The sequence below is a fragment of the Micromonospora sp. NPDC092111 genome (genome assembly GCF_044755745.1).
Taxonomy (GTDB): domain Bacteria; phylum Actinomycetota; class Actinomycetes; order Mycobacteriales; family Micromonosporaceae; genus Micromonospora.
This window is the reverse complement of record NZ_JBIVRQ010000011.1, coordinates 119,036-176,706: the sequence shown is the minus strand read 5'-3', so window position 1 is coordinate 176,706 and position 57,671 is coordinate 119,036. Positions and strand designations below refer to the sequence as shown.

Sequence of the window (57,671 nt, the reverse complement as noted above, 5' to 3'; positions counted from 1 at the left end):
GTGATCGACACCCCGGCCAACCGGGCCGCCCAGCCCGACGCCGACCACCACCGCTGGGTCACCCCCGCCGAGATCGCCCCGGTGATCCGGTTCCTCGCCTCCGACGAGTCCGCCCCGACCAGCGGGGCGTCGGTGCCGGTCTACGGGCGGGCCTGAGCCGCCACCGGTTCCCGGGGCGTCCGCCCGTCGTCGGGGGCGACCGGGCCGGTGTCGTCCGGTGGGTCGGTGGCCGGCGGACCCGCCTCCTCCGGCGGCAGCCAGTCCGCCAGGTGGGCCCGGATCCGCCGGGACACCTCGTCCGGCGCGCCTCCCGCGTCGACCACGACGAACGTCGGGTACTCGGGCAGCGTCCGGTACGCGGTGTCCGCGGCGGTCAGCCAGCCCATCGTCTCGTGGTCCTCGCCGCGTCGCTCGATCCGCCGGTACGCCTCCCTCGGGTCGACGGTGAGCAGGAAGGTGACCTGGGGCGGCGGGAAGACCCGGTAACCGGCCCGGGCCAGCCGCTCCCAGCGTTGCCCGCCGTGCGCCCGGATGCTGGCGTACTGGCAGGCGGAGTAGCGGTCCATCACCGCGGTACGGCCGGTCACCAGGCAGCTCAGCAGGGCGGCGGCGATGGCCAGCCAGCGCAGCACGGACTCCACGGCGAGCGTCCCGTTCCGGCCCACCAGGAGCTGCGCGTCGGGGCGGCCCAGCCGGTGGGCGACCCGCCCGAGCCAGCGCCGGCCGCCGGCGTTGCGGTGGTAGGTGGCCGGCAGTCCGGCCGCGGTGAGCGCGTCGGCGAGCCGGTGCGCCTGGGTGGTCTTGCCCGAGCCGTCGATGCCGATCAGGGCGATCCGGCGCAGTCGGGTCCCGCCGCCGGTCGCCCGCAGTGATCTGACCACCCTCCACAGGCTATCCGACCCGCGCCCACCGGCGGCCCGTTTGATCACGTTGCTGCCCCGATGACCGGGCCGGGTGGTCGTCGAGGTGTGGGCGGGCGGACCACCGGGTACGCAACGTCATTTCCAACCGCCTGCCCACGACGGGAGAGACCAGATGGCCGAGCGCGGGGACGCCAGCCTCCTGCACACCCTCAAGCGGGTCGCCGCCGTGCTCAAGCAGAACGAGATCCCCTTCGCGCTCGGCGGCAGCTTCGCCGTCTACGCGCACGGCGGGCACTCCAGCGAGCACGACGTGGACTTCCTGCTGCCCGAGGCGGACGTCGAACGGGCCCTGGAAGCGCTCACCGCCGAGGGCTTCACCGCCGAGCATCCGCCGGAGGACTGGCTGGTCAAGGTCTACGACGAGGGACGGATGGTGGACCTGATCCACCGGCCGGTGGAGACCCCGGTGACCCAGGAGACCCTGACCGACACCATGATCCGCCCGGTGGACGCCATCCACATGCCGGTGCTGTCGGCCACCCGGCTGATGGTGCACAAGCTGCTCAGCTTCTCGCAGCACTACTGCGACTTCGCCCGCGGCCTGCCGCTGGCCCGCTCGCTGCGCGAACAGATCGACTGGGAACGGGTACGGAAGGAGACGCAGCACTCGCCGTACGCCGAGGCGTTCCTGATGCTGCTGGACCGGCTCGACGTGGTCCCGTACGGGGGCACGCCGGTGCCGTACGCCCGCACCCCCGAGGGGAAGGAGACACCGTGACCGAACACCGCGCCGGCCCGCCCGACGAGTACGTCGAGGCGGAGATCCACCGGCTGTTGGCCGAGGACCCGGCCGTCGCCGAGCAGGGCATCACCGTGGTCCGCCGGGACCGCGGCCTGGTGCTCTACGGCGAGGTGGAGAGCCCGCACCGGCGGGAGGAGATCCTGCGCCGGGTCGCCGAGCGGTTCCCGGACGAACCGATCACCAGCGACATCGGCGTGATCCGGACCCAGGCGCCCACCCAGGTCGAGGAGCTGCCGTGAGGGGGAGCCGATGATCCGGATCGCCGCCGTCGGCGACGTCCACCTGGACCAGGACGTGGTGGGCCGGTTCCGGCCGGCCCTGGAGGAGTTGCCGGACTGCGCCGACGTGCTGCTGCTCGCCGGCGACCTGACCCGGCACGGCACCGAGTCCGAGGCCCGCTGCGTCGCGCAGGAGTTCGGCGACCTCGGGGTGCCGGTGATCACCGTGCTCGGCAACCACGACCACCAGTGCGACCAGGTGCCGCAGGTGGTCAAGGTGCTCTCCGACGCCGGGATCACCGTGCTGGAGGGGACCGGCACGGTGCTGGAGTGCGCCGGCGGCCGGCTCGGCGTGGCCGGGGTGAAGGGCTTCGGCGGCGGGTTCGCCGGGCGGTGCGCCAGTGACTTCGGCGAGCCGGAGATGAAGGCGTTCGTCCGGACCACCAACGAGAGCGCGGAGGCGCTGGAGAAGGCGCTGCGCGGGCTCGACTGCGATCTGCTGGTCGCGCTGACCCACTACTCCCCCGTGCCGGACACCCTGGCCGGGGAGCCGCTGGAGATCTACCCGTTCCTCGGGTCGTACCAGCTCGGCCAGGCGATCGACTCGGCACCGACCGCGCTCGCCCTGCACGGGCACGCGCACGCCGGCACCGAACGGGGCACCACCCCGGGCGGGGTGCGGGTGCGCAACGTCGCCCACCCGGTCATCAAGCAGGCGTACAGCGTCTTCCACCTGGGAGATCATTCCGACTGAGAAGCAGGTTTTCGGGATCGGCGGGCCGGGTAATCAGCAACCATGGAGCTGATTCTCTGGATTCTCGCAGTCGTACTCGTGGTCGCCGGCATCCTCGCGCTGTTCCGCCGGCAGATCCTGTGGGGCATCGTCCTCATCGTGGTCGGCCTCCTGGTCGGCCCGGGTGGTGTCAGCATCTTCAGTTGACGCCGGTTCACCTCACCGGACCCGCCGGGGTCGTCGACCCCGGGACCTCCGTCCTCCCAGACCGGAGCGTCCCGGCGTCGACGACCCCGGCGTCGTGCTGCCGCGAGTGGGAGCGCGCCCACGCAGGGTGAGTGGGTTTCGGGATTGTTACCGGGCCGTGTCCAGCAGGGGGTGGACCGATCGTATTGCAAGCGCTTACATGTGGGGACGACTCATCGGACCGGCGCCGGGTTCCCCCACCCGTGGGCGCGCCGGCAAGGAAGGAGAACGGCATGGCGTTTGCCAGATCACGCCAGGCTCTCGCGATCGCCGGCGTGCTGGGGCTGGCGCTCGGCGCCACCGCCTGCGGCACCGGCAACGACAAGAAGAGCAGCAACGCGGGCTCCGCGGAATGCGCGGCATATGAGAAGTACGGCGACAACGACGGCAAGAAGGTCACGATCTACTCGTCGATCCGGGACATCGAGGCCGACCGCCTCGCGCAGTCCTGGAAGCCGTTCGAGGACTGCACCGGCATCAAGATCGACCACGAGGGCTCCGGCGAGTTCGAGGCCCAGCTCGGCGTCCGTGTCGACGGTGGCAACGCCCCCGACCTCGCCTTCATCCCGCAGCCGGGTCTGCTCAAGCGGTTCGTCGACTCCGGCAAGCTGAAGCCGGCCGGCGCCGCGACCAAGACCGAGGCCGAGGCCAACTACTCCCCCGACTGGCTGAAGTACAGCACCGTCAACGGCCAGTTCTACGGCGCCCCGCTGGGCTCGAACGTCAAGTCGTTCGTCTGGTACTCGCCGAAGACCTTCAAGGAGAAGGGCTGGCAGGTCCCCACCACCTGGGACGACCTGATCAAGCTCAGCGACACGATCGCGGCCAGCGGCACCAAGCCGTGGTGCGCCGGCATCGAGTCCGGTGACGCCACCGGCTGGCCGGCCACCGACTGGATCGAGGACGTGCTGCTGCGTACGGGCGGCCCCGATGTCTACGACCAGTGGACCACCCACGGCATCCCGTTCAACGACCCGCAGGTCGCCGACGCGCTCAACCGTGCCGGCACCATCCTCAAGAACGAGAAGTACGTCAACGGCGGCTTCGGCGGCGTGAAGAGCATCGCCACCACCTCCTTCCAGGAGGCCGGCACGCCGATCACCGCCGGCAAGTGCGCCCTGCACCGGCAGGCGTCCTTCTACGCCAACCAGTGGCCGCAGGGCACCAAGGTGGCCGAGGACGGCGACATCTTCGCGTTCTACTTCCCGGCCATCGACCCGGCCAAGGGCAAGCCGGTGCTGGGCGGCGGCGAGTTCGTCGCGGCCTTCGCCGACCGTCCCGAGGTCCAGGCGGTGCAGACCTACCTGGCCTCCGGCGAGTACGCCAACAGCCGCGCCAAGATCGGCGACTGGGTGTCGGCCAACAAGAAGCTCGACCTGGCCAACGTGCCGAACCCGGTCGACAAGCTCTCCGTCCAGATCCTCCAGGACGAGAAGACGGTCTTCCGTTTCGACGGCTCCGACCTGATGCCGGCCGCCGTCGGGGCGGGCACCTTCTGGAAGGGCATGGTCGACTGGATCAACGGCAAGGACACCGCGACGGTGCTGAACGGCATCGAGAGCAGCTGGAAGTGATCTGAGACGGTGGCCCGGTCCGCGACAGCGGACCGGGCCACCGTCGGATACCGAACCCTTGAGGGAGGGTCGATGGAGTTCGACTTCGCGGAGGAACAGCCAAAGTTCCTCATGCTGATGTACGGGCTGATCGCTTTCGTCGCGGTGGTGGGCGGTCTGCTCCTGCTCCTCGACGTGGTGCCGGCCTGGTTCGCCCGCCGTCGGGAGGCGCAACTCATCGCCGCCTCGACGGGCGGTGCCCCGCTGCCCCGCCGACGCAAGCCGAGGGAGGGGCTCTTCGCGCTCTTCTTCCTGCTGCCGACGCTGCTGCTGCTCACCATCGGGCTGGTGGTGCCGGCGATCCGCACCACGCTGCTCTCCTTCATGGACGCCGGTGGCGACAACTGGGTGGGGCTGCGCAACTACGGCTGGATGTTCTCCGAGGACTCGATCGTCCGGGTCTTGATCAACACGCTGATCTGGGTGCTGCTGGTGCCGCTGGTGGCCACCTCGTTCGGCCTGCTCTACGCGGTCATGGTGGACAAGGCCCGGTTCGAGGCCGTCGCCAAGTCGCTGATCTTCCTGCCGATGGCGATCTCGTTCGTCGGCGCCAGCATCATCTGGAAGTTCGTCTACGCGTACCGGAGCGAGGACCAGGAACAGATCGGTCTGCTCAACCAGATCATGGTCAGCCTCGGCGGCGAGCCCAAGCAGTGGCTGCTCGAATCGCCGCTGAACACCTTCCTGCTCATCGTCATCATGGTCTGGATCCAGGCCGGCTTCGCCATGGTGGTGCTCTCCGCCGCGATCAAGGCGATCCCGGCGGACATCGTGGAGGCGGCCCGCCTCGACGGGGTCAGCCCGTGGCAGATGTTCTGGCAGATCACCATGCCGAGCATCCGGCCGGCGCTGATCGTGGTGGTGGTGACCCTGTCGATCGCCACGCTCAAGGTCTTCGACATCGTCCGGACCGCCACCAACGGCAACTACGACACCAGCGTGATCGCCAACGAGATGTACAACCAGGCGTTCCGGTACGGCCAGAACGGGCAGGGCTCGGCGCTGGCGGTCTTCCTCTTCGTCCTGGTCATCCCGATCGTGATCTACCAGATCCGTAACCTGCGTCAGCAGCGGGAGGGCTGAGATGACCACCGCCACGCCCACCGTCGGAGCCGGCGCCCAGGCCACCGGGCCGACCACCGTCGCCGGCCGGGTCCGCAAGCGGCTCAACAGCCGCACCGCCACCCTGGTCTCGATCGTCATCGCGCTGCTCTGGACGATCCCGACCTTCGGCCTCTTCGTCTCCTCGTTCCGGCCGGCGGCCGAGATCAAGTCCACCGGCTGGTGGACGGCCTTCACCGACCCGCAGTTCACCCTGGAGAACTACCAGGACGTGCTCTTCGGGTCCTCCTCGTCGTCGGGCCAACTGGCCAGCTACTTCATCAACTCGCTGGCCATCACCATCCCGTCGGTGCTGTTCCCGCTGGCCTTCGCGGCGCTGGCCGCGTACGCGCTGGCCTGGATCAACTTCCGTGGACGGGACTGGCTCTACATCGCGATCTTCGCGATGCAGATCGTGCCGTTGCAGATGGCCCTGGTGCCGCTGCTGAAGTTCTTCTCCACCGGCGTCACCGTCGGCGGCGTCACGCTGATGCCGGCCTGGGACCTGGTCGACGAGCAGAAGTTCGCCCAGGTGTGGTTCGCGCACACCTGCTTCGCCCTGCCCTTCGCGGTGTTCCTGCTGCACAACTTCATCGCGCAGCTCCCCCGGGACCTGATGGAGGCGGCCCGGGTCGACGGGGCCACCCACCCGAAGATCTTCCGCACCATCGTCCTGCCGCTGATCACCCCGGCGCTGGCGGCGTTCGGCATCTTCCAGTTCCTCTGGGTCTGGAACGACCTGCTGGTCGCGCTGATCTTCGCCGGTGGCGGCAGCGAGACCGCCCCGCTCACCGTCCGGCTGGCCGAGATGGCCGGCACCCGGGGCAACGAGTGGCAGCGGCTCACCTCCGGCGCGTTCGTCTCGATCGTCGTACCGCTGGTCGTGTTCCTGTCGCTCCAGCGTTACTTCGTACGGGGTCTGCTCGCCGGCAGCGTCAAGGGCTGACGTCCTCCCGCCGCCGCCCGGTCCACCGGGCGGCGGCGGAGGTCGGGCGCGGAGCGGGGGAACGACACCGTGACGAGGATCGATGACGTGGCCCGGCTCGCCGGGGTCTCCACCGCCACCGTCTCCCGGGCGCTGCGCGGCCTACCGACGGTCTCGGCCGCGACCCGCCGCCGGGTGCTCGCCGCCGCCGAACAGCTCCAGTACGCGGTGTCGCCGAGCGCCTCCCGGCTGGCCGGCGGCCGGACCGGCACGGTGGCCGTGGTGGTCCCCCGGATCACCCGCTGGTTCTTCGGCACCGTGGTGGAGGCGGTCGAGGACTTCCTCCACCAGGCCGGCTACGACCTGCTGCTCTACAACCTCGGCGGGCGCGAGCAGATCCGGCAACGGGTGCTGCGCACCGCCAACCTGCACAAGCGGGTGGACGCGATCATGCTGGTGGCCACCCCGCTGCGATCGGCCGACCTGACCGCCCTGGCCGCGCTGGACCTGCCCGGCATCACCATCAGCTCCGGCAGCACCGTGCCCGGCTGGCCCTGCGTCCGGATCGACGACGTGGCGGCGGCCCGGACGGCCACCCGGCACCTGCTCGATCTCGGCCACCGCCGGATCGCGCACATCTCCGGCGACCCGGACGACGAGCTGGCCTACACCACCCACCTGGACCGCCGCCGGGGCTACCGGGAGGCGCTGCGCGCGGCGGGGATCCGCCCCGACCCGAGCCTGGACATGGAGTCCCAGTTCACCATCGACGGCGGCAACCGGGCCACCACCGAGCTGCTGGCCCGGGGGGAGCCGCCGACCGCGATCTTCGCTGCCTGTGACGAGATCGCGATGGGCGCGATGACCGCGTTGCGCGACGCCGGGCTGCGGGTGCCGCAGGACGTCAGCGTGATCGGCGTGGACGACCACGACCTGTCCGGCGTACTCGGGCTGAGCACCATCGCCCAGCCCGCCGCCGAGCAGGGCCGGCTCGCCGCCCGGCTGCTGCTCGACCCGCTGGGCGCCCACGCCGCCGACCCGTACGGCGACCGGGTGCCCGTTTCGCGCGGGGCCGGCGATGGACCGCCGAGCCCGCCGGTGATCCTGCCCACTCGGCTGGTGGTGCGTGAGTCGACCGCGCCACCGCGGGCACACTGAACGGACTCGACCGCCCGGCGCGGCACGCCGGCGACCTCTCGACACGGCTCGACACGCCCGACACGGCTCGACACAGGGAGAAGGCTCTGAACACCGACGCGAGGCAGCAGGAACAGTCCGCGGGCGTGGCCCCCGGCTGGTGGACCGAAGCCGTCATCTACCAGATCTACCCGCGTTCCTTCGCCGACTCCGACGGCGACGGCATCGGTGACCTGCCCGGCATCACCGCCCGGCTCGGTCACCTCGCCGAGCTGGGTGTCGACGCGGTCTGGCTGTCGCCGTTCTACCCGTCGCCACAGGCCGACGCCGGCTACGACGTGGCCGACTACCGGGACGTCGACCCGCTCTTCGGCAGCCTGGCGGACGCGGACACGCTGATCGCCCAGGCCCGGGCCAGGGGCCTGCGGGTCATCGTCGACCTGGTGCCCAACCACAGCTCGTCGGCGCACCGATGGTTCCGGGCCGCCGTCACCGCTGCCCCCGGCAGCCCGGAGCGGGCCCGGTACGTCTTCCGCGATGGCCTCGGCCCGGACGGCGCCCAGCCCCCGAACGACTGGCAGAGCGTCTTCGGCGGTCCGGCCTGGACCCGGACCACCGACCCGGACGGCCGGCCCGGCCAGTGGTACCTGCACCTGTTCGACACCGGCCAGCCGGACCTCAACTGGGACAACCCCGAGGTACGCGCCGAGTTCCTGGACGTGCTCCGGTTCTGGCTGGACCGGGGCGTCGACGGCTTCCGGGTGGACGTGGCGCACGGCCTGGTCAAGCAGGCCGACCTGGCCGACTGGGAGGAGCCGCAGGAGATCCTCTCCGGCAACGAGGTGGACAAGCCCCGGCCGCCGATGTGGGACCAGGACGGCGTGCACGAGGTCTACCGGGACTGGCGTCGGGTGCTGGATTCCTACGACGGGGAGCGGATCCTGGTCGCCGAGGCGTGGGTGGAGCCGGCCGAGCGGCTGGCCCGCTACGTCCGCCCGGACGAGATGCACCAGGCGTTCAACTTCGAGTACCTGCTCGCCTCCTGGACCGCGCCCGCCCAGTACGCGGTGATCACCCGCTCGTTGGCGGCCACCGACGCGGTCGGCGCCCCCACCACCTGGGTGCTCTCCAACCACGACGTCGTCCGGCACGCCTCCCGGCTGGGGCTGCCGCTGGGCGGGGGCCGACCCAACGGCATCGGCATCGGCGACCCACAGCCGGACGCCGCGCTGGGCCTGCGCCGGGCCCGGGCGGCCACCCTGCTGATGCTGGCCCTGCCCGGCTCGGCCTACCTCTACCAGGGTGAGGAGTTGGGGCTGCCGGAGCACACCACGCTGCCCGACGAGGCCCGGCAGGACCCGACCTGGGCGCGCAGCGGCCACACCCAACGCGGCCGGGACGGCTGCCGGGTGCCGATCCCGTGGGAGGCCGACGCCCCGTCGTACGGCTTCGGCCCGACCGACGCCAGTTGGCTGCCGCAGCCACCGGTCTGGGCCGAGTACGCCCTGGACCGGCAGCAGGGGGTGCCCGGCTCGACGTACGAGACGTACCGGACCGCGTTGCGGCTGCGCCGCGAGCACGGGCTGGGCCGGGGCACGCTGGCCTGGCTCTCCTCCGGCGACGAGGTGCTGACCTTCCGCAACGCCGGGCTGACCGTACTGACCAACTTCGGCGACACCCCGGTGCCGCCGCCGGCCGGGGAGGTGCTGCACAGCAGCGCGCCGCTGGACCCCGACGGCCGGGTGCCCACCGACGTGACGGTCTGGGTCCGCCACTGACCCACCCATGCCCGATCGACCCCGACGCCCGCCGGTGCCGTCCTCCGACGCCCGGCGGGCGTCCCCGTCCACCCAGCGTCCCGTCCACCCGGGGCCGGCAGGCTGCTGGGGCACCACCGCCCGCGCGGCAGCGGCTACCAGGCTGCCCCCGGTCAGCGCGAGTCAGCGCCGTCCGATACAGGACAGCGCGAGGTGGCGTCGGGCCACGATGGGGCAGCGGGCCAGGATGGGGCGGCCGGCCGGGATGGGCTGTCAGAGGTGGTCGGCGCGGCGGTGCAGCAGGTCGTGCACGGCCGCGATGTCGCGGGGCGAGGTGCGCGAGGCGAGCCAGTACATCAACCCGGTCGGGATGAAGAAGAGCTGGAAGGCGGCGAGCCCGACGGCGAAGTTCAGCGGCGGCGGGAAGGCCGCCCGCAGGGCGTGGAAGGCCACCCCCACCAGCCCGTTGCCGGCCGCCCGACCGATCCCGTTGACCAGGTTGCCCAGGCTGTACACGGTGCCCCGGTGTTCCGGCGGGTTCACGTCGGCGATCAGGGCGAACCAGTTCGGCGAGTTCGCCGAGGTCAGCGCCAGCGCGACCAGGGCGGTGAGCAGGCTCAGCCCGACCGTCGGCTCGGTCACCACGCTGGCCAGCACCGCGCCGACCACCGCACCGGTGCCGCCGCCGTCGGGCACGTCGATGCGGATCGGGACGAAGAACAGCACCAGGTAGAACGGCAGCGCCGCGAGGATGCCCACCGCCGCGACCAGGGCCCGGCCCCTCGGGTTACGGCGTTGCAGCGCGTCGCCGGCCAGCCCGCCGAAGATCGAGAACACCCCGCCGAGCTGGAACAGGGTGGCGAAGACGCTGCCCACCACGACCGCCGTCGCCGCCGAGTAGCCCTGGGCCTGCGCCCGCTCGGCGAAGAGCACCGGCAGCCACACCAGCGAGCCGAACGCCGCCTGTGCGGTGATGCCCTGGAGGATCAGCCACCGGTTGGTCCGCCGGGCCAGGATCCGGGGCAGGTCGGCCCGGGTGATCCGGTAGTCGTAGTCGGCGCCCGCGTCGATCGCCCCGGCCAACTCCGGCTCGCTCTGCCCACGCCGGATGTCGTACGTGAAGAGGTAGGCCGTGGTGGCCGCCAGGCCGACCACGGTGAGCAGCAGGAACGGACGTCGCCAGTCGGTGGCGCCGAGGAGCCCCCCGAGGAGGGTGCCGGCCAGGGTGCCGACCCCCTGGGACAGCCCCCAGAAGCTCATCACCAGCCCCCGCCGCCGGGGCGAGATCAGGTCGGTCACCACGGAGAACCCGACCGACCCGACCGCGCCCAGCCCGACCGCGGCGACCAACTGCGCGGCGAGGAACGTCGGGAAGCCCTGGGCGAGCGCGCTGCCCCCGGTGCCGGCCGCCCAGACCAGGGTGCCCACCATCAGCAACGGCTTGCGGTTCGTCCGGTCGCCGACGTAGGCCCAGGCCACCGCGGCGACCGCGCTGACCAGGAAACTGCCGGCGGTGACCAGGCCGAGCGACCGCTGCGGTACGCCCAGCGCCCCGGAGATCGGCCCGTAGAGCGGCGGCACCAGGCCGATCGCCACGTTGTCCAGCGAGGCGAGCACCACGAACACCACCACGCTGTAGAAGCGGTGCGCCGCGTTTCCGCGCCGGGAGATCCTGGTGCCGGTCATGCCCGGCAGCCAACCAGGTGCGGATCACGGACCGGTGACGGCCCCCCGTCGGTCAGGTCACCGCCCGTCCGCACCGACCCGGTCGAGGGTGTGCTCCCGGGCCAGGGCGTACCGCTGCCGGACGGCGGGGACGGGCTCCGCCGCGTACTCCTCGGTGTCGCCGACGGTCCAGGTGGGTGGCGTCGCCCCGCCCAGGGCGACCCAGGCGGCCTGGCGGGCCGCGCCGTCGGCGACGTACTCCCCGGGCGGGGGTACCACCACCGGCCGGCCGAAGACCTGCGGCGCGATCCGGCGGACCGCCGCCGAGCGGGCCCCACCGCCGACCAGGATCACCCGCTCGACCGTGGCCCCCTGCGCGGTCAGCGCGTCGAGGCCGTCGGCCAACGCGCAGAGCATCCCCTCCACCGCCGCCCGGGCCAGGTGGGCCGGGGTGGCGGTACGCAGGGTGAGACCGTGCACGGCACCGGTGGCGGTCGGCCGGTCCGGGGTCCGCTCTCCCTCCAGGTAGGGGACCATGACCAGGCCGTCCGCGCCGGGCGGGGCGCTCAGCGCCAGCTCGGACAACTCGTCCAGGCCGACCCCGAGCATCGCCGCCGCCGCGTCGAGCACCCGGGCCGCGTTGAGCGTGCAGACCAGCGGCAGGAACCGGCCGGTCGCGTCGGCGAACCCGGCGACCGCTCCCCCCGGGTCGGCGGCCGGCTTGTCGGTGACCGCGAACACCGTGCCGGAGGTGCCGATCGAGACGACCACGTCGCCCGGTCCCGCCCCGACCCCCAGCGCGGCGGCGGCGTTGTCCCCGGTGCCGGGGCCGAGCAGGATGCCCCCGGCACCGGTGCCGAGCAGGGCGTTCCCACCCGGGTCCAGCACCCCGGCCGGGTCGGCCGGGCCGAGCACCGTGGGCACCCCGACGACCCGGCCGAACGCCCGTTCCAGCAGGTCGGGGCGGTACTGCCCGGTCGCCGGGGACCAGTAGCCGGTGCCGCTGGCGTCGCCCCGGTCGGTGCGCAGCGCGTCCAGGCCGGGTGCGCCGGCCAGCCGCCAGGTCAGCCAGTCGTGCGGCAGGCAGACCGCGGCGACCCGGGCGGCATGCTCCGGTTCGTGCCGGGCCAGCCAGCGCAGCTTGGTGGCGGTGAAGCTGGCCACCGGGACCAGACCGACCGCGTCGGCCCAGAACCGGCGGCCGACCTCCCCGCCACCGGCCTCGGCGATCAGGTCGTGGGCGGCGTCGGCAGAGCGGGTGTCGTTCCACAGCAGCGCCGGCCGGACCACCTCACCCGACTCGTCCAGGCAGACCATGCCGTGCTGCTGGCCGCCGACCGAGACGGCCGCCACGTCGGCCAGCCCGCCGGCCGCCTCGACGGCGGCCAGCAGGGCGTCCCACCAGGCTCGTGGGTCGACCTCGGTGCCGTCCGGGTGCGGCGCGCGGCCCGCGCGGACCAGCGCGCCGGTCTGCGCGTCCCGGACGACCACCTTGCAGGACTGGGTGGACGAGTCCACCCCGGCGACGAGCGGCATGGCGGCCCGCCTCAGCGCGCGCCGAGCAGGTGCTCGACGGCGAGCTGGTTGAGCCGGACGAAGCCGAAGCCCCGCGCGGCCGTGCCGTCCACGTCGAACTCCTCGTACGCGGACCGGTCGGCGAGCAGGTCGGCGTAGCTCTCCCCCGGGTTCAGCGTCGGGGTGGCCAGGTCGGCGACCTTGCTGGCGGCCAGCGCGTCGGCCACCTCCGGGTCGGCCCGGAAGGCCGCCGCCCGCTCCTTGAGCAGCAGGTAGGTGCGCATGTTGGCCTCGGCCGACGCCCACACCCCGGCGATGTCCTCGGTGCGCGAGGGCTTGTAGTCGAAGTGCCGGGGGCCGTCGTACGCCGGGCCGCCGTCGGGGCCGCCGTTCTCCAGCAGGTCGACCAGGGCGAACGCGTTCATCAGGTCACCGTGGCCGAAGACCAGGTCCTGGTCGTACTTGATGCCCCGCTGGCCGTTGAGGTCGAGGTGGAAGAGCTTGCCCTGCCAGAGCGCCTGGGCGATGCCGTGGGCGTAGTTGAGGCCGGCCATCTGCTCGTGCCCGACCTCCGGGTTCAGGCCGACCATCTCGGGCCGGGCCAGGCCGGAGATGAACGCCAGGGCGTGCCCGACGGTGGGGAGCAGGATGTCGCCGCGCGGCTCGTTCGGCTTGGGCTCGATGGCGAACCGCAGGTCGTAGCCCTGGTCCAGCACGTACTGGCAGAGCAGGTCGACGGCCTCGCGGTAGCGGTCCAGCGCGGCGCGGATGTCCTTGGCCACGTCGTACTCGGAACCCTCCCGGCCACCCCACATGACGAAGGTGCGGGCACCCAGCTCGGCGGCGAGGTCGACGTTGCGCAGCACCTTGCGCAGCGCGTAGCGGCGGACGTCACGGTCGTTGCTGGTGAAGCCGCCGTCCTTGAAGACCGGGTGGGTGAAGAGGTTGGTGGTGACCATCGGCACGACCAGGCCGGTCTCGTCGAGCGCCTTGCGGAACCGGGCGAGCTGGGCCTCCCGGGCGGCGTTGTCCGCGCCGAACGGGATCAGGTCGTCGTCGTGGAAGGTGATGCCGTACGCGCCCAGCTCGGCGAGGCGGTGCACGGCCTCCACCGCGTCCAGCTCCGGACGGGTGGCGTCGCCGAACGGATCGCGGGCCTGCCAGCCCACCGTCCAGAGCCCGAAGGAGAACTTGTCGGCAGGGGTGGGACGGGGTGCCATGGCAGACCTCCGGTGATGGTGGTGTGTCGTGCGCAATTTGTTCAGTGGTTGAATTAAATGACCGGGCTGTGGCACTGTCAAGAGGTGACCGACACCCGTACCGCTGGCGCGGTCCGGCAGGGCAGCCTGCGCGAACTCAACCTCGCCGTGGTGCTGCGCCGGATCGCCGCCGCCGACCGGCCCCCCTCGCGGGCCGAGATCGCCGCCGACACCGGCCTGACCAGGGCCACCGTGTCGGCGGTCGTCGACGATCTGATCGCCGGACGGCTGGTCTGCGAGGCCGACCCCGCGCCCCGCAGCGGCGCCGGCCGCCCCGCGCGCGGGTTGCTGCTCGGCGGCGCCGGCCCGGCCGGGCTCGGGTTGGAGATCAACGTCGACTACCTGGCCGCCTGCGTGGTCGACCTGGCCGGCGCGGTCCGGCACCACGAGGTACGCCGGGTCGACCTGCGCCCGCTCTCCCCCGCCGACGCGCTCACCGGGCTGGTCGGGCTGGCCGGGCGGGCCCGCGCCGCCGCCGTCCGGGACGGACTCACCCTGGCCGGGGCGACCCTGGCCGTGCCGGGCCTGGTCGACGCCCACGGGCTGGTCCGGCTCGCGCCCAACCTGGGCTGGCGGGAGGTCGACGTGCCGGCCCTGCTCGCCGGCCACCCCGCGCTCACCGACCCGGTCGACGGGGTGCCGCCGCTGGTGGTGGAGAACGAGGCGAACCTCGCCGCGCTGGGCGAGCTGCACGCCCGCCCGGACGGCCCGGAGAGCTTCCTGCACGTCTCCGGCGAGATCGGCATCGGCGCCGGGATCGTGCTCGACGGGGCACTGTTCCGGGGCGCCCGGGGCTGGAGCGGCGAGCTGGGCCACGTACCGGTGGATCCGGCCGGGCCCACCTGCCGGTGCGGCGCCCGGGGCTGCCTGGAGACGTACGCCGGTCAGGAGGCCGTGCTGGCGGCGGCCGGGCTGGCCGGCGCGGACCTGCCCGCGGACACCGCCGCCCGGCGGCTGGCCGACCTGGCCACCGCCGGCGACCCGGCGGCGCTGGCCGCGCTGCGGGCCGCCGGCACCGCCCTCGGGGTGGCCGTCTCCGGGGTGGTGAACCTGCTCGACCTGGACACCGTCGTGCTCGGTGGCGGGTACGCGACCCTCGCCCCGTGGCTGCGCCCGCCGGTGCTGGCCGAACTCGCCGACCGGGTACTGACCGCCGGGTGGTCCCCGGTGACGGTCCGCCCGGCGGCGCTCGGCGCCGAGTCGGCGGCCGTCGGCGGGGCCGGTTCGGTGGTACGCCGGATCATCGCCCGACCGTCCGGTTGGCTGTCCCGGGCGGGGTGACCCGTCAGGCCGAGCGGGCCACCGGCTCGGCGGAGGACCCGACCCAGGCGGTCGGGGACGCCGACGGCCACCCGGCCACCGGCTCGGCCGGCCGCTCCCCCGCGCGGGCCACCCGGTCGAACTCCCCGATGCCGCGCAGCAGCGCCTGCCGTCCCTCGTCGGTCATCCCGGCCAGCACGTCGGCGAGCCGCTGCCGGCGGTCCCGGCGCAGCTCGGCGAGGAGCCGGCGGGCCTCCGGGGTCAGGTGCAGGGCGATCTCCCGCCGGTCGAGCCGGCCGGGCTCCCGTTCGAGCATGCCGGCGGCGACCAGCCGGTCGCAGAGCCGGCTCGCCGAGGAGAGCAGCATGTCCAGCAGCGTGGCGAGCCGGCGCAGGTTGATCCCGTCGTACCGCTCCACCACCATGACCGCCCGCAACTGGGCGCCGGAGAGCCGACTGGTGGTCCGCTCCCGCGCCGCCTCCCACACGGAGAGCAGGGCAGCCGCCGCGGTGTCCAACTCGGCGGCCATACTCACGTCTGGTCCGCGAGGACCGCTTTCTTCGGCCATGGTGGGCACGAGACTACCCGCGTACCTGCGGGTCTGCCCCTGTCAGGAGGGTGTGACGATGAACGGACCGGAGGACCTGGCCCGGCGGGTGCTGACCGAGGCACCGGCCGACCTCCTGCTGGACCGGCTCGCCGCCGAGCTCGCCAGCGGCTACGGCGTCACGGAGGCGGAGCTGTACCAGGTCGACTACCGGCTCTCGGTGCTGCTGCCACTGGGCGACGGCGAGCCGCTGACCGGGCCGGGCCACCCGGCCTGGCGCAGCTTCGACCACCAGGAGCCGGTGATCGCCGACGGCACCGGCTGGTTCCCGGTCGGGATGCGCGGCGAGCGGCGTGGTGTGCTGCGACTGTCCCCGGTGCCGACGGACCGGGCCGTCGTCGAGGAGCTGACCCGGGTCGGCACCGCCCTCGGGCACGAGTTGGCCGCCGTCAGCGCCGGCACGGACGTGTACCGGGCCTCCCGCCGGGCCCGCCGGCTCACCCTCGCCGCCGAGATGCAGTGGGACCTGCTGCCCGGCCGCAGCCGGATCCGCCCCTCGTTCAGCCTCGCCGGCCAGCTCGAACCGGCGTACGCGGTGCGCGGGGACAGCTTCGACTGGTCCGACGACGGCCACCGGCTCTGGCTGTCGACGATCAACGGGAGCGGCGAGGGGGTGGCCGCCTCGTTGCTCACCTCGCTGGCCACCCACGCGCTGCGCAACGCCCGCCGGGGTGGGCTCGCCCTGGCCGACCAGGCCGCCCTCGCCGACCAGGCGATCTACGCCCTGCACCGGGGCGAGCAGCACCTCTCCGCCCTGATCATGGAGCTGGACCTGGCCGCCGGCGTGCTGACCGTGGTGGACGCCGGGTCGCCCCGGCTGGTGCTGCTGCGCGACGGCGAGGTCAGCGAGCGGGTGCTGGAGAAGCAGTTCCCGCTGGGCATGTTCGACGGCACGGACTACCAGCAGCAGAGCTTCGAGCTGCGCCGTGGCGACCGGCTCTTCGTGGTCAGCGACGGCGTGGTCGACGCCACCGGCCAGAACGTCCGGTACGGGGAGACCGCGCTGGACCGGTTCCTGCGTCGTACCACCCCGATGGAGCCGCTGGACGCCGTCCGCTCGCTCCTCGGCGACCTGCGCGCCTTCGTCGCCGGTGACCTGGTCGACGACGCGGTGGTGGTCTGCCTGGACTGGACCGGCCCGCAGCCGTGAGCCCCGGGCGCGGGGTCAGTAGGCTCCGCGCCCCCGCAGCACCGCGCCGAACGTCTTCCACAGGATGGTCAGGTCGGCGGCGAGCGACCAGTTCTCCACGTAGTAGAGGTCCAGCCGGATGCCGTCCTCCCAGCTCAGGTCGGACCGGCCGCTGACCTGCCAGAGCCCGGTCATGCCCGGCTTGACCAGCAGCCGACGGGCCACGTCGCCGTCGTAGCGGGCCACCTCGGAGGGCAGCGGCGGCCGGGGGCCGACCAGGCTCATCTGGCCGAGCAGCACGTTGACCAGTTGGGGCAGTTCGTCCAGGGACCACTTGCGCAGCAGCCGCCCGACCCGGGTCACCCGCGGGTCGTCGCGCATCTTGAACATCAGGCCGTCGGTCTCGTTGCGGGCGGCCAGCTCGGCGAGGAGGGCGTCGGCGTTCACCACCATCGTGCGGAACTTCAGCACCCCGAACTCCCGGCCGCCCTGCCCGACCCGGGTCTGCCGGAACAGCACCGGCCCCCGGCTGTCCAGCCGGATCGCCAGCGAGATCACCGCCACCAGCGGCAGCAGCAGCGCCAGCGCCACCGCGGCGGCGGACCGGTCGACGAACTCCTTGACCAGCTTGCGGGCGCCCCGGAACTCGGGTGCCTCGACGTGGATCAGGGGCAGCCCGGCGACCGGCCGGGTGTGGATGCGCGGGCCGGCCACGTCGGTCAGGGCGGGGGCGACGACCAGGTCGACGCCGGTGCCCTCAAGCTGCCAGCCCAGCCGGCGCAGCCGGGTGGCGGTCAGCTCGCCGGACGCGGTGACCGCGACGGTGTCCGCGCCGATCGCGGTGGCCGCCTCGGGGATGCCGCGCAGGGAACCCACCACCGGCACGTCGCTGAGCCGCTGCGGCACCGGCGCGAGCAGCGCGTCGGGAATGCACGCGCCGACCACGTGGTAGCCGGCGTACGGCTCGCGGCGCAGCGTGTGCACGAGTTCCAGCACGTGTGCGGTGTCGCCGACGACGAGCACCCGGCGGGACCAGCCGGCGCCCCGGCAGCGGGCCCGGTGCAACGCCTTGCGGGCGGCGAACCGGGTGACCTCCAGCCCCACCGTGCCGACGGCGAAGGAGATGCCGAGGAAGCCCCGGGACACCCCGACCTCGAAGATGTAGCCGGCGATGGCGATGGCACCGGCCAGCCGCAGGCTCGCCCCGCTGACCCGCCGGTACTCGTCGGCCCCGTAGCCGAGCACCCGGTCGTCGTAGCAGCGCATGGCCCGCAGCGAGACCAGCCAGACGACCACCAGGGCCGGCGCCACCAGCACGTACGGGATCTCGGAGCCGCGCGGCACCGCGTCGCCGAACCGGGCGGCGTAACCGGCGAGGACGGCGAACGACAGCACGGTGCTGTCCAGTACCACCAGGATCCGCACGTAGCCGCGCTGGTCGGCGCGGGCTCGGGTGCCCGTCGGGCGGCGACCCGGCCCCGCGGACGGGGTACGGACGGGCGTGGACAGCGTCGCCGAGGTCACCCAGTCTCCCCACATCGCACTGGTCGGCCCCGATCGGGTGGCCACCCCCTCTGGGGCCACCACCGGAGCACTCCCGACATCCTGCCTTACAATGATTCTCACCGATTGCTTCGGACGTATTACTGTCAGTTCCCACCCGGCCGTTCGGGGCCGGGAAGCGAGCCACCGCACCGGATTGCCCGACGCGGCGGACCCCGCGCACTGCGCGAGGGCTCAGCGCGGGGCGTTCGGCCGCAGCGCGATCGCCTTCAGGAAGATGTCACCGATCTTGGAAGGGTCCTCGGTGACGAACGCGCCGCCACCGGTGATGTTGGTGATCGACTGGAGCTCGGCCTTGGAGACCTCGCCGCCGATGCCGATGATGACCACCTGCACCGGACGCTCCGGGTCGTTGAGCTGCTTGAGCCGGCTGATCAGAGTGCTCTGGGAGATGCCGTTCTTGTCGTCGTTCTTGCCGTCGGTGAAGAGCACCACCGAGTTGACCCGGCCGGGCTCCCACCCGTCCTGGACCGTCTTGTACGCCTCCAGGATGGTGTCGTACAGGCCGGTGTTGCCGTTGGACGGGCGGATCGCGGCGAGCCCCTGCTCCAGCTTGCCCCGGTTGCCGGAGAGCGGGTTGATCGGCACCACCTGTTTCCAGTCCTGCGAGCCCACCAACTCGGTGGAGAAGGTCCACAGGCCGATCGACCAGGAGTCGTCGAACAGCCCCAGGCCGCGACTGGCCGCCGCCACGGTCACCTGCGCCCGGCTGGCGTTGTTGGCCGACGGGACCTCGGCCTTCATCGAACCGGAGACGTCGATGACGCAGAGCATCCGCCCCGACTGGGTGGCGATCGACCAACCGGAGACCGCGCGGTCGATGGCCACCGGGTCCAGGCCGCCCGCGGCGGTTCCGCCGGCCGGCGGGACGGTCGCACCGCCACCGGCCGGGCTCGGCGCCCCCTGCGGGGCCTTGAAGCCGTCACCCCAGTTGCCGTCCGGGGCGCGCAACGCCTGGGCGGCCAGCCGGTTCTTGAAGCTCTGCGTGGTGAGCAGCTCGAACAGCACCTTCGCGGCCGACGCCTTGGCCTGGTCGATCCCGGGGAGCACCGCGTACGGGTAGTCCAGCGGCATCGGCGACGGCTCCAGGTAGAGCGCGGCCAGCGGGATCGGCGGCTTGGTGTTGTTGTAGCCGATGACGTCTTCCTCGGAGAGCGCGGCGGCGCCGAGCCCGCTGGCGATGGCCGTCGGGTCGTTGGAGCGCGGGAACCGGGCGAGCAGGTCCTGCCGCAGCGCGGACCGGCCGGTGGCCAGCGCGCGCAACGCGGCGGTGGTCGCCTGCTGGGCGTCGCCCCCGGCGGCGCTCGCGGCGGTGGTGAGGGAGAGCAGGCCGGAGAGCCCGGCGGCGTCCTGGGTCGGCTCGACGATGCCGGCCCGCAGCGGCTTGTCGCTGCTGACCGCGCGCAGCATGTCGGTCCAGGCCAGCTTCTTGTCCGGCCAGCCGAGCCGGGTGGCGACCGGCTCGGGCATGGCCACCACGACCGGGCTGCGGGCGATCGAGGCCCCGTTGCCCGTCGCGAACGCGGCGGCCCCGCCGCTCTTGAGCCGCAGCAGCCAGGTCGAGGAGTCCGGAACCCAGACGTCGGGCGTGATCGCGGTGCCGCTCGCCTGACCCACGCCGGCCAGGCTGGCCCCGTGCTTGCTGGCCACCGCCGCGGCCACCTCCACCGGCTCGGAGCCGGTGACGTTCACCTTGATGCAGGTGCCACCGACCGCCGCGCCGTCGCTGACCCACTGCGCCGCCGCCGCGTCGATGGCCGGCGCGACCTCGGGGGCGGCGGCCACCGCGAGTTGGATCTCCCCGGAGCAGGAGGGGCCGGCCAACTGCTGGTAACCGAACCAGGAACCCGCGACCACGACGACGAGCGCGGTCGCCGCCGCTGCGGCTCCTGCTCCACGGATACTCGAACGCATGCGATGGCGGCCAGACACGCTGACCATCTTGCGTATCTCGTGCGGTTACTGCCACAACCGTTCGGACGAAAGTTACGCAGGAGAAACAGTAAACCGCATTTTCGGCACACTGAGTAGTCAGACAGTCTCGTTTCGTTGCTCCGGTCCAGGTCGGACAGCCGGCCGTCAGGGCAGGACGCAGGTCGGACTGGGTGTCGGTACCGGCTCGCCCACGGGGGACGGCACGCCCGACTCGGGGTCGACCCAAAACACCCGGATCATGTCGGCCCGCTCGTCCGCGACGTAGAGGTGCCGCCCGGTCAGCGCGAAGTGCCGGGGCCACTCCCCGCCGGTCTCCACCTCGGCGACCAGCCGGGGCAGCTCCCCGTCGAGGGCGAAGACCGCGACCGTGCCCGCCCCCCGGTTGCCGACGTAGAGGAACCGGCCGTCCGGGCCCACGGTGATCTCCGAGGGTTGGACGTGGCCGGCCCGGTCGCTGGCAGCCACCCGTCCCCGCTGGTGCAGCGCCCCGTCGGCGGTCGACTCGTACGCGGTCACCGTCGCGTCCAGCTCACCGGCGAGCCAGCACCGCCGGCCGTCCGGATGGCGGGCGAGATGCCGGGGGCCGGTGCCGGGCGCCGTACGCACCCGGGGGGCCCGCGGCGTCAGCCGGCCCGAGGCGGCGTCCAGGTCGTACCGGTAGACCGAGTCGGTGCCCAGGTCGACGGCGAGCAGCGGACCGGGACCCGGGTCCGGCGACACCATGTGGCAGTGCGCCTGCCCCTGGCGTTCCGGGTCCGGGCCGCGCCCCTCGTGGACGACCAGGTCACTGCGCTCCCCCGGGACACCCCGTCCGTCCAGCGGCAGGACGGCCACGCTGCCGCCGCCGTAGTTGGCGACGAAGAGGTGCCCGCCGTCGGGGGCGACCGCCAGGTGACACGGGTCGGCGCCACCGGTCGACCGCACGCCCAACGGGGTCAGCGCCCCCTCGACGCCCACCCCGAAGGCGCTGACCTGACCGTCCGGTAGCTCGTTGACCGCGTAGAGCACCGGCAGGGTGGGGTGCCGGACGAGGAAGGACGGCGCCGGGGTCACCGCGACCGTGCCGAGCGGGGTCAGCGCCCCCGACCCGGGGTCGCGCCGGGCGGCGACGATGCCCTCCCCGCGCCCGCCGGTCCGCGCCGTGTAACCACCGATGTGGACGATCGTGCCCGTCACCGAACCACCCTCCGCCGAATCCTGTGTCGCTCTCCAGGCTTCCCGGTATCGCCGTCGGTCACCCCTGATTTCCCGGATTTCCTGCCTGCCGCCGGCCCCGGACCTGCTGCGGGGCCGGACCTGCTGCGCCGCCGGCCCGGAACGGACCGGCGTGGGCGGACCCGGGTCCGGTCAGCCGACCGGCACCGGCTCGCCGCGCTGCCGGGCCACGTGCTCGACCAGCGAGATCAGCACCAGCTTGCCGGACTGCCGGTCCCGGGCGTCACAGAGCACGACCGGCACCTCGGGGTCGATGTCCAACGCCTGCCGGACGGCGTCGATGCCGAACCGGCGGGTGTCCTCGAAGCAGTTCACCCCGACCACGAACGGGATCCCGCGCTGCTCGAAGTAGTCGATCGACGGGAAGCAGTCGGCCAGCCGGCGGGTGTCCGCCAGCACCACCGCGCCGAGCGCGCCGAAGGCCAGCTCGTCCCAGAGGAACCAGAACCGGTCCTGGCCGGGGGTACCGAAGAGGTAGACCTGGAGGTCTTCGGTGATGGTGATCCGGCCGAAGTCCATCGCCACCGTGGTGGTCGACTTGCCCTCCACCCCGGAGAGGTCGTCGGTGCCGATGCCGGCATCGGTCAGCACCTCCTCGGTCTGCAACGGCCGGACCTCACTGAGCGCGCTCACCAGGGTCGTCTTGCCGGCGCCGAAGCCACCGGCAATGAGGATCTTGAGAGCCAGTGGCATCCGGATCCGGGACGAATCGCGATCAGAGCGCACGTAGTCCACTGACCACCGCCTTGAGGATGTCGTTGTCGGGAAGACCGGCGGTGGCCGGCGGTTCGTGCACGGTGACCAGCCCACGGGCCAGCAGGTCACCGAGGAGGACGCGGACCACGCCGAGGGCGAGGTCCAGGTCGGCGGCGAGATCCGCCACCGCGACCGGGTGCCGGGCGTACTCGACCAGCCGCCGGTGCTCCGGTTGGAGGCCCGGCTGGCCGGACGGCTCGGCGACCGTCGTGGCCAGGACGAACGCCACCAGGTCGAAGCCGTCGACGGCGGGCCGCACCCGACCGCCGGTGAGGGTGTACGGGCGGACGACCGGCCCGGCGGCGGCGTCCATCCACTCGTGCTGGGGACCTGGCGGCTCAGCCCGCATCGGCGCCCCCCGCCGTCGCTCTGGCCGGTGCGGTCAGGTTCTCGCCGACCCGGACGACCAGCATCGCCATCTCGTACGCCACCAGGCCGATGTCCGCGTCTGCCGCGCAGACCACCGCCAGGCAGGCGCCCTGCCCGGCGGCCGTCACGAACAGGTACGCGTGTTCCATCTCCACCACGGTCTGCCGGACCCCACCGGCGGCCAGGTGCCGGCTGGCCCCCTTGGCCAGGCTGGAGAAGCCGGAGGCCAGGGCGCAGAGGTGTTCGGCGGCGGACCGGTCCAACTCGGCGGACGCGCCGAGCAGCAGGCCGTCGGCGGAGAGGATGACCGCCTCCCGGGCCGCCGGTACCCGCTCCACCAGTTCGTCGAGCAACCAGCCGAGATCGGCGTTCTGCCTTGTCGTGTGCACCACTAGGCGTCCCTCTCAGTCGCGGTCGGTTCGGGCGCCGCCGCCGGACCTGCCGGCGGCGGGGTGGACTCGGCGGCGGCACCGGACCCCGTACCGCGGGCACCGTCCGGGCGGGCCGGCGGGTCGGGGCGGCCCGGCGGCACCGGGTGGACGGCGGCGCCGTCCCGGCGGCCCCGGGCGGTGCCCGTCTGGAGGGCGGACATCTGCCGCCGGATCTCCTCGGGGGTGCGCGGCGCGGGGGCGTCGCCGGCGACCGGGGTACGCGGACGGGCCACCGGCCCCCGGCGGCGGACCCGGCGGGGCAGGCCGTCGCCGTCGGGGGCGGCCTCCACCGACGAGGTACGGGCCGGGGCGAACGGCAGCACGGTCTGGTCCGGCCGCTCCCGGGTGCCCCGGCCGGACCGGGGCCGGGGCAGGGTGGTCAGCCGGGTCACCGACGCGGCCGGGCGGTCCCGGGTCGGCGGGGCGATCGGCGGCTCGTCGGTGACCAGGTCGGCCGGGACGAGCACCACGGCGGTGACCCCGCCGGGCACCTCCGACCGCAGGGTGACCCGTACGCCGTGCCGGACGGCCAGCCGGGCCACCACGAACAGGCCGAGCCGGGCGCTGTCGGTCGGGTCGAACTCCGGCGGGGTGGCCAGCTTGCGGTTGGCGTCCTCGACCGCCTGCGGGGACATGCCGAGACCGTGGTCGGTGACCTCGACGACGTAGCCCCGGGGCACCGCGCCACCGGTCACCTCGACCCGGCTCTCCGGCGGGGAGTACGTGGTGGCGTTCTCGATCAGCTCGGCGAGCAGGTGGATGACGTCGGCGACGGCCCGGCCGAGCAGCCCGGCCGGGTCGACCCGGCCGATGTCCACCCGGTCGTACGCCTCGACCTCGGAGACCGCGCCACGGACCACGTCCAGCAGGGCGACCGGCTGCCGCCAGCCCCGCCCGGGTGCGGCCCCGGCCAGGATGACCAGGTCCTCGGCGTGCCGGCGCAGCCGGGTGGCCAGGTGGTCGACGCGGAACAGTTCGGCCAGCTCGTCCGGGTCCTCGGCCCGGCGTTCCATCCCGTCGAGCAGGGCGAGCTGCCGGTGCACCAGGCCCTGGCTGCGCCGGGCCAGGTTGAGGAAGACCTCGTTCAGCCCCCGGCGCAGGGTCACCTCGTCGATCGCGGACCGGACCGCCACCCGGCTGACCTCGGTGAACGCCCGTCCGACGTCACCGATCTCGTCGGCGCCGTACGCCAGCGGCGGCGCCTCCCGGGCCACGTCGACGTGCTCGCCCCGGCGCAGCCGGGCCACCACGTCGGGCAGCCGGTGCTCGGCCAGTTCCAGCGCCGCGCCGCGTACCCCGGTGAGCCGCCGGGCCAGGGTCCGGCCGACCCGGACGGCGACCAGCAGCGACACCACGATCGCGGCGAGCCCCAGCACCCCGGCGGCGCCGAGCCGGACCAGGATCCTGACGGCGACCGGCACCGAACGCTCGGCGAGCCCGTCGGCCTGGCTCAGCTCGAAGTCGCGTAGCCCCTGCTGGACGGCCTCCTGGCTGGTCTGCCAGTTCCGGGCGTCCACCGGTGGGCGGCCGGACGACCCGGCGACCAGCAACTGCTCCTGCATGGTGCGCAACCGGACGAACGCCTCCCCCTCGACCAGCCGCTGGTAGGCGGCCCGGTCGACGGCCGGCAGGTCGGCCACGGCCGACTCGGCGAGGAACCGCTCGTTGGCGATGGTCTGCACCAGCCGTAGCTGCTCGCCCTCGGCGAACCGGCCGGCGACGAACGCCCCGGCCAGCACCGCGTCGGACTGGCCGAGCAGTTCGCGGGCGCGGCCGAGCGCGGTGAGGGCGAGCGCCTCCCGGTTCAGCTCCGGGTCGGGCAGGGCGGCCGTCGCGGCGAACGCCTGGAAGGCCGAGGAGATCATCCCGCTGTAGAGCCCGATCGCGCCGGCCCGGTCGACCTGCCGGCGGTCGATGAAGCCACGGCCGGCCGGCAACGCCTCCAGGGCGGCCCCGAACGCGTCGAGCCGGGCGTCGAGCAGCCCGTCGGAGGCGTCGCGCAGCCGTTGCCCACCGATCGACCGGCGCAGCTCGGCGACCGCCTCGTCGGTGCGCCGTCGCTGCTCGGTCAGGGCGGGCAGGGTGCCGGTGCCGGCGAGCTGGATCACCGAGGCCCGGCGTTCACGTTGCAGCTCGGCCACCACCTGCTCACCGGGACGCCCGAAGTCGGACAGCAGGGTGCGCGCGGCGAGCAGGTCGAGAGCGGGGCCGAAGGTCAGCGTGGTGGCGAAGATCCAGAGCGCCAGCAGGGCGGCCACCGGGGTGACGACCAGGGCGGTCAGCTTGGCCCGGATCGGCCAGTCGCGGGTGTCCATGAGTCCTCGCCCGGATGCGGTGTCAGCGGCGGCGCCGGCACCGGCCGGGCAGCGCCCGGCATCGGTGCCGGGCACCGGAACGGGCGCCTTGGGCAGGATACGTAATCATGACGCGCAGCACTACCGTGCGTCTCCCGGTGTGACCGCTCCGTTGTGGAATCCGCAGGCAGCGGACGCCCTGCCGGAGCGCCGGCCGAGCGTCCACCATGGAGCGAGGACCAGCCGTTCCGGGTGGTGCGGTGCCCTCGGCGACCCCACCGTCGTACGCCTGCTCGACCGGCACGGGTGCCGGACCAGTTTTTCCGGGCGAGCCGTCTCGGCGGGGTCCCGGCCGCCGGGGGACGGTGCCGAACCGGACGCCGACGGGGTCTGCCGATCCCTGGCCCGGCAGAACCGGCCCGGATGCGCGCCGAGGCCGAATTGCCGCCGAACGTCCTGTACATCCGAACTCGCCGTCGCCGGCGCAGCGGTGGCGCGGATTCGGCCGGTCGGCCCGCTCGCTCACCGCTCTTCGGAAAGTCGCCGCGATCGGGATTGGTGATCAGGGCAGGGAGGGAATACCGGAGGGTGAAGGAGGAGCCATGTCGTCCACGCAGATAGTCCTACTGGTTCTCGTCGTACTGGTGGTCGCGGTGCTGGTCGCCGTGGCCGTGGTGGCCAACCGCCGGCGCGCGCTCAAGTCCCGGTTCGGCCCGGAGTACGACCGGGTCGTCGCGGAGCAGGACAGCCGCAGCGCCGCCGAACGGGAGCTGCGCGAGCGGGAACGCCGGCACGCCGAGCTGGAACTCACCCCGCTCACCCCCGAGGCCCGAGCCCGGTACGCCGCCGCCTGGGAGGAGCTCCAGGTCCGCTTCGTCGACTCGCCGGCCGAGACCGTCGGCGACGCCGACGAACTGGTCGGCCGGCTGATCGCCGAGCGCGGGTACCCCACCGGGGAGTTCGCCGACCAGGTCGCCCAACTCTCCGTCGACCACGCCCGCACCCTCACCCACTACCGGGACGCCCACGACATCCGACTGCGCCACGAGCGGGGCGAGGCCGGCACCGAGGACCTCCGCCAGGCCGTCGTCCACTACCGGGCCCTCTTCGCCGACCTGCTCGGCGAGGAGCCGGTCGGGCACCGGCCGCCGGAACAACGCCGCCCGGACCGCCCGCACGACGCCACCACCCGCTGAGGAGACACCGTTATGCGCCAGGAAGAGCAGCAGGTCAACAACGACCACCCGGAGGTCGTCCGGTCCACCCCGGTGGCGGTACCGCCGGCGGAGGCCGACCGCACCGGCCGGCACGGCCGGGAGCAGTCCGCCGGCACGCCCGAGGACGCCCTGGACGACCGGGGCACCTTCGACGGCCCGTCGGTCACCGGTGACGACGACCCCACCCGCCCGTACCCAGACCGGGACCTGCGGGACGGCGGTGACCTGCGGGACGGCGGTGACCTGCGGGACGGCGGTGACCTGCGGGACGACCGGGACGTCGCGGCCGATCCGGACGGCGACGAGCGGCCGGAGTTCCACGACCCGGCTCCCCTGCCGACCACCTTCGGGGCGGCCAGCGTGGGCGACGCGGTGGCCGCGTCGGCCCTGGCCGGCGGCCGGCCCCAGGACGAGCGGGACGCCCGGGGCGAGGACACCGTCGCGCCGGGCGACGGCGCGCCGGGGCGGACCGAGCCGTTCGACGACGAGCGGGCCGACCCGACCGCGGCGGACCGGATCCACGACCGGGACCGGTGGCCGGCCGGGGCCGACCCGGACACCACCGCCACCCGGGTGGACGACGACGCGCCGGCCGCCGGTGCCGCCGGGTACGGCAGCGCCACCCCGGCGATGGTCGACCCGGACGCCGAGGCGACCGGCGGCGGGGCGGCGGCGGCCGGCGCGGTGGCGGCGGAGTCGACCCGGCCGGCCACCGGGAACGTGCCCAGCGACGCGGCCTCGCTGTTCGAGGCGGACGCCGCGCAGGGCTTCCGGGACCGCTGGCGCGACGTCCAGCTCCGGTTCGTGGACGACCCGCGGGCCGCCGTCGGCGAGGCACAGTCGCTGGTCGACGAGGCGATGCGGGCGCTGTCCGAGGCGCTGTCCGCGCAGAAGGAGAAGCTGGGCGGCTGGCAGGAGGCCGGTGCGGACGACACCGAGCAGCTCCGGGTGGCGGTCCGGCAGTACCGGGACTTCCTGGACCGGGTGCTGGGCCGCTGAACCACCCGCGACGCCCCGGCCGGAACGCCCCGGCCGGGGCGTCGCCGTCCGTCCGGCCCGCCGTCCGGACGCGCCCACCACCGAGGAGGCCCGGGAGGTCTGACCCGACCTCGGCATGGGCCCGCCCGGACGGGGTAGGCGAGACCCGGGAAGGCGCCTGGGACAGGAGGGCAGCACCATGACCGATCGTGACCCGAACCGCGCACGACCACTGGAGGAGAGCCCGGAGGTGGCCGCCGCGGTGGACGACGACTCGACCGTGCCGCAGTTCGCCACCGGCGGTGGCCCGGACCGGGACAGCCCGTCCTTCACCGAGCCGGGCGGCCGGGCCCAGGACGCCGACGCGTCGTCCGACGATCTGCTCGGCGACCCGTACGCCGCCGGGACCGGCGCGACCGGGACCGGCACCGGGGCCGGTGGGGACAACATCCGCACCGGCGCGGAGCAGCCCTGGGAGCCGGAGGACCTGGTCATGGCGCGCGGGCAGGACCTGACCCCGGAGAACCTGGAGCGGGCCCGGCGCGACCTGGCCGAGCTGGGCCGGGCCGCGGTGGAGCGGACGGTGCCCTGACCCACGGGTGGGCCCCCGGCCCGACCTCTCGGTCGGACCGGGGGCCCGGGTGCGCCTGCCGCGTCAGTGCCTCACTCCAGCCGCAGCAGGCAGGCCGTCAGAGCGCCGGGTAGGCGTTCCGCATGAGCTCCTGGAACTGCGCGGAGAACCAGGCGCCGGAGATCGGCGCGTTCGGCAGGGCCCCGCTCATGCTGTTGCCGTTGCGGCCGTTGCCGGTGTAGGTCGGGTCGCACATCCGGTCGAAGCCCTTGCCCTCGTTGTTCGGGATGAGGGAGCTGGAGCCGTCCGACTCGCCCGGAGGCTTCACCCAGACGTAGGCGTCGATGCCCGCCTCGGGAGCGGCCTTCGGACGCTCGCCGAGGCCCGCGCCGGCCTGGTTGCACCAGTTGCCGAGGTGGATCCGGCGGTCGATGCGGCCACCGTTGACGTAGGTGTCGACGCTGGTGGACGCGCCCGGACCGGTGGGCCGGGCGGTGCCGCCCCAGCCGTTACGGGAGGTGTCGATCAGCATGCCGATGTTGCTGTCGAAGCCGACCGAGACCAGCTTGGTGCGGAACGCCTGGGCGAACGAGAGCTCGTCGACGTAGAAGTTCCAGTCGATCCACTTCGACTGCCGCACGGACTGGCCGTTCACCGAGTCGGTGACCTTGATGTACGGCTCACGCAGCGCGGAGTAGTTCGCCGTGTTCACGATGAAGCCGTGCACGTTCGCCACCGTGCTGCCCGAGGCGACCGCGGCGGCCTTGAGCTGGTCGGCGGTCGGGCCGAAGTTGCTGTCCCAGCCGATCCAGCCGTGGTGGGCGGCGTCGATGTAGTTGTAGACGTTGCCGAGCGCGCCCAGCTTGGCCAGGGCGTAGCCGACACCGTTGACGTACGCGCCGTTGGCCTTCACCGTGTCGCACATCGCGGTGCCGCCCGGCTGGCCGGAGGTGTTGGTCACCAGGTTCGGCAGCGAGTCGATCTCGATGATGTTGATGATCCGCAGGCTGCGGTACTTCGCGTCGCCCTGGATCGCGGCGATCGGGTCGATGTAGTCGGTCTTGTACTTCGGCAGGTCGTTCGGGCCCAGCTCACCGTTGGAGGCGAGCGCGGCGCAGTCCCGGCCGGGCAGGTTGTAGATCACGAACTGGATGTAGCCGGCACCCTGCGCGAGGGCCCGGTCCAGGTGGTCCCGGACGCCCATCGCACCGTTGGAGCTGCTGCCGCTGGTGCCGTTGATGGCGGCGATCCGGTCCAGCCACACGGCGGTCGGGTTGTTCGAGATCCGGCTGCCGCCGGTCTCGGCGTCCGCCTTGGCCTTCCACTCCGGGTTCACGTAGCCCTTGGCCCCGAGGTACGGGTTGTCCACCTTCTGCCCCGGCGGGGGCGTGGTGGGCGGGGGCGTGGTGGGCGGCGGGGTGGTGGGAGGGGGCGTGGTGGGCGGCGGGGTGGTGGGCGGCGTCGTCGTGGGCGGCGGGGTGGTCGGGCTGGTGCCGTTGCAGACCGTGCCGTTCAGGGTGAACGAGGTCGGCTTCGGGTTGCTGCCGCTCCACGCGCCGTTGAAGCCGATGGTGGTGCTGGCCCCGGTGCCGAGCGAGCCGTTGTACGACTCGTTGGTCGCGGTGACGTTCTGGCCCGTCTGCGACCACTTCGCCGACCAGCCCTGCTGCACCTTCTGGCTGCTGTTCGGGAAGGTGAAGCCGAGGTTCCACGAGCTGAGCGGGTCACCGAGGTTCTTGATGGTGATGTTGCCGGTGAAGCCACCGGCCCAGTCGTTGGTGGTGTAGTCGATGCTGCACTGGGTGGCGGCCTGCGCCGCGGTCACCGGGATGGTCACCAGCCCGCCCGCGACCAGCACGCTCGCCCCGGTGAGGGCGAACGCCCGGCGTCGGGCGGACAGAGTTCTCCACAAATTCATGCCTTGCACTCCTTGGGCGAGACCGGCTCCGCGAAGGGACCGGCGAAGTGGCCCGTGGGGCGTCCTGCCTGTGGACGACCCCGGCGCCAACGGGACATCTCGGGGGGTGCCCGACCCGGAGGGGCGGGCGTGGTGGTGGTGAGCTGACCGGACCCGTGGGGCCGGTCTGCGGCGACGTCGCCCGGCGCGAACCGGTTGCCCTCGACCTCTGCCGTGCGCGGTGTGGCTCCCCGAACCGCGTGCAGCGATTCTTACATGGGAGCGCTTCCATGGCAATGGTTCGATACCTCTCGGCAACCCGGCCGCAACGCCCGCCGCAGGACGCGGGCCCCGCTGCGGCCGTCCCCGCCCATCGGGACCACCACGCCGGCAAGCGCGCGGACGGCAGAAATGCCGACAGAAGCGGCCTAGCACTCGTAATGCCCTGATCGCCTGCAAACTCTAAAACACGAATCTTTCCCCGGATAAGACACGAAAAGGGCTAACGTTGGCCATAGCTCGACTGTCGTCGGGCTCAGGACAACAGGGATGGAGTGACGCAGGTCATGGCTAAGAAGATGCTCGGGAAGGTCGTCGCGGGCGCCGCTCTCGGTGGCGCGTCCCTCCTGGTGTTCACGCCAGGGATCGCGTTCGCGGACGGGTACCACGACGGCGGGGACCGGGACGGCAAGGTCTACGCCAAGCCCCACGTCGTCAAGCCCGGCGAAGAGGTCAAGCTCCTCGAGATCTGCCCGGAGGCGCAGGAACACGCCTCTGTCTGGTCCAAGGTCACCGGCAAGGTCGAGCTCAAGCCCGTCCGCGAGGACCAGGGCGAGGACCGGGGCGACTGGAAGGACGAGGACGCCTGGGACCACGGCAGGGACCACGAGGGCAAGGGCGAAGAGCACGGCCGGGGCGAAGAGGGCAAGGGCGAGGACCACGGCCAGGCTCCGGAAGGCAACGGCGAGGACCACGGCAAGGGCCCGGAGGGCAAGGGCGACGACCAGGGCAAGGGCCCCGAGGACCAGGGCAAGGACCAGGGCAAGGGCCCCGAGGACCAGGGCAAGGACCAGGGCAAGGGCCCCTGGGACAACGGTGACGACCAGGGCAAGGGCCCCGAGGGCAAGGGCGACGACCAGGGCAAGGGCCCCGAGGACCAGGGCAAGGACCAGGGCAAGGGCCCCTGGGGCAACGGTCCCGAGGGCGGGCAGCCGCCGGTCGAGGGTGGACAGCCCCCGGCGGACGGCCAAGGCGGCGGGGCGATGGCCGCCGACCAGGGTCCGGACCGCGACTCGAAGGACCACGAGGAGGGCCGCGGCGACGAGGGCCGCGGCGAGCACGGCAAGGAAGACGGCAAGAAGGGCCAGGACGAGGCCGGCCAGCACGACGAGGCCGGCCCGGGTGACGAGTCCGGCTACGGCAGGCAGGAGCACAGCCGGTACGGCCAGGACGAGAACCCGGGCTGGAAGGGCCACGACGAGGAGTCCGGCCCCGGCTGGGACGAGCAGAGCTGGGAGCACGGGAAGGACTTCGTCTACTACGGCGAGGCCAAGGTCGCCGAGGACGCCCGCCCGGGCCGGTACGAGCTCAAGGGCTCGTGCGGCGAGGGCGAGCTGATCGTGCTGCCGACGGGTGCCGTCGACGGCGGTGACGGCGGGATGGCCACCACCAGCACCGACCGGGGCATGGCCACCGGTGGTGCGGGCATGATCGGCGCGGCGGCCCTCGGCGGCATCGTGCTGATGCGGCGGCGTCGGGCCAATGGGCTCGTCTGACCTGACGGCGACACGGGCCGGTGGCCGTCACGGGAGACCGTGGCGTGCCGCCGGCGCGGCCGTCGTCGTCCTGCTGGCCATGGCGGGCGCCGGCATGATCGGCGCGTCGCTGCGGACCGTGCCCCCACCCCGTCCCCCGCAGCCGGCCGCCCAGGCCGCGCCGCAGAGCGACCCGACGACCGCCTGGGCCGCGCCGCAGCACGACCCGACGACCGGGACCGCGCTGCCGCACGTCTCGACGAACACCCCGGAGCAGGCCGCCGGGGCGGTCGACGACCCGGACGCGTTGCCTCCCGCCGACGCGAGTGTGCCACCGGGACCCGCCCCCCTGCCCCGGTCCGCCCCCACCACCATCACGATCCCGCGGATCGGGGTGGCCGCGGAGATCATGCCGCTGGGCACCAACCCCGACGGCACGGTCCAGGTGCCCCCGCTGGACCAGGCCCAGCGCGCCGGCTGGTACGAACCGGGCACCAGCCCGGGCGAGACCGGCAACGCGGTGGTCGTCGGGCACGTCGACTCGGCGAAGCTCGGGCCGGCCGTCTTCTTCCAACTGGGCGCGCTCAAGCCGGGCGACACCATCGGGGTGTCCCGGGCCGACGGCAGCACGGCCACCTTCACCGTCGACGAGGTGCGGTCGTACCCGAAGACGGCCTTCCCCACCGAGCTGGTGTACGGCCCGAACGACCGGCCCGGACTGCGGGTGGTGACCTGCGGCGGCCAGTTCGACCAGGCCGCCGGCAGCTACCGCGACAACGTGATCGTCCTCGCCACGATGACGTCGTGACGGGGACCGCGCCTCCGGCGGGACCGGGTCCCGCCGGAGGCGCCTGCCGGGTGCCGGTCAGGCCGCGGCGGAGGTCCGCACCAGGGTACGGATCTGGCGCAGCAGCACCGACAGCGAGGCGAGGTCCGCCCGCGACTCGTCGAACTCCCCCATCGCCCGGTGCGCCCGGTGGATCGAGGTGGCGTTCGACTGTTCCCACTGGAGCACCCGCTCCTGTGCCGGCAGGCTGTCCGGCGTGGAGTCGAGCACCTCGGCGGTGAGCGCGGCCAGCGCGGCGTACAGGTCGTAGCGCAGCGCCATCCGGGCCAGCGTCTGCCAGCGGTCCTCCCGTGGCAACAGGGAGATCTTCGACAGCAGGGAGTCGACCCGGAAGCGGTCGGACAGGACGAAGTAGACCGACGCCACCTCGCCGACGTCCCGCCCGCTGGCCGCCGCCGTCTCCACCACGTCCAGCAGGCCGAAGCTGTACATCAACCGGGTCGCCAGCTCGGCCAGCCCGTGCGGCAGCCCCCGGCCCGCCATCGCGTCGATGTGCGCCTTCAGCGACTCCCGCTCGCTGCCGTAGAAGCGCTCCTCCAGGTTCGGCAGGAGCTGGGCCACCCCGTCGCGGAGCCGGGCGATCTCGGCCGGCACGTCGATCGGCGAGCGCCGGTTGGTCACCAACCAGCGCACCGCCCGGTCCAGCAGCCGCCGGGTGTCCAGGTAGACGCTGGTCTGCAACTCCGGCGAGACCCGGTTGTCCAGCGCCTCGACCGCGTCCCACAGCTCGCGCAGCCCGAAGACCTCCCGGACCACCACGTACGCCCGGATCACGTCCGCCGCCGAGGCGGCCGTCTCCTCGACCACCCGGAAGACGAACGAGATGCCGCCCCGGTTGATCGCCTCGTTCACCAGGACCGTGGTGACGATGTCCCGGCGCAGCCGGTGCTGGGCCATCCGGTCGGCGAACCGCTCGCGCATCGGCGTCGGGAAGTAGTTGACCAGCACGTCGGTCGTCCACTCCTCGTCGGCGAGCCCCTCGGTGAGGATCTCCCGCTCCAGCACGATCTTCACGTACGCGAGCAGCACCGCGAACTCCGGCGCGGTCAGCCCGGACTCGGTGCGGACCGCCAACTCGTCGTCCGTCGGCAGCGCCTCCAGCGCCCGGTCGAGCTGACCGGCCCGCTCCAGCTCGCTGATCATCCGGCGGTGCACCGGCAGCAGCGAGGCGGCCTGGGCCTGCGAGTTGTTGACCGCGCGGGCCTGGTCGTAGTTGTCCCGCAGCACCAGCTCGGCGACCTCGTCGGTCATCTGGGCCAGCAGCTCGTCCCGCTCGGGAACGTCCAGCGCGCCGTCCGCGACCGACGTGTTGAGCAGGATCTTGATGTTCACCTCGTGGTCGGAGCAGTCCACCCCGGCCGCGTTGTCGATGAAGTCGGTGTAGATCCGGCCCCCGGCGAGCGCGTACTCGATCCGGCCGAGCTGGGTGAAGCCCAGGTTGCCGCCCTCGCCGACGACCCGGCAGCGCAGGCTGCGGCCGTCCACCCGGATCGCGTCGTTGGACTTGTCGCCCACCTCCGCGTTGGTCTGGCTGGACGCCTTCACGTACGTGCCGATGCCGCCGTTCCAGAACAGGTCCACCGGAGCGGTGAGGATCGCCTTCATCAGCTCCTGCGGACTCACCTGGGTGACGTCGTCGTCCAGCCCGATCGCCGCCCGCACCTGCGGGGTCACCGGGATCGACTTGGCGGTACGCGGGAAGATCCCGCCGCCCGCCGAGATCAGCGACGCGTCGTAGTCCTCCCAGGACGACCGGGACAGCTCGAACAGTCGCCGGCGCTCGGCGTACGAGCGGGCGGCGTCCGGCTCCGGGTCGATGAAGATGTGCCGGTGGTCGAACGCCGCCACCAGCCGGATGTGCTCGCTGAGCAGCATCCCGTTGCCGAACACGTCGCCGGACATGTCGCCGACGCCGACCACGGTGAAGTCCTGGGACTGGGTGTCGTGGCCCAGCTCACGGAAGTGCCGCTTGACCGACTCCCAGGCGCCCCGGGCGGTGATGCCCATCTTCTTGTGGTCGTAGCCGGCCGAGCCGCCGGAGGCGAACGCGTCGCCCAGCCAGAAACAGTGCGCGGCGGAGATCTCGTTGGCGATGTCGGAGAACGTCGCGGTGCCCTTGTCCGCCGCCACCACCAGGTACGGGTCGTCGGCGTCGTGCCGCACCACGTCCACCGGCGGGACGATCTCACCGGACACGATGTTGTCGGTGACGTCGAGCATCGCGCCGACGAACTCCTGGTAGCAGGCGACCGCCTCGTCCCGGTCCCCCGGCTTCTGCTTCAGCACGAAGCCGCCCTTGGCGCCCACCGGCACGATCACCGCGTTCTTCACCATCTGCGCCTTGACCAGGCCCAGCACCTCGGTGCGGAAGTCCTCACGCCGGTCGGACCAGCGCAACCCGCCCCGGGCCACCGGCCCGAACCGCAGGTGCACGCCCTCGAACCGGGGCGAGTACACGAAGATCTCGAACTTCGGCCGGGGCGCCGGCAGGTCCGGGATCGCCTGCGGGTCCAGCTTGAACGCCACGTACGACTTGGGCCGCCCGCCGGTGCGCTTCTGGTAGAAGCTGGTCCGCAGGGTGGCCTGGATCAGCGTCAGGTACGAGCGCAGGATCCGGTCCTGGTCGAGGCTGGCCACGTCGTCCAGCGCGGCGCCGATCGCGTCGACCAGCGCGGCGCTGTGCTCGCGGCGCTGCTCGGCGGTCCGCTCACCCGGGGCGAACCGGACCTCGAACAGCTCCACCAGCAGCGCGGCGATCCGCGGGTACGCGATGAAGGTCTGCTCCATGTAGTCCTGGGAGAAGACCGTGCCGGCCTGCCGCAGGTACTTCGCGTAGGCCCGCAGCACCACCACCTGTCGCCAGGTCAGCCCGCCGCGCAGCACCAGCTCGTTGAAGCCGTCCACCTCGGCCTCGCCCCGCCAGGCGGCGGCGAAGGCGTTCTCCACGTGCGGGCGCACCTCGGCGAGGTCCTGGTGCCCCTCGGGCAGCCGCAGGCCGAAGTCGTAGAGGAAGACCCGGCCGTCGATCCGGTCCACCTCGTACGGGTGCTCGTCGACCACCCGTACGCCCAGCGAGTGCAGCACCGGCAGCACGGCGGACAGCATCATCGGCTCGCCGTACCGGTAGACCTTGAACCGGACGTCCATCGCCTCGTCGAGGTCGGCGTCCCGGTGCGCCGGCCGCTGGGCGAGCTGCTTGCGGAACAGGTGCATCTCAAGCTGGCCGGGCTCCTCCAGCAACTCCAGCTTGGCCAGGTCCTTCATCGCCTCGTACGGCGTGTGCCCGTCCTTGTAGCCCTCCGGGAACGCGTCGGCGTACCGGGCGAACAGGTGCTTGGACTGCTCGTCGCCGAGCTTGCGCTCCAGCACCAGCCGGTAGTCGTCGTCCCAGAGCCGGGTCGCGTCGGCCAACTCCTCGGCGAGCAGGTCGGCGTCGATGTCCCCGGGCGGGCTGGTCGGGTCGGTCCGGACGATGAAGTGCACCCGGGCCAGCATCGACTCGGTCACCCGGGTGGTGTAGTCCACCCCGACACCGTTCAGCTCGCGCAGCAGGATGTCCTGCATGCGCAGCCGGTTCTGGGTGGTGAACCGGTCCCGGGGCAGGTAGATCAGGCAGGAGATGAACCGCCCGTACGCGTCCCGACGCAGGAACACCCGGAGCTGCCGGCGACCGGCCATCCGGAGTACGCCGATCACCGCGTGGTACAGGTCGTCGGTCTTGATCTGGAACAGCTCGTCGCGCGGGTAGGTCTCCAGGATCTGGAGCAGGTCCTTGCCGGAGTGACTGCGCTGGCTCAGGCCGGAGCGGTCCAGCACCTCGGCGACCTTGCGGCGGACCACCGGCAGCTCCCGGACGCTGGTCCGGTACGCGGCGGTGGAGAAGAGACCGAGGAAGCGCCGCTCCCCGACCACCTCACCGGCGTCGTTGAAGATCTTGAACCCGATGTAGTCCAGGTAGGCCGAGCGGTGCACGGTGGCCCGGGAGTTCGCCTTGGTGATGATCAGCAGGCGCTTCTCCATCACCTTCTCGTGCGCCTCCGGCGTCATCGACGACAACGCCCGCGCCTCCGGCGAGTCCGACCGCAGGATGCCCAGGCCGGTGCCGAGCACCGCCTCCAGCGCCGGGCCGCCCTCCCCACCGGTCTCCACCAGCCGGTACTCGCGGTAGCCGAGGAAGGTGAAGTGGTCGTGGGCCAGCCAGCGCAGCAGCTCCACCGAGTCGGTGATGTCCTTCTCGGGCACCGGTGGACGGTTGTCGGAGGTCCGGGCCGCGGCCAGCTCGTCGGCGAGCGCCAGGGACCGCTGCCGCATCTTCGGCCAGTCCTCGACGGCCTCCCGGACGTCGGTGAGCACCCGTTGCAGCTCCCGACGCAGCTTCTCCCGCTCGTCGGCGTCCCGGACCGGGTCGATCTCGATCCGCATCCAGCTCTCGACCAGGTCGCCGGCGATCGCGTCGTCCGGCTCCACGTCGGCGGAGACCTCGGTCAGCCGGCCGAGCGGCTCCCGCCGGACCACCACCAGCGGGTGCACCAGCAGGTGCACGTCCAGGTGGTGGGCGTTGAGCAGGGCGGTGACCGAGTCGACCAGGAACGGCATGTCGTCGGTCACGATCTCGACGACGGTGTGGTGCTGGTCGGCGTCGGGTGAGTGGATGCGCAGCTTCAGCTCGCCGGGCACCCGCTGCTGGGCCAGGTCGCGGTGCGCCCGGGCCGCGTCGAGCATCTCCTCGGCGGTGAAGCCGATCAGCTCCTCGTCCGGTGCGAACCGCCAGAAACGCCCCACCAGGGTCGCCGCGTCGTGGTCCTCACCGGCCAGCGCCACCGCCTGCGCCACCAGGCGCTCCGCGTTGGGCACTGGTTCGTCGAGCTCCGCGTCCTCCACGTCGTCACCGAGGGCCTGCCCAGGCAGACCCAGGTCGTAGAGGGTGTCGATGCTCGAACCGGTCATCCCGGTCACTCCTGTGTCGAGCCGGCCGTAGCCGTCCCCGTCGGTCGCCGAATCGAAGCTGTCGTCCCGGCCGGTGTCAGCCTGCCGGAGGTCGGGTCCCGGTTTGATCGCCGGACGCCGGTCCATCGGTGCCACTCCCCTCGACCCACCGCGTTGTGGGTCACTCTGCCGCCAAGCCTAGGCCCTACCGATCTGTGCGATCGTCGGCGGACCCCGGCCGGACGTCCGGTTTCGGGACTCTGTCCTTTCACCCGTTGCAGATCCATGGTCGGCCGGCTGCCGAGTACCCCGACTCGGGATGTTCATCACACCTCCCGGCCCACCACTTCCCCGCCGACGCCCGCTCGGGGCGGTGCGGGGGACAGCCGGGGACTAGCGTGGCGGGGCAGCCCGCGACCCGGAGGTGCCAGCTCCATGCTCCTGTCGTACCCGCATCGTCGGCCCCGCACGCCCGCCCGGCGCGGCCTGGCGGCCCTGGCCGTCACGGCGCTGGCGGCCGGTGCCCTCGTCGGGTGCTCCTCGGCCGACGGCCCGGAGGGCGACCTGGACGCGTTCCTCGCCGGGTGGCGCTCCGGCAACCTGGACAGGGTCGGCTTCGTCGACCCGACCGGGGCGCGGCTGCCCGCCTCGACGGTCGTCGAGGAGATCAGGAACCTCTCCGGCGACCTGGCCGCCACGCCGCCCGAGCTGCGCCGCGCCGGCGACGCCACGGTCACCAAGAACGTCGCCACCGCCACGGTCACCGTGCGGTGGGCGCTGCCCGGCGGAGCCACCTGGGCGTACGAGCGGCCGGTCCGGCTACGCCAGGGGGGCGGGGACGACCAGTGGCAGGTGATCTGGGAACCCCGGTTGGTGCAGGAGCAGTTGGAGCGGGGCGACCGGCTGGCGCTGCGCCGCACGGCGAGCCCCCGGGCCGGCGTGCTGGACGCTGCCGGGCAGCCGATCGTGGCACCCCGCCCGGTGGCCCGGATCGGGGTGCAGCCGAGCGAGGTCACCGACGCGAAGGCGCTGGTCGGGCGGCTCGACGCGGCGTTCAAGGCGGTCAAGCCGCCGATCAGCCCCCCGGTCGACCTCGGCGACCTGCCGCAACGTCTCCGGGACGCGAATCCGGACGCCTTCGTCGAGGTGGTGACGTTGCGGGACGAGGCGTACCGGCAGATCCGATCGCGGATCTACGACCTCCCGGGCACGAAGTTCCGCGCCGAGAAGGTCGACCTCGCCCCGACCCGGGAGTTCGCCCGCGCCCTGCTCGGCACGGTCGACGAGGCGCAGGCCGACGACCTGGCCGCCCACCCCGACCGGTACGCCAAGGGCGACCTGGTCGGCCACGGCGGCCTCCAGGGCCGCTACGACGAGCGGCTGCGCGGCACCCCGGGGACGACGGTGGAGGTACGCCGGCCGACGCCCGAGGGCACCGCGACCACCGTCGCCGAGGTGTTCCGGCAGGAGCCACGCGCCGGTGACCCGGTCCGCACCAGTCTCGACGCGGCGACCCAGAACGCCGCCGACGGCGCGTTGCGCGGGGAGCGGCGGCGGGCGGCGCTGGTGGCGGTCCGGGTCGGCGACGGCACGGTGCTCGCCGTGGCCAACGGGCCCGGCGCGGCCGGGGAGAACCTGGCCTTCACCGCGCAGGTGCCACCCGGCTCCACCTTCAAGACGGTGAGCGCCCTCGGCCTGCTGGACCGAGGCGCGGTGACCGCGCAGACCCCGGTCGACTGTCCGAAGACGTTCACCGTGGACGGCCGGTCGTTCAAGAACTCCGACGACTTCGCCCTGGGCAGGGTGCCGTTCCGCACCGACTTCGCCAAGTCCTGCAACACCGCCTTCGCCGCGCTGGCCCCGAAGCTCGGCCCGGACGGGCTGGCCGTGACCGGCCGTACCCTCGGGCTGGAGGGGCAGTGGGATCTCGGCGTGGACGCCTTCACCGGCACAGTGTCCACCGGCGGCGGCCCGACCGAGCAGGCCGCCGCCGCGATCGGCCAGGGCACCACCGTGGTCAGCCCGCTGGCCATGGCGGCTGCCACCGCCGCCGTCGCCCGGGGCCGTTTCGCGCAGCCGAAGCTGGTCCTCGACCCGCTGCCCGCGAAGCCGGCCGAGCCCGGCCCCGAGCTGGGGGCCGAGTCGGTGGCGGCGCTGCGGGCGATGATGCGCGAGGTGGTCACCGCCGGCACCGGCAAGGCCCTCGCCGACGTCCCCGGCGGCCCGGTGTACGGCAAGACCGGCACCGCCGAGTACGACAACGACCCGGCCCACACCCACGCCTGGTTCATCGGCTGGCAGGGCGACGTCGCGTTCGCGGTCTTCGTGGAGCAGGGCGGGTCGAGCACGGCCAGCGCCGTCCCGATCGCCGAACGCTTCCTCCGCGCCCGCCCCTGACCCGCCCAGCGGCCAGTCGGCCGGCCGGTCGGCCAGTCGGGCGGCCGGCCGGTCGGCCAGTCGGGCGGTCGGCCGGGCGGCCGGTCGGCCGGGCGGCCGGTCGGGCGGGCGGGCGGCCGGTCGGGCGGCCGGTCGGGCGGGCGGTCGGTCGGGCGGCGGGCGGCGGGCGGCGGGCGGCGGTCAGGCGGTCAGGCGGTCAGGCGGTCAGGCGGTCAGGCGGTCAGGCGGTGATCAACTCCGTTGTGGCGATGTGGCGGTATCGGAGCGGTCGGGATACCGCCACATCGCCACAAGCGTGTGGATCATGCCGGCGCCCGCTTGTCGTGCGGCACCGGCAACGTGAACGGGGCCGGCCGAGGCGGACCGGGAGCGGTCAGGCGATGCCGGCGGCCGGGTGGGATCCGCCGGCCGGAGGTGACGACAGCCCGCCACCGGGCGGCGCTTCCTCGCCGGACGGCACCGCGCGTCGCAGCAGGCCCGGCCCAGCGGCGGCGGGCGGCCCGACCGGCTCGACCAGGTCGACCAGATTGACCGGCCCGACCGGCCCGACCGGCTCGACCAGGTTGACCGGCTTGACCGGCCCGACCAGGTTGACCGGCCCGGCCGGCTTGACCGGCTCGACGGCGATCGCCGGTGCCGGGACCACACCGCGCGCCGACCCCGGCTCGGCTCCGGGCGACGTCGGCACCCGACCGTCCCCCACCCCGGGCACCCCAGCCACGCCGGCCTCGCTACCGGCCCGACCGGCGGACACCGGCACGACCGACAGGTCCACGCCGGTCGGCCTGGCGACGGCAGCGGCAGTGGACCGGGCGACGGCCGAACCGGCCAGCCCAGCGACAGCCGAACCGGCCAGCCCAGCGACAGCCGAAGCACTGGACGCCACGACGGCAGCGGTAGGCCCGGCGACAGCCGAGGCACCGGGCCCGGCGACGGCGGAGGTCGGCCCGGCGACGGCGGAAGCGGTGGGCTCAGGGCCGATGGCGGGGACCGCCACCGGGGCCGGCCTGCCGCCACGTCCCTGCGCGACGGGCCGCTGCGGCGGTGGGGACGGCAGCAGCCGGGGCGGGACCGCCTCCGGCGCGGAGACCGGGGCCAGCCCGGCGACGATCGTGTTGACGATCTCGGCGGCGTACGAGCCGTCCGGATCGTAGTCGGGGTCGAAGACGGTCAGCTCGACGCCGAGGCAGTGCGGGGTGTCCACCAGACCGGCGAGCAGGATCTCCAGTTCGGCGAAGGCGATCCCGCCGGGGTCGGGGGCGTCCACGGCCGGCATCACCGCCGGGTCGAGCACGTCCACGTCGATGTGCACCCAGTAGCCGGCGCAGTCCGCCAGTTGCTCGTGCGCCCACTGGGCGGTGCGCGCGGCCCCCTCGGCACGCAGCGCCGGCACCGGTCGGGTGGTGATCCCGGCGGCCTGGAGGTCGAGCCGGTACTCGTCCTGGGCCCGGATGCCGAGCACCACCACGTCGATGTCCCGGAAGTATGGTCGCCGACCCTCGATGGCGGCCAGGTCGGCCTGCCCGCGCCCGGTCACCAGGGCGAGATCCTCCCCGGCCGCCGCGCCGACGTACGAGGCGTTGCCGGGATGCCGGAAGTCGGAGTGGCCGTCGACGAAGACCAGCCCGATCCGCCCGCCGACCGCCTCACCGAGCCGGTGCATGGCCAGCGCCGAGCCGAGCAGGACCGAGCAGTCCCCACCCAGGACCAGCGGGAACTCACCCCGGTCGATGATCGCGCCGATCCGGTCGGCGAGCGCCACCGAGTAGCCGGAGATCTCCCGGGCGTGGCAGACCCCGTCGCCGGGACGCCAGTCACCCGGGTCGTACCGGGGCGGGGTGAGGCAGCCGGCGTCCCGGGCCCGCAGCCGGGCCAGCAGCTCGTGGTCGCGCAGCGAGCCCGGGGCCTTGCCGCAGCCGGGGACGGAGGTGGAGGTGGGTGGGCGCAGGCCCAGGTTGGTCGGCGCATCGAGGACGGCGATCCGGCGCATCATGGGCTCCCGTCCTCGATGGTCGGGCGGGCCGGCCGGAACGCCGGCCCGCGCTGGCGTGCTACGAACTCAGAACAGGGCGCTGGCCAGGGCGCGCCGGGCCGAGGCCACGGCGGGGTCGTCCGGGCCGGCGATGGTGAACAGCGAGACCAGGTGTTGGCGTACCTTCTCCCGGTCGTCGCCGGCGGTCCGCCGGACCAGCCCGACCAGCCGCTGGTACGCCTGCTCGGCGAGGCCGCTGAGCACCTCGACGTCGGCGGCCAGTAGCTGGGCCTCGACGTCGTCGGGGTTGCCGTGCGCGGCGGTGAGGGCCGCCTGCGGGTCCGCGCCGGCGACCCGGCGGGCCACCCCGACCTGGGCCAGGCCGGCCTCGGCCGCGGCGTCCGCCGGGGACTCGGCCAGGATCTTCCGGTACGCCTGCTCGGCGGCGTCCAGGTCGCCGCTCATCAGCGCGTCGTCGGCCTCGTCGAGGCGCGGGTCCTCCGGCTCGGCGACGGCGACGCCACCGGCCTTCAGCACGGCGGAGAGCCACTGGCGTAGCTGCGCCTCCGGCACCACGCCGGAGAAGGCGTCGACCGGCTGGCCGCCGACCACCGCGTAGACCATCGGGATGCCCTGCACCCGGAACATCTGGGCGATCCGCGGGTTGGCGTCCACGTCGACCTTGGCGAGCACCCAGGACCCGTCGCCCTCGGCGGCCAGCCGCTCCAGCACCGGGGAGAGCTGCTTGCACGGCTCGCACCACTCGGCCCAGAAGTCCACCACCACGGGTGTGCTCAGCGAACGCTCCAGGACCTCGGCCTGGAAGGTCGCCTCGGTCACCTCGATCACCGCGCCGCCGCTGGCGGTGGCGGGCCCACCGGGCACGCCTGCGGGCGGGCCGGACTGGGTCGGTGTGCTGGGACGGGAACTGGCCGGGGCGGTGCCGCGCAGCGCGCTGAGGTCGACCGCGCCGCGGGTGAAGATCGACGAGGTGATCCGTGGGTCGCTCATGGTTACCTAGTCTCGCACGTGTCGCGCGGAACTCAGATCAGCCGCGACGCCGACAGTTGCGACTCTCACCCCCAGCTCACCACCCCCACCACCCCGCTCCCGGCACCCCTCCGCGATCCGGCCGTGGCCGCCCTCGTTATGCGGCGGTCCGCCCCCTTTTCCGGGGCCGGATCCGCAGGATCGCGGAGGGGTGGGGTGCGGTCAGAAGCGGGCGGGCTCGCGGTAGGTGCCCCACTCGGCGCGGAGGGCGTCGCAGACCTCGCCGAGGGTCGCCTCGGCGCGGACCGCGTCGAGCATCGCCGGGATCATGTTGCCGTCGGTGCGGCCGACCTCGACCATCCGGGCGAGGGCGGCGCTGACCGCCGCGTCGTCGCGGGCGTCCTTACGCTCGGCGAGCACCCGCCGCTGCTCCAGCTCCACCTCGTGCGAGATGCGCAGGATCTCCAGTTCCTTGGCGACCGTGCCGGTGTGGCAGTTGACGCCGACGATCTTCTTGTCGCCCTTCTCCAGCGCCTGCTGGTAGACGAAGGCCGACTCGGCGATGTGGCCGGTGAACCAGCCGTCCTCGATACCGCGCAGGATGCCGGAGGTCATCGGGCCGATCTGGTGCGGGCCCTCGCCGCCGAGCTGCCGGATCCGGGCGAAGATCTCCTCCGCCTCGGCCTCGATCCGGTCGGTCAGCGCCTCGACGTACCAGGAGCCGCCGAGCGGGTCGGCCACGTTGGTCACCCCGATCTCCTCCATCAGCACCTGCTGGGTACGCAGGGCGATCTCGGCGGACTCGTCGGTGGGCAGCGCGAGGGTCTCGTCCAGGGCGTTGGTGTGCAGCGAGTTGGTGCCGCCGAGCACCGCCGCGAGCGCCTCGACGGCGGTCCGCACCACGTTGTTGACCGGCTGCTGGGCGGTCAGCGACACCCCGGCGGTCTGGGTGTGGAACCGCAGCCAGAGGGCCTTCTCGCTGGTGGCGCCGTAGACGTCGCGTAGCCAGCGGGCCCAGATCCGGCGGGCGGCGCGGAACTTGGCGATCTCCTCGAAGAAGTCCACGTGCGAGTCGAAGAAGAAGCTCAGCCCCGGGGCGAAGACGTTGACGTCCAGCCCGCGCGAGAGCCCCAGCTCGACGTAGCCGAACCCGTCGGCGAGGGTGTACGCCAGCTCCTGCGCGGCGGTCGAGCCGGCCTCCCGGATGTGGTAGCCGGAGACCGACAGCGGCTTGTAGCGCGGGATCTCGGCGGCGCAGTATTCCATCAGGTCGCCGATCAGGCGCAGGTGCGGCTCGGGGTCGAAGAGCCACTCCTTCTGCGCGATGTACTCCTTGAAGATGTCGGTCTGGAGGGTGCCGTCCAGCCTGGACAGGTCGATGCCCTGCCGCTCGGCGGCGACCAGGTACATGCAGAAGACCGGCACCGCCGGGCCGGAGATGGTCATCGAGGTGGTGACCCCGGCCAGGTCGATGCCGTCGAACAGCACCTCCATGTCGGCGGCGGAGTCCACCGCGACCCCGCAGTGCCCGACCTCGCCGAGCGCCTGCGGGTCGTCGGAGTCGCGGCCCATCAGCGTCGGCATGTCGAACGCGACGGAGAGCCCGCCGCCACCGGCGCCGAGGATCATCTTGTAGCGCTCGTTCGTCTGCTGGGCGTTGCCGAATCCGGCGAACTGCCGGATCGTCCAGGCCCGGCCCCGGTAGCCGGTCGGGTGCAACCCCCGGGTGTACGGGAACTCGCCCGGCCAGCCGATCCGTTCGAAACCGGGGTACGCGGCACCCTCCGGCGGCCCGTACACCGGGTCCACGGTCATCCCGGACAGGGTGGTGAAGTCCGCGTCCCGCTTGCGCGCGGCGTCGTAGCGGGCCTGCCAGCGTGCCCGTCCGGCGGCGATCTCGTCGGCGTTCATCCGCGGAGCTCCTCCTCGAGTCCTCGACTGAGACCGAGTGTAGAACGGGAGACTGAACGATCGCTAAGGATGTTCGTACCAACCGGTAACTCCCGGCTCAGACGGAGGGCGGCGCACCGCCCATCGCCACGTCGTCCACCCGGATGTTGATCTCGTCGGCGCGCAGCCCGTACGCCTCGACCGCCGCCGTCACCGCGATCCGCACCGCCTCCGTCACCTGCGGCACCGGGTGACCGGCGGCGATCACCAGCACCAGGTTGACCACCGCCGCGCCGTTCGTGACGTGCGCCGAGCAGCCCCGCCGGGCGTCACCGACCTGGTCCAGCCCGACCTTGTCCAGCACGGCGTTGAAGAACCGGGCCACGTCGCCGCCGAGTTCGGCCACCCCGGGCACCGACTTCGCGGCGGCCACCGCGATCTTCTCCACCACCTCGTCGGAGACCTGCGTCGTCCCGCCCGCCACCGCGTCCGGCGTCACCGACAGCTCCTGCGTCACCTCGTCCGCCATCTGTCCCCCAGCTACCCGTCGCACCGCCCCACGGGTCCGTGGAGCGGTGCGAGCGTACTCGTTGGCGACGGTCCGCTGTGGACGACTCAGGAGCCGAGCTGGGCGAGCAGTTCGTCCGCCGCCGCGTACGGGTCGAGGGAGCCCTCGGCCACCTTGGCGGCGAGCGCCGGCAGCTCCGTACCGTCGCGCAGCGAGCCGATCCGGGCGCGCAGGACGCCCAGCGCGATCGCCTCGATCTCGGCGGCGGCCCGCGCCTCCCGGCGGCGGCGCAGCTCGTCGTGCTGCTCCAGCCAGCCGCGGTGCTTGTCGATCGCGGCGGCGATGTCGTCGATCCCCTCGCCACGCGCGGCCACCGACCGGACCACCTGCGGACGCCACTCGCCCGGCCCACGCTCACCCAGCGCGATCATGCCCTGGATGTCACGCACGGTGGCGTCGGCACCATCCCGGTCGGCCTTGTTGACCACGAAGACGTCGGCGATCTCCAGGATGCCGGCCTTGACCGCCTGGATCGCGTCGCCCATCCCCGGGGCGAGCAGCACCAGCGTGGTGTCGGCCAGCGAGGCCACCTCGACCTCCGCCTGACCGACGCCGACGGTCTCCACCAGCACCACGTCGCAGCCGGCGCCCTCCAGCACCCGCACCGCCTGCGGGGTCGCCGCCGACAGCCCGCCGAGATGGCCCCGGCTGGACATCGAGCGGATGTAGACGCCCGGGTCGGTGGCGTGGTCCTGCATCCGGACCCGGTCGCCGAGGATCGCCCCACCGGTGAACGGGCTGGACGGGTCGATGGCCAGCACGCCCACCCGGTGCCCCCGCGCCCGCAGCGCCCGGACCAGCTCGTTGGTGGTGGTCGACTTGCCCACTCCCGGCGAGCCGGTCAGCCCCACCACCTGGGCCTGCCCCGCGTACGGCGCCAGCGCCGCCGCCACCTGCGGCAGCGCCGCGTCACCGGACTCGACCAGGGTGATCAGCCGGGCCACCGCGCGCGGGTCACCCGCACGGGCCCGCTCCACCAACATGGGTACGTCCCGACTGCGGCGCACCGGGACGGCGGCCGGGGCCGGGGCGTTCTCGACACTCACGGAGCCACCTTCGCTCGCGACTGCGGGGCTCGCAAACCCGGCTCACTCCTCACACTCACCGGGTCACCTTCACTCGCCGACTCGCAGCGCGCCGACCCGGCTCACTCCTCACGCTCACCACGCCGTCTCCGCCCACGACTGCGCGGCGCGGCGGACCGGGTTCCTCGCTCCCACGGTCAGCTCTCGGAGCCGGCCGGCACGTGGATGATCAGCGCGTCGCCCTGACCGCCACCGCCGCAGAGCGCCGCCGCGCCGGTGCCGCCACCGCGCCGCTTCAGCTCCAGCGCGAGGGTGAGCACCAGCCGGGCACCGGACATGCCGATCGGGTGGCCCAGCGCGATCGCGCCGCCGTTGACGTTGACCTTGTCGGCACCGACCCCGAGGTCGCGCGCGGACTGGATGCCCACCTGCGCGAACGCCTCGTTGATCTCGATGAGGTCGAGGTCGGTCACGCTCAGCCCGCCCTTGCGCAGGGCGTGCTGGATGGCGTTGGAGGGCTGCGAGTGCAGGGAGTTGTCCGGCCCCGCCACGTTGCCGTGCGCGCCGATCTCGGCCAGCCAGGTCAGGCCCAGCTCCTTGGCCTTGGCCTTGCTCATCACGACCACCGCGGCGGCACCGTCGGAGATCGGCGAGGAACTGCCGGCGGTGATGGTGCCGTCCTTGGCGAACGCCGGGCGCAGCTTCGCCAGCGACTCGACGGTGGTGTCCGGGCGGATGCCCTCGTCCTCGCTGATCACCAGCGGGTCGCCCTTGCGCTGCGGGATGCTCACCGGGGCGATCTCGTCGGCGAAGTGCCCGTTCTTCTGTGCGGCGGCGGCCCGCTGGTGGCTGGCCGCGGCGAACGCGTCCTGCTCCTCGCGGGTGATGCCGTGCCGCGCGCCGTGCCGCTCGGTCGACTCGCCCATCGAGCAGCAGTCCCAGGCGTCACTGAGCCCGTCGAGGGCCATGTGGTCCTTGATCGTGACGTCGCCGTACTTGTAGCCCGAGCGCTGGCCCAGCAGCAGGTGCGGGGCGTTGGTCATCGACTCCATGCCACCGGCCACCACGATGTCGAACTCGCCGGCCCGGATGAGCTGGTCGGCCAGGGCGATCGCGTCCAGCCCGGAGAGGCAGACCTTATTGATGGTCAGCGCCGGGACGGACATCGGGATGCCGGCCTCGACAGCCGCCTGGCGGGCCGGGATCTGGCCGGCACCGGCCTGGAGCACCTGCCCCATGATCACGTATTGCACCTGCTCGGGGGCGACCCCGGCGCGCTCCAGCGCGGCCCTGATCGCGACGCCGCCGAGCTTCGTCGCCGGGAGGTCCTTGAGGTTGCCCAGCAGCCGCCCCATCGGGGTCCGCGCGCCGCTGACGATCACCGAAGCCACTGCCTGCCTCCGAGGGGGTGCCGACCTGTACGCCTTAACGATTATTCGGTCAGACTAGCGCCATGGCTGAGAACTCCCCCGTCGAGCCCGCTGCCGACTTTGTCACAGACATCGGCCTGCGCCGCATCGACCACGTCGGGGTCGCGGTCGCCGACCTCGACGCCGCGATCGACTTCTACCAGCGCACCTTCGGCATGCGTTGCGTACACACCGAGACCAACGAGGAGCAGGGCGTACGCGAGGCGATGATGGCGGTGGGGCCGACCGCCGAGGGCGGCTGCGTGCAACTCCTCGCCCCGCTGTCGCCGGAGTCGACCATCGCCAAGTTCCTCGACCGCAACGGCCCCGGGGTACAGCAGGTGGCGTACACGGTCGCCGACATCGACGCGGCCTGCGCGACGCTGCGCGAACGCGGCGTACGACTGCTCTACGACACCCCGAAGCGGGGCACCGCCGGGTCCCGGGTCAACTTCGTCCACCCGAAGGCCGCCGGCGGCATCCTGGTGGAACTGGTCGAACCGGCCGCCAACCCCCACTGACCTCACCCACCCACCGCCCACTCCCACCCCACCCACCCCGCCTCCCAGCCCGGGTGCTGGACGCCGACGCCCAGCACCCGGGCCCACCACACCAGTTCACCCCGCCCACCGCGCCGCCCTACGCGCCGCCCTACGCGCCGCCCTACGCGCCGCGCCGCCCTGCTGCACGTCGCCCTGCGCCCGCGCCCTCCGCCACGTGCCCCGCCACCCGACCACTTGGCCGCCACACCTGGCCCACCCGTGTTGATCAAGAGGTTTGCGTCAATTTCCGAGCCCACTCGCGCACAAACCTCTTGATCAACACGGCGCGGAACGCGGAGCGCGGAACGCACGGCGCGGAGCGCGGAGCGCGGAACGCACGGCGCGGAGCGCGGAAGGCACGGCACGGCGCGCGGAACGCACGGCACGGGCGCAGGGCGCGGAACGCACGGCACGGAGCGCGGAACGCAGGGCGCAGGGCGCGGAGCGTGGGGTGGGGTGGGGCATCCCCGGGGGGCGTGCGGCAGTGCGCGGTTCGGCGCCCCCATGGGCAGCTCCACGCATCGGCCAATGCAGTTTTTCACAGGAGGCTTCCCGACCCTAGCTACCGTTCAGTAACGTCCGCCCCCACGGGAGCGGCCGGTGCCGGTTGTGTCGATTGCCGACATGGTGGCGGGTCGCACCGGCGCCGACGATGGCGGCACCCCTGCCCCGGTACGGGTGCGGACGAACGGGAGGTCACCGTGCAGGACATCCTCGAAGCGATCATGGCGGCGGAAGGCTCCGGCCAGCCGGAGCGGGAACTCGCCGGCCTCGCCGGACTGCCGGTGCCGGAGACCTACCGGGGCGTGGTGGTACGCGCCGAGGAGGCCCGGATGTTCGACGGGCTGGCGACCCGGGACAAGGATCCCCGCAAGGCCCTGCACGTGCAGGAGGTGCCCACCCCGGAGCTGGGGCCGGGTGAGGCGCTGGTCGCGGTGATGGCCAGCGCGATCAACTACAACACCGTGTGGACCAGCATCTTCGAGCCGCTGCCCACCTTCAGGTTCCTCCAGCGCTACGGCCGGCTCTCCGAGCTGACCCGCCGGCACGACCTGCCGTACCACGTGGTCGGCTCGGACGCGGCGGGCGTGGTGCTGCGGACCGGGCCGGGGGTGACCCGCTGGCGGGCCGGCGACGAGGTCGTCGCGCACTGTCTCTCGGTGGAGTTGGAGGACGCCGCCGGCCACGACGACACGATGCTCGACCCGCAGCAGCGGATCTGGGGCTTCGAGACGAACTTCGGCGGGCTCGCCGAGTTGGCCGTGGTCAAGGCCAACCAGCTCATGCCCAAGCCGCGTCACCTGAGCTGGGAGGAGGCGGCCAGCCCCGGTCTGGTCAACTCCACCGCGTACCGGCAGTTGGTGTCCCACCACGGGGCCGACATGAAGCAGGGTGACGTGGTGCTGATCTGGGGCGCGTCCGGTGGGCTGGGCGGCTACGCCACCCAGATGGCGCTGAACGGCGGCGCGATCCCGGTCTGCGTGGTCTCCTCGCCGGAGAAGGCCGAGCTGTGCCGGGCGATGGGCGCCGAGCTGGTCATCGACCGGGCCGCCGAGGGCTTCCGGTTCTGGTCCGACGAACACACCCAGGACCAGGACGAGTGGCGCCGCTTCGGCGAGCGGATCCGGGAGCTGACCGACGGCGAGGACCCGGACATCGTCTTCGAGCACCCCGGCCGGGAGACCTTCGGCGCCAGCGTCTACGTCGCCAAGCGCGGCGGCACGATCGTCACCTGCGCCTCGACCAGCGGCTACCAGCACCAGTACGACAATCGATATCTGTGGATGCACCTCAAGCGGATCGTCGGCAGCCACTTCGCCAACTACCACGAGGCGTGGCAGGCCAACCGGCTGGTCGCGCTCGGCAAGGTGCACCCGACGGTGTCCAGGACCTACCCGCTGGAGCAGACCGGTCAGGCCGCGTACGAGGTGCACCGCAACGCGCACCAGGGCAAGGTGGGGGTGCGCTGCCTCGCCCCCGCCGACGGGCTCGGCGTGCGCGACCCCGAGTTCCGCTCCCGGCACGAGCGCGAGATCAACCGGTTCCGGGGGCACTGACCCGTCCGGGTGATGCCGGCTCCCCTTTGCGGCGAGGAGGACATTGCCTTTCCGTCGAGGCCGCCGGACCCCCATTCGAGTACGGCCGGACAAAGAGCCACGGGCGGTGCCCGTGGCCCTTTTCCCGTTACTTCGCGTGACGACAGCCCGGCCCGGACCTGCCAAGATCGCCATTCGGTCCGGACCGCCGGGAGGACCCGGTGGACCATGTAATGAGGACACGAAAGCTCGGCACCGCTCTTGCGAACGCCCCCGGGTGGTCTGCAAGTATGTCCCAATGCCCCAGCAGCAGTCCTCCCCTCTCGCGTTCTTCGATAACGCGAACTCGCAGCCAGATTTCACGGTCGGCCTGCGCGGATACAACACCCACCAGGTAGACGACTTCCTCGGCCGGATGACGGCCGCGCTGACCCAGTCGGAGCAGGCCCGCGCCGAGGCCGAGCAGCGGATGAACGACGCCCAGCGCCGGCTCCGCCAGGCCGAGCAGCGGCAGGCCGCGCTTGAGCAGAAGCTCACCGACACCAACAAGCAGCTTGAGGAGAACAGCCGGCCGACCCTCTCGGGTCTCGGCACCCGGGTCGAGCAGATCCTCCGGCTGGCCGAAGAGCAGGCCAACGACCACCGCAACGAGGCCAAGCGCGAGTCGGAGGGGATCCTCTCCGCCGCCCGGCTGGAGGCGCGGGAGATCACCGACAAGGCGCGCGCCGAGGCTGCCGCGATGAAGGCCACCGCCGAGCGGGAGGCCGGCAGCGTCCGCACCGTCGCCGAGCGGGAGGCCGCCGAGGCCCGGGTGCAGGCCCGCCGCGAGGCCGACACGCTGCGCGCCGACGCCGACCGGGAGACCAAGCAGCTCCGAACGGTCACCGCCCACGAGGTGGCGGAGCTGAAGTCGACCGTGGAGCGGGAGGTGGCCACCCTGCGTGCCACCGCCGAGCGGGAGATCACCCAGCAGCGGGCGAAGGCCGCGCGGGAGGCCGAGGAGAAGCGCGCCGAGGCGACCAAGCTGCTGACCGACGCCCGCGACAAGCGGGACAAGGACCTCCAGGCCCTGGAACTCCAGCTCGCCGAGCGTCGGGAGAAGGCCGAGCGCGAGGAGTCGGAGCGGCACGCCGCCCAGGTGTCGCAGACCCAGAAGCTGGTCGGCGAGGCCGAGCAGCGCGCCCGGGCCGCCCAGGAGCGGGCCAAGGAGATCGAGCAGCGGGCCGAGGCCCGCCGGGTCGAGTCGGAGCGCACCGCCAACGAGACCGTCGACAAGGCCAAGGCGCTGTCCGAGAAGACCCTCAACGAGGCCAAGGCCGAGGCGAAGCGGCTGCTCACCGAGGCGCGTACCGAGGCGGACCTGACCACCCAGGCGGCCCGCCGCGAGGTGGAGGACCTCACCCGCCAGAAGGACGCCGTCACCTCCCAGCTCGGCCAGATGCTCTCCGGCCTCGCCGGGATCGTGCCGGGCGTGCCCGCCCAGCAGCAGGCCGCCACGCCGGCCAAGCCGGAGCCGGCCAAGGCCGACGCCGAGGCGCGGGCCACCGCGGAGACCGCCAGCTGACCCACCTCACCGACGGGGCATGAGTCACGGCGCGGGGTGACACCGGGTAACCGGTGACGCCCCGCGCCGTAGGCGTTTCCCACCCTGTGACACGGACGCGCCCACCACAGTGAAGTAGCTCCCAACGGCGGCGTCCGTATCGCCCCAGCAGGGCCGGATGCGTGTGAGGATGGGGGCATGTCGCACGGCGAGGAACTGTTCGCTCTCGGCGGGGACGTGACCACGGAGCCCAGCTTCGAGTCCGCTCTGCGGGGATACGAAAAACGGCAGGTCGACCGGTACGTCGCTCGTGCGGAGCACGAGATCACCACGCTGACGGCCGAGCGGGAACAGGCGTACACACAGATCCACAAGCTGGCCGGTCAGGTCGAGCACCTCCAGCGTGATCTCACCCAGGTGCGTAAGCAGATCGGCGTGGTGGACCGCGCCTCGTTCAAGCACCTCGGCCCCCGGGTCGAGCAGATCCTCGCCCTCGCCGAGGAGCAGGCGGAGGCCATCCTGGTCGCCGCCAACGAGGAGATCGAGGCCCGCCGGGCCGCTGCCGAGCACATCATCGACGAGGCCCGCGAGCAGGCCGCCAAGGCGCTCAAGGATTTCGAGATCGCGCTCGCCGCCCGGCGCGCGGAGGAGGAGCGGCACACCACGGCCCGCAAGGCCGAGGCGGACGCCGCGGTCCGGTCCGCGAAGGAGGAGGCCGCCCGGCTGCGTACCACCGCCCAGGACGAGTCGACCCGGCTGCGTACCACCGCCCAGGAGGCCCTGAACAAGGCCCAGCAGGAGGCCACCCAGCTCCGGGACACCGCCCGGGAGATCCACAACCGGGCGCAGCAGGAGGCGACCAAGCTGCGCGAGACGGCCAAGGCGGCGCTCGCCAAGGCCACGCAGGAGGCCACCCAGCTCCGGGACGCGGCCAAGGAGGTGCACGCCAAGGCGCAGCAGGAGGCGAAGCGGCTCACCGAGACGGCGGCCGAGGCCGGCCGGGCCACCCACGCCAAGGCGCTCCAGGAGGCGAAGCGGATCACCGACGACGCCGAGGGCGCGGCGAAGGCGACCCGGGGCCGGGCCCGGCAGGAGGCGCACCGGCTGACCACCGAGGCGGCCGACGCGGCCACCCGCACCCGCGCCGAGACCGAGGCGTACGCGCAGCGGATGCGCACCGAGACCGAGGCGTACATGCAGCAGTCCCGCGCCCAGACGCAGCAGGAGCTGGGTGCCTGGCGCGCGGGCGTGGAGGAGGAGGTCAACGGCCGGCGGGAGGCCGCCGACCGGGAGCTGGCCCAGCGCCGCGCCGCCGCCGAGCAGGAGTTCGCGAAGCGCCGCGACGAGCTGGACAAGCAGCACAAGACGCGGCACGACGAGCTGGAGTCGAAGCACAAGACCCGGCACGACGAGCTGGAGCTGGCGCACACCACCCGGCAGGGCGAGCTGGAGCGGGAGTGGACCGCGCGGCGCAACGAGATCGAGCAGGGCGCGGCGGAGATCCGCCGGGCCGCCGAGGCGGACGCGCTCACCATTCGCCGGCAGGCCGAGGAGGAGACCGGCGCGCTGCGGCAGCGGGCCGAGAAGGAGACCACCGCGCTGCGCCAGCGGGCCGAGAAGGAGACCACCGCGCTGCGTCGGCAGGCCGACGAGGAGACCACCACGCTGCGGCAGCGGGCCGACGAGGAGACCACCGCCCTGCGCCAGCAGGCCGAGAAGGAGTCCGCCGAGAAGCGCCGCAAGGCCGACGAGCACGTCGCCGCCTCGCGCCGGCAGTTCGAGGAGTACGCGGCCACCACCCAGCAGCACCTGGCCACCACCCAGCAGCACCTCGCCGCCACCCAGCAGGAGGCGGCGGCCAGCCGCCAGCAGCTCGCCCAGGTGATGCTGGAGATCGCCCAGGCCCAGCAGCAGCTCGCCGACCTGCGGCAGGAGACCTGGCAGTCGCGGCAGGAGCACGACGAGGTCGAACGGCAGCTCACCGAACTCCAGATGCGGAAGTTGACCGCCACCCCGCTCGACGTCATGCCGACACCGGACGGCAACCGGCCCGGGGCCGGCCCGCTCGGCAACGGTAGGCGGCCGGAGCCGGTCCTCGCCGCCGACGGCGGGACGGAGCCGCTCGTGGGCGCGGCGAGCCCGGCCGCGAACGGCGCGAAGCCCCCCGCCGACCCGACCGTCAACGGCACGGAGATCGTGGTGGAACCGGCCACCGACGGCGCGAAGCCGAAGGGGGAACCGGTGACCACGGTGGACGACGGTACGGCCGGCGCCGAGTTGGACGGCGAACCGACGGTGGCCGCCGTCCCGGGCACCGGCGGCCGGGAGGCCACCCCGACGAAGATCACCAGTACCGGTGAGAACGGCAAGCGGCCGTCCAAGCCGACCACCGACGAGCGCAGCGCCAAGCCGAGCACGGTGACCGTCGAGTCCGAGTGACCCGGGGTGGCCGGGGACCCCCGGCCACCACTACCCTGCGAGCAGGGGTCCGCACGCTCGGTGTTCCGGCGGCGGACCGGGTGACGTTGCTCCGGTGGCCAGCGCCGGAGCGGGACCTGGGGAGGTCCGGTGGCACAGGACGGCCCGGCACGCGACGACGCGGCCCGGGACCCCGCCGACGCGGGCGGGTCGACGGCCCGACCTCCGGCGGGCGTACGGGACGTCGACATGACCGAAACGGGCCGGACAGGCACGGGCCGGACAGGCACGGGCCCGACGGACGGCGACGCGACAGAGTCGGACCCGACGGGCGTCGACCCGACGGAGTTCGAGGCGGCCGGGCCGGTGGCCACCGGCTCGGGGCGGTTCGGCCGGCCCGGCCGGCCGCTGCGCCGCAGCAGCTTCCTGGTCGGCTTCACCGGCGCGCTCGGCGTGCTGCTGGCGTACACGGTCTATCTGGGGGTCCGCAACGCGGCGGGGATCCTCGTCCTGGTGGTCATCGCGCTCTTCCTGGCGGTCGGGCTCAACCCGGCGGTGGTGCGGCTACGCCGCTGGGGGCTGCCGCACGGCCTGGCCGTGGCACTGGTCGTGCTCACCCTGCTGCTGCTGATCGCCGCCGGGCTGGTGGCGCTGGTACCGCCGGTGATCACCCAGACCGGCCAGTTCATCGACCAGTTGCCCAGCTACGTCGAGGAACTGCGGCGCAACCGGACCGCCAACGACCTGGTGGTGCGCTTCGACGTGATGGAGCGGGTGCAGGCGCTGGCGAACGCGGACACCGTCGGCCGGGCGCTCGGCGGGGTGCTCGGCGGCGCCCAGTTGATCTTCGGCACCATCTTCCGGGCGCTCACCGTGCTGGTGCTGACCATCTACTTCCTGGCCTACTTCGACAAGCTGCGCGACCTCGGGTACGCGCTGGTGCCCCGGTCCCGCCGGCAGCGGGTCAGCCTGATCGGCGACGAGATCCTGACCAAGGTCGGCGCGTACATGGTGGGTGCGCTGAGCATCGCGGTGCTGGCCGGCGCGACCACCTTCGTCTTCGCGCTGGTCGTCGGCCTGCCGTACCCGTTCGCGCTGGCCGTGGTGGTGGCGGTGACCGACCTGATCCCGCAGATCGGCGCCACCCTCGGCGCGGTGATCGTGAGCCTGGTCGGGTTCGCTACCGGGCTGCCGATCGGCATCGCCTGCGTGGTCTTCTTCGTGATCTACCAGCAGGTGGAGAACTACCTCATCTACCCGAAGATCATGCGGCGGTCGGTGGAGGTCAACGAGGTGGCCGCGCTGCTGGCCGCGCTGCTCGGGGTGGCCCTGATGGGCGTGGTCGGCGCGCTGATCGCCATCCCGGTGGTCGCCGCGCTCCAGCTCATCCTGCGCGAGGTGGTGCTACCCCGGCAGGACGCCCGCTGACCGGACCGGTCCGGCCACAGGCATCACTCCCCCTCCCTCGACCCGATGCCTTCGGCGACTCGCCCCGGCACCACCGGGCCGCCACCGGGCCGCGCCACCGGACCCCGACACCGGACCCCGCCACCGGGCCGCGCCACTGGGCCGCGCCACCGGGCCGCCACAACATCCAGGTTGTAGTGGCATCGGCCGGCCACGGAGGCCACTACAACCTGGATCGAGCACGATCTTGGGCCGGTGGGTGGGAATGGACCCGGCCGGGCCGGCGGGTGGAGGTGCCCGAGCCTCACGGCGGGTCACCCACGATCGGCCGGCGGTACGGACCCCAGGCCACGAACCGTTGGAACAGGTCACGCGGTGCTGGGCCGTCGTGCGGGTTGAGGTGGTAGAGGTCGTGCATCGCCTCGTACATCAGCCCGGCAAGGTAGATGGACAGGGCCGGCTGCCTGTCCCCGTACTCGGCGCGTAGCAGCAGGCGGGCCTCGGGGCACGGCCAGGGCTGGCCGTCGGCGCGACAGAACCACATCGGGCGCAGCGGAGTGTGCGGGACGTTGTTCCCGCACGGCCGGGGCCGGTCCGGGTGCGGACCCAGCCGGGCCGTGGGGAGCTGGTTGAAGATCACGACTGACCTCCGTCGTAGGTCCGACTGAGCTGCCCCAGTGTCAGACTGCCGGCCCGCCCGGGGGTCTGGCAGGGATAGACGCCCGTGTGCTGGAGGCTCCAGTCGGGAGCGCAGCTCGCGTGCACCCGGGCGGGACGCCGAGGCTTACGCCGGAACCATCGGACACGCATGTCAACCTCCTCGATGGTGGGAAGGGGCCGCTCCCTCCGGGGGTGTGGCGGGAGCGGCCCCGGCAGGACCCGCCCCTCCTCGCACAGGACCGGATCCGCATAGGTGACAGTCTGGTTAGGAGGGCGCTACTCTCGATACGCGCTCGCAGCATCTGCGCAGGTCAGCGTGCCAGGTGAGCTGCATTGGGAGACTCTCCGGCAAGCCTGAGCAGATTGTGGGCAATCCATGGGAAGCGTTACCGACTACGTGTTGGGCGAGCTGCGCCGGTTCCGCACCAGGCTGGGCGTGAGTCAGGACGAGTTCGGCCGGGCCATCGGCTACTCGGGCTCGCACGTCAGCTCGGTCGAGACTGGTGGTCGGGCACCCACCGACGGGTACATGAGCGCGATCGACGTGCACTACAAGACCGACGAACGCTTCGGCCGGATGCTACGTGAGCTGGCCCGACTCGATGTCGCGCCGACCTGGCTACGGCAGTGGATCGAGTTCGAGCGGGAGGCGACCACGTTGCGGTGGTTCGAGCTGTCCTACCTCCCCGGACTGCTTCAGACCGAGCGGTACGCCCGCGCCACGCTGGCCGGCGGACGGTTCACCGCCGACGAGGTCGACCGGATCGTGACGTCCAGACTGGACCGCCAGACGATCCTGGGCAGGGACAGGCCGCCGCAGCTCATCGCCGTGTTGGACGAGGCGGTGCTCCGCCGGCCGGTGCTCGATCAGCCGGGATTGATGGCGGAACAGCTCGACCACCTGGTCGACCTCGCGGGCGAGGAGCACATCCAGGTGCACGTCGTACCGGTGGATGCGGGCATGTACCTGGGGCTGGCCGGTCAGTTCATCATCGCCGAGCTGCCCGACGGTGCCCGGGTCGCCTACGCGGACAACCAGCTCAGCGCACAAATCGTCGATGCGCCTGGAGATATTGCTAGGCTCGCGAAGACGTGGGAGATAGTCAGGAACGAAGCTCTCCCCCGCCGGCAGTCAATCGAGCTGATCAAGGAAGTGACGAAGTCATGGACCTGATGACCCCGCAGTGGCGGAAGTCGACGAAGTCCGGTGGCAACGGTGGGGCTTGCGTCG

The 57,671-nt window shown here is 73.0% G+C and carries 44 protein-coding genes and 2 pseudogenes (1 of these 46 cut by a window edge); 24 read left to right on the top strand and 22 right to left on the bottom strand.

Annotation, left to right across the window (positions count from 1 at the left end; translation table 11 throughout):
* On the top strand, positions 1 to 156 hold the end of the coding sequence (locus tag ACIQG9_RS21415) for an SDR family NAD(P)-dependent oxidoreductase (protein ID WP_400404995.1). The gene continues 537 nt to the left of window position 1, outside the view; only the last 156 of its 693 coding nucleotides appear in the window; its start codon lies beyond the left edge, outside the window; the stop codon is at positions 154 to 156.
* Here ACIQG9_RS21415 and ACIQG9_RS21410 read toward each other — a convergent pair.
* On the bottom strand, positions 141 to 881 hold the full coding sequence (locus tag ACIQG9_RS21410) for a dTMP kinase (RefSeq protein WP_400404993.1): 741 nt from the start codon (positions 879 to 881) through the stop codon (positions 141 to 143). The genes ACIQG9_RS21415 and ACIQG9_RS21410 overlap by 16 nt on opposite strands.
* A 154-nt stretch (positions 882 to 1,035) precedes the next feature.
* On the opposite strand from ACIQG9_RS21410, the gene ACIQG9_RS21405 reads away from it, so the two are divergent.
* The 9 genes and pseudogenes from ACIQG9_RS21405 to ACIQG9_RS21365 all read left to right on the top strand — a co-directional run bounded on the left by ACIQG9_RS21405 (position 1,036) and on the right by ACIQG9_RS21365 (position 9,416).
* On the top strand, positions 1,036 to 1,641 hold the full coding sequence (locus tag ACIQG9_RS21405) for a nucleotidyltransferase (RefSeq protein WP_400404990.1): 606 nt from the start codon (positions 1,036 to 1,038) through the stop codon (positions 1,639 to 1,641).
* Positions 1,638 to 1,904: a hypothetical protein gene (locus tag ACIQG9_RS21400; RefSeq protein ID WP_400404988.1), complete on the top strand. Its 267-nt coding sequence runs from the start codon at positions 1,638 to 1,640 to the stop codon at positions 1,902 to 1,904. Before ACIQG9_RS21405 ends, ACIQG9_RS21400 begins: the two co-directional genes overlap by 4 nt.
* Positions 1,905 to 1,914: 10 nt before the next feature.
* Positions 1,915 to 2,689 (top strand): annotated as a pseudogene (locus ACIQG9_RS21395) (metallophosphoesterase).
* Positions 2,680 to 2,823 (top strand): GPGG-motif small membrane protein, encoded by a 144-nt coding sequence (locus tag ACIQG9_RS21390; RefSeq protein ID WP_018786997.1) that lies wholly within the window; start codon positions 2,680 to 2,682, stop codon positions 2,821 to 2,823. The pseudogene ACIQG9_RS21395 and the gene ACIQG9_RS21390 overlap by 10 nt, the downstream one beginning before the upstream one ends.
* 272 nt (positions 2,824 to 3,095) lie before the next feature.
* The gene (locus tag ACIQG9_RS21385; RefSeq protein ID WP_400404986.1) at positions 3,096 to 4,436 is read left to right on the top strand and encodes an ABC transporter substrate-binding protein; all 1,341 of its coding nucleotides are present in this window, start codon (positions 3,096 to 3,098) and stop codon (positions 4,434 to 4,436) included.
* Positions 4,437 to 4,508: 72 nt separating this feature from the next.
* A complete protein-coding gene (locus ACIQG9_RS21380; protein ID WP_400404983.1) occupies positions 4,509 to 5,558 on the top strand; it encodes a carbohydrate ABC transporter permease in 1,050 nt (349 codons plus the stop codon).
* 1 nt (position 5,559) lies between these two features.
* Positions 5,560 to 6,522 (top strand): carbohydrate ABC transporter permease, encoded by a 963-nt coding sequence (locus ACIQG9_RS21375; RefSeq protein WP_400404981.1) that lies wholly within the window; start codon positions 5,560 to 5,562, stop codon positions 6,520 to 6,522.
* Between the two features lie 69 nt (positions 6,523 to 6,591).
* Positions 6,592 to 7,659, top strand: coding sequence for a LacI family DNA-binding transcriptional regulator (locus ACIQG9_RS21370; protein ID WP_400404978.1), 1,068 nt, complete (start codon positions 6,592 to 6,594; stop codon positions 7,657 to 7,659).
* Positions 7,660 to 7,745: 86 nt separating this feature from the next.
* On the top strand, positions 7,746 to 9,416 hold the full coding sequence (locus ACIQG9_RS21365; RefSeq protein WP_400405203.1) for a glycoside hydrolase family 13 protein: 1,671 nt from the start codon (positions 7,746 to 7,748) through the stop codon (positions 9,414 to 9,416).
* Positions 9,417 to 9,668: 252 nt separating this feature from the next.
* Here the strand turns inward: ACIQG9_RS21365 and ACIQG9_RS21360 are convergent, their stop codons facing one another.
* Genes ACIQG9_RS21360 through xylA form a run of 3 tightly spaced genes read right to left on the bottom strand, consistent with a single transcriptional unit; the run spans position 9,669 to position 13,795 of the window.
* Positions 9,669 to 11,081: an MFS transporter gene (locus tag ACIQG9_RS21360; protein ID WP_400404976.1), complete on the bottom strand. Its 1,413-nt coding sequence runs from the start codon at positions 11,079 to 11,081 to the stop codon at positions 9,669 to 9,671.
* Positions 11,082 to 11,138: 57 nt separating this feature from the next.
* Positions 11,139 to 12,596: a xylulokinase gene (xylB, locus tag ACIQG9_RS21355; RefSeq protein ID WP_400404973.1), complete on the bottom strand. Its 1,458-nt coding sequence runs from the start codon at positions 12,594 to 12,596 to the stop codon at positions 11,139 to 11,141.
* Positions 12,597 to 12,607: 11 nt separating this feature from the next.
* Positions 12,608 to 13,795, bottom strand: coding sequence for a xylose isomerase (xylA, locus tag ACIQG9_RS21350; protein WP_400404971.1), 1,188 nt, complete (start codon positions 13,793 to 13,795; stop codon positions 12,608 to 12,610).
* Positions 13,796 to 13,852: 57 nt separating this feature from the next.
* On the opposite strand from xylA, the gene ACIQG9_RS21345 reads away from it, so the two are divergent.
* Positions 13,853 to 15,115 (top strand): ROK family protein, encoded by a 1,263-nt coding sequence (locus ACIQG9_RS21345; RefSeq protein ID WP_400404968.1) that lies wholly within the window; start codon positions 13,853 to 13,855, stop codon positions 15,113 to 15,115.
* A gap of 4 nt (positions 15,116 to 15,119) precedes the next feature.
* Here the strand turns inward: ACIQG9_RS21345 and ACIQG9_RS21340 are convergent, their stop codons facing one another.
* Complete coding sequence (locus ACIQG9_RS21340; RefSeq protein WP_400405201.1) at positions 15,120 to 15,623, bottom strand: MarR family winged helix-turn-helix transcriptional regulator; 504 nt, start codon at positions 15,621 to 15,623, stop codon at positions 15,120 to 15,122.
* Positions 15,624 to 15,720: 97 nt separating this feature from the next.
* On the opposite strand from ACIQG9_RS21340, the gene ACIQG9_RS21335 reads away from it, so the two are divergent.
* The gene (locus ACIQG9_RS21335; RefSeq protein ID WP_400404965.1) at positions 15,721 to 16,851 is read left to right on the top strand and encodes a PP2C family protein-serine/threonine phosphatase; all 1,131 of its coding nucleotides are present in this window, start codon (positions 15,721 to 15,723) and stop codon (positions 16,849 to 16,851) included.
* 15 nt (positions 16,852 to 16,866) lie between these two features.
* On the opposite strand, the gene ACIQG9_RS21330 is transcribed toward ACIQG9_RS21335, so the two are convergent.
* The 7 genes from ACIQG9_RS21330 to ACIQG9_RS21300 all read right to left on the bottom strand — a co-directional run bounded on the left by ACIQG9_RS21330 (position 16,867) and on the right by ACIQG9_RS21300 (position 25,414).
* Positions 16,867 to 18,354, bottom strand: coding sequence for a sugar transferase (locus ACIQG9_RS21330; protein ID WP_400404962.1), 1,488 nt, complete (start codon positions 18,352 to 18,354; stop codon positions 16,867 to 16,869).
* A gap of 213 nt (positions 18,355 to 18,567) precedes the next feature.
* Complete coding sequence (locus ACIQG9_RS21325; protein ID WP_400404959.1) at positions 18,568 to 20,307, bottom strand: VWA domain-containing protein; 1,740 nt, start codon at positions 20,305 to 20,307, stop codon at positions 18,568 to 18,570.
* Between the two features lie 165 nt (positions 20,308 to 20,472).
* Entirely contained in the window at positions 20,473 to 21,504 is a 1,032-nt protein-coding gene (locus ACIQG9_RS21320; protein WP_400404956.1) for a lactonase family protein, read from the bottom strand.
* Between the two features lie 171 nt (positions 21,505 to 21,675).
* On the bottom strand, positions 21,676 to 22,278 hold the full coding sequence (locus tag ACIQG9_RS21315) for a GTP-binding protein (RefSeq protein ID WP_400404954.1): 603 nt from the start codon (positions 22,276 to 22,278) through the stop codon (positions 21,676 to 21,678).
* Positions 22,259 to 22,648, bottom strand: coding sequence for a DUF742 domain-containing protein (locus ACIQG9_RS21310; RefSeq protein ID WP_400404951.1), 390 nt, complete (start codon positions 22,646 to 22,648; stop codon positions 22,259 to 22,261). The genes ACIQG9_RS21315 and ACIQG9_RS21310 overlap by 20 nt, the downstream gene beginning before the upstream one ends.
* The gene (locus ACIQG9_RS21305) at positions 22,638 to 23,060 is read right to left on the bottom strand and encodes a roadblock/LC7 domain-containing protein (RefSeq protein ID WP_400404949.1); all 423 of its coding nucleotides are present in this window, start codon (positions 23,058 to 23,060) and stop codon (positions 22,638 to 22,640) included. The genes ACIQG9_RS21310 and ACIQG9_RS21305 overlap by 11 nt, the downstream gene beginning before the upstream one ends.
* Positions 23,060 to 25,414, bottom strand: coding sequence for a nitrate- and nitrite sensing domain-containing protein (locus ACIQG9_RS21300; RefSeq protein ID WP_400404946.1), 2,355 nt, complete (start codon positions 25,412 to 25,414; stop codon positions 23,060 to 23,062). The genes ACIQG9_RS21305 and ACIQG9_RS21300 overlap by 1 nt, the downstream gene beginning before the upstream one ends.
* 581 nt (positions 25,415 to 25,995) lie before the next feature.
* On the opposite strand from ACIQG9_RS21300, the gene ACIQG9_RS21295 reads away from it, so the two are divergent.
* From ACIQG9_RS21295 to ACIQG9_RS21285, 3 genes are all read left to right on the top strand, one after another.
* Positions 25,996 to 26,589, top strand: a complete 594-nt coding sequence (locus tag ACIQG9_RS21295) for a hypothetical protein (protein WP_400404943.1) — start codon at positions 25,996 to 25,998, stop codon at positions 26,587 to 26,589.
* A 12-nt stretch (positions 26,590 to 26,601) separates the two neighbouring features.
* A complete protein-coding gene (locus ACIQG9_RS21290) occupies positions 26,602 to 27,609 on the top strand; it encodes a hypothetical protein (RefSeq protein ID WP_400404941.1) in 1,008 nt (335 codons plus the stop codon).
* Positions 27,610 to 27,787: 178 nt separating this feature from the next.
* Entirely contained in the window at positions 27,788 to 28,180 is a 393-nt protein-coding gene (locus ACIQG9_RS21285) for a hypothetical protein (RefSeq protein ID WP_400404938.1), read from the top strand.
* Positions 28,181 to 28,277: 97 nt separating this feature from the next.
* Here the strand turns inward: ACIQG9_RS21285 and ACIQG9_RS21280 are convergent, their stop codons facing one another.
* The gene (locus ACIQG9_RS21280; RefSeq protein ID WP_400404936.1) at positions 28,278 to 30,077 is read right to left on the bottom strand and encodes a glycoside hydrolase family 6 protein; all 1,800 of its coding nucleotides are present in this window, start codon (positions 30,075 to 30,077) and stop codon (positions 28,278 to 28,280) included.
* A 545-nt stretch (positions 30,078 to 30,622) separates the two neighbouring features.
* Between ACIQG9_RS21280 and ACIQG9_RS21275 the strand changes: the two genes are divergently transcribed.
* Complete coding sequence (locus ACIQG9_RS21275) at positions 30,623 to 31,831, top strand: hypothetical protein (RefSeq protein ID WP_400404935.1); 1,209 nt, start codon at positions 30,623 to 30,625, stop codon at positions 31,829 to 31,831.
* A gap of 1 nt (position 31,832) precedes the next feature.
* Complete coding sequence (locus tag ACIQG9_RS21270) at positions 31,833 to 32,618, top strand: class F sortase (protein WP_400405199.1); 786 nt, start codon at positions 31,833 to 31,835, stop codon at positions 32,616 to 32,618.
* 57 nt (positions 32,619 to 32,675) lie between these two features.
* On the opposite strand, the gene ACIQG9_RS21265 is transcribed toward ACIQG9_RS21270, so the two are convergent.
* Positions 32,676 to 37,730 carry an NAD-glutamate dehydrogenase gene (locus tag ACIQG9_RS21265; RefSeq protein WP_400404933.1) on the bottom strand — a complete coding sequence of 1,685 codons (5,055 nt, stop codon included), beginning with the start codon at positions 37,728 to 37,730 and terminating at the stop codon, positions 32,676 to 32,678.
* Between the two features lie 288 nt (positions 37,731 to 38,018).
* On the opposite strand from ACIQG9_RS21265, the gene ACIQG9_RS21260 reads away from it, so the two are divergent.
* On the top strand, positions 38,019 to 39,980 hold the full coding sequence (locus ACIQG9_RS21260; RefSeq protein WP_400404930.1) for a penicillin-binding transpeptidase domain-containing protein: 1,962 nt from the start codon (positions 38,019 to 38,021) through the stop codon (positions 39,978 to 39,980).
* Here ACIQG9_RS21260 and ACIQG9_RS21255 read toward each other — a convergent pair.
* The 7 genes and pseudogenes from ACIQG9_RS21255 to ACIQG9_RS21225 all read right to left on the bottom strand — a co-directional run bounded on the left by ACIQG9_RS21255 (position 39,871) and on the right by ACIQG9_RS21225 (position 47,816).
* Positions 39,871 to 40,164, bottom strand: a complete 294-nt coding sequence (locus ACIQG9_RS21255; protein ID WP_400405197.1) for a PT domain-containing protein — start codon at positions 40,162 to 40,164, stop codon at positions 39,871 to 39,873. The two genes, ACIQG9_RS21260 and ACIQG9_RS21255, sit on opposite strands and share 110 nt — an antisense overlap.
* Positions 40,165 to 40,884: 720 nt before the next feature.
* A pseudogene (locus ACIQG9_RS21250) lies at positions 40,885 to 41,973 on the bottom strand (arginase family protein); the annotation flags it as partial.
* 66 nt (positions 41,974 to 42,039) lie between these two features.
* On the bottom strand, positions 42,040 to 42,963 hold the full coding sequence (locus tag ACIQG9_RS21245) for a tetratricopeptide repeat protein (RefSeq protein WP_400404928.1): 924 nt from the start codon (positions 42,961 to 42,963) through the stop codon (positions 42,040 to 42,042).
* Positions 42,964 to 43,164: 201 nt separating this feature from the next.
* Complete coding sequence (locus tag ACIQG9_RS21240) at positions 43,165 to 44,853, bottom strand: methylmalonyl-CoA mutase (RefSeq protein ID WP_400404927.1); 1,689 nt, start codon at positions 44,851 to 44,853, stop codon at positions 43,165 to 43,167.
* 97 nt (positions 44,854 to 44,950) lie between these two features.
* Positions 44,951 to 45,361: an Asp23/Gls24 family envelope stress response protein gene (locus tag ACIQG9_RS21235; RefSeq protein ID WP_400404925.1), complete on the bottom strand. Its 411-nt coding sequence runs from the start codon at positions 45,359 to 45,361 to the stop codon at positions 44,951 to 44,953.
* 86 nt (positions 45,362 to 45,447) lie between these two features.
* A complete protein-coding gene (meaB, locus tag ACIQG9_RS21230; RefSeq protein WP_400405195.1) occupies positions 45,448 to 46,383 on the bottom strand; it encodes a methylmalonyl Co-A mutase-associated GTPase MeaB in 936 nt (311 codons plus the stop codon).
* A gap of 239 nt (positions 46,384 to 46,622) precedes the next feature.
* The gene (locus ACIQG9_RS21225) at positions 46,623 to 47,816 is read right to left on the bottom strand and encodes an acetyl-CoA C-acetyltransferase (RefSeq protein WP_400404922.1); all 1,194 of its coding nucleotides are present in this window, start codon (positions 47,814 to 47,816) and stop codon (positions 46,623 to 46,625) included.
* 62 nt (positions 47,817 to 47,878) lie between these two features.
* Here ACIQG9_RS21225 and mce point away from each other — a divergent pair, with 62 nt between their 5' ends.
* The 5 genes from mce (at position 47,879) to ACIQG9_RS21200 (ending at position 55,801) form a co-directional block, all read left to right on the top strand.
* A complete protein-coding gene (gene mce, locus ACIQG9_RS21220; RefSeq protein ID WP_400404920.1) occupies positions 47,879 to 48,355 on the top strand; it encodes a methylmalonyl-CoA epimerase in 477 nt (158 codons plus the stop codon).
* A 722-nt stretch (positions 48,356 to 49,077) separates the two neighbouring features.
* Positions 49,078 to 50,433: a crotonyl-CoA carboxylase/reductase gene (gene ccrA, locus ACIQG9_RS21215; protein ID WP_400404917.1), complete on the top strand. Its 1,356-nt coding sequence runs from the start codon at positions 49,078 to 49,080 to the stop codon at positions 50,431 to 50,433.
* Positions 50,434 to 50,710: 277 nt separating this feature from the next.
* On the top strand, positions 50,711 to 51,976 hold the full coding sequence (locus ACIQG9_RS21210) for a DivIVA domain-containing protein (protein WP_400404914.1): 1,266 nt from the start codon (positions 50,711 to 50,713) through the stop codon (positions 51,974 to 51,976).
* 177 nt (positions 51,977 to 52,153) lie between these two features.
* Positions 52,154 to 54,394: a hypothetical protein gene (locus ACIQG9_RS21205; RefSeq protein ID WP_400404912.1), complete on the top strand. Its 2,241-nt coding sequence runs from the start codon at positions 52,154 to 52,156 to the stop codon at positions 54,392 to 54,394.
* A 228-nt stretch (positions 54,395 to 54,622) separates the two neighbouring features.
* A complete protein-coding gene (locus ACIQG9_RS21200; RefSeq protein WP_400405193.1) occupies positions 54,623 to 55,801 on the top strand; it encodes an AI-2E family transporter in 1,179 nt (392 codons plus the stop codon).
* Between the two features lie 283 nt (positions 55,802 to 56,084).
* Here the strand turns inward: ACIQG9_RS21200 and ACIQG9_RS21195 are convergent, their stop codons facing one another.
* Complete coding sequence (locus tag ACIQG9_RS21195; protein ID WP_400404909.1) at positions 56,085 to 56,420, bottom strand: hypothetical protein; 336 nt, start codon at positions 56,418 to 56,420, stop codon at positions 56,085 to 56,087.
* Positions 56,421 to 56,816: 396 nt separating this feature from the next.
* Between ACIQG9_RS21195 and ACIQG9_RS21190 the strand changes: the two genes are divergently transcribed.
* Positions 56,817 to 57,614 (top strand): helix-turn-helix transcriptional regulator, encoded by a 798-nt coding sequence (locus ACIQG9_RS21190; RefSeq protein WP_400404906.1) that lies wholly within the window; start codon positions 56,817 to 56,819, stop codon positions 57,612 to 57,614.
* Positions 57,615 to 57,671 lie beyond the last annotated feature (57 nt).

Excerpts from the sequence above, each read along its gene's own strand:
- ACIQG9_RS21405 (WP_400404990.1), top strand. The coding sequence starts at position 1,036 with ATGGCCGAGCGCGGGGACGCCAGCCTCCTGCACACCCTCAAGCGGGTC.
- ACIQG9_RS21390 (WP_018786997.1), top strand. The coding sequence starts at position 2,680 with ATGGAGCTGATTCTCTGGATTCTCGCAGTCGTACTCGTGGTCGCCGGC.
- ACIQG9_RS21385 (WP_400404986.1), top strand. The coding sequence starts at position 3,096 with ATGGCGTTTGCCAGATCACGCCAGGCTCTCGCGATCGCCGGCGTGCTG.
- ACIQG9_RS21380 (WP_400404983.1), top strand. The coding sequence starts at position 4,509 with ATGGAGTTCGACTTCGCGGAGGAACAGCCAAAGTTCCTCATGCTGATG.
- ACIQG9_RS21375 (WP_400404981.1), top strand. The coding sequence starts at position 5,560 with ATGACCACCGCCACGCCCACCGTCGGAGCCGGCGCCCAGGCCACCGGG.
- ACIQG9_RS21360 (WP_400404976.1), bottom strand. The coding sequence starts at position 11,081 with ATGACCGGCACCAGGATCTCCCGGCGCGGAAACGCGGCGCACCGCTTC.
- xylB (WP_400404973.1), bottom strand. The coding sequence starts at position 12,596 with ATGCCGCTCGTCGCCGGGGTGGACTCGTCCACCCAGTCCTGCAAGGTG.
- xylA (WP_400404971.1), bottom strand. The coding sequence starts at position 13,795 with ATGGCACCCCGTCCCACCCCTGCCGACAAGTTCTCCTTCGGGCTCTGG.
- ACIQG9_RS21345 (WP_400404968.1), top strand. The coding sequence starts at position 13,853 with ATGACCGGGCTGTGGCACTGTCAAGAGGTGACCGACACCCGTACCGCT.
- ACIQG9_RS21340 (WP_400405201.1), bottom strand. The coding sequence starts at position 15,623 with ATGGCCGCCGAGTTGGACACCGCGGCGGCTGCCCTGCTCTCCGTGTGG.
- ACIQG9_RS21335 (WP_400404965.1), top strand. The coding sequence starts at position 15,721 with ATGAACGGACCGGAGGACCTGGCCCGGCGGGTGCTGACCGAGGCACCG.
- ACIQG9_RS21325 (WP_400404959.1), bottom strand. The coding sequence starts at position 20,307 with ATGCGTTCGAGTATCCGTGGAGCAGGAGCCGCAGCGGCGGCGACCGCG.
- ACIQG9_RS21310 (WP_400404951.1), bottom strand. The coding sequence starts at position 22,648 with ATGCGGGCTGAGCCGCCAGGTCCCCAGCACGAGTGGATGGACGCCGCC.
- ACIQG9_RS21300 (WP_400404946.1), bottom strand. The coding sequence starts at position 25,414 with ATGGACACCCGCGACTGGCCGATCCGGGCCAAGCTGACCGCCCTGGTC.
- ACIQG9_RS21295 (WP_400404943.1), top strand. The coding sequence starts at position 25,996 with ATGTCGTCCACGCAGATAGTCCTACTGGTTCTCGTCGTACTGGTGGTC.
- ACIQG9_RS21290 (WP_400404941.1), top strand. The coding sequence starts at position 26,602 with ATGCGCCAGGAAGAGCAGCAGGTCAACAACGACCACCCGGAGGTCGTC.
- ACIQG9_RS21285 (WP_400404938.1), top strand. The coding sequence starts at position 27,788 with ATGACCGATCGTGACCCGAACCGCGCACGACCACTGGAGGAGAGCCCG.
- ACIQG9_RS21280 (WP_400404936.1), bottom strand. The coding sequence starts at position 30,077 with ATGAATTTGTGGAGAACTCTGTCCGCCCGACGCCGGGCGTTCGCCCTC.
- ACIQG9_RS21275 (WP_400404935.1), top strand. The coding sequence starts at position 30,623 with ATGGCTAAGAAGATGCTCGGGAAGGTCGTCGCGGGCGCCGCTCTCGGT.
- ACIQG9_RS21265 (WP_400404933.1), bottom strand. The coding sequence starts at position 37,730 with ATGGACCGGCGTCCGGCGATCAAACCGGGACCCGACCTCCGGCAGGCT.
- ACIQG9_RS21260 (WP_400404930.1), top strand. The coding sequence starts at position 38,019 with ATGCTCCTGTCGTACCCGCATCGTCGGCCCCGCACGCCCGCCCGGCGC.
- ACIQG9_RS21245 (WP_400404928.1), bottom strand. The coding sequence starts at position 42,963 with ATGAGCGACCCACGGATCACCTCGTCGATCTTCACCCGCGGCGCGGTC.
- ACIQG9_RS21240 (WP_400404927.1), bottom strand. The coding sequence starts at position 44,853 with ATGAACGCCGACGAGATCGCCGCCGGACGGGCACGCTGGCAGGCCCGC.
- ACIQG9_RS21235 (WP_400404925.1), bottom strand. The coding sequence starts at position 45,361 with ATGGCGGACGAGGTGACGCAGGAGCTGTCGGTGACGCCGGACGCGGTG.
- meaB (WP_400405195.1), bottom strand. The coding sequence starts at position 46,383 with ATGTTGGTGGAGCGGGCCCGTGCGGGTGACCCGCGCGCGGTGGCCCGG.
- mce (WP_400404920.1), top strand. The coding sequence starts at position 47,879 with ATGGCTGAGAACTCCCCCGTCGAGCCCGCTGCCGACTTTGTCACAGAC.
- ACIQG9_RS21210 (WP_400404914.1), top strand. The coding sequence starts at position 50,711 with ATGCCCCAGCAGCAGTCCTCCCCTCTCGCGTTCTTCGATAACGCGAAC.
- ACIQG9_RS21205 (WP_400404912.1), top strand. The coding sequence starts at position 52,154 with ATGTCGCACGGCGAGGAACTGTTCGCTCTCGGCGGGGACGTGACCACG.
- ACIQG9_RS21200 (WP_400405193.1), top strand. The coding sequence starts at position 54,623 with ATGACCGAAACGGGCCGGACAGGCACGGGCCGGACAGGCACGGGCCCG.
- ACIQG9_RS21190 (WP_400404906.1), top strand. The coding sequence starts at position 56,817 with ATGGGAAGCGTTACCGACTACGTGTTGGGCGAGCTGCGCCGGTTCCGC.